General features: G+C 62.4%; 52 protein-coding genes and 1 tRNA gene (2 of these 53 running past the window's edge). 18 read left to right on the top strand and 35 right to left on the bottom strand.

The genetic code is table 11. The annotated features are described in order from the left end of the window. The 11 genes from AEQU_RS11005 to purE all read right to left on the bottom strand — a co-directional run. On the bottom strand, window positions 1-590 hold the 5' portion of the coding sequence (locus AEQU_RS11005) for a response regulator transcription factor (RefSeq protein ID WP_022741608.1). Its footprint begins 142 nt before the window's first position; the window shows 590 of its 732 coding nt (coding positions 1-590); the start codon lies at window positions 588-590; the stop codon falls past the left edge of the window. Continuing rightward, entirely contained in the window at window positions 587-2,329 is a 1,743-nt protein-coding gene (locus tag AEQU_RS11010; protein WP_022741609.1) for an ATP-binding protein, read from the bottom strand. Before AEQU_RS11010 ends, AEQU_RS11005 begins: the two co-directional genes overlap by 4 nt. Before the next feature lie 94 nt (window positions 2,330-2,423). Continuing rightward, window positions 2,424-3,020, bottom strand: a complete 597-nt coding sequence (locus AEQU_RS11015) for a 4Fe-4S dicluster domain-containing protein (protein WP_022741610.1) — start codon at window positions 3,018-3,020, stop codon at window positions 2,424-2,426. Between the two features lie 3 nt (window positions 3,021-3,023). Beyond that, window positions 3,024-3,497, bottom strand: a complete 474-nt coding sequence (locus tag AEQU_RS12980; RefSeq protein ID WP_244874826.1) for a molybdopterin dinucleotide binding domain-containing protein — start codon at window positions 3,495-3,497, stop codon at window positions 3,024-3,026. Continuing rightward, a complete protein-coding gene (locus AEQU_RS11020; protein WP_022741612.1) occupies window positions 3,457-5,691 on the bottom strand; it encodes a molybdopterin-dependent oxidoreductase in 2,235 nt (744 codons plus the stop codon). The genes AEQU_RS12980 and AEQU_RS11020 overlap by 41 nt, the downstream gene beginning before the upstream one ends. 419 nt (window positions 5,692-6,110) lie before the next feature. After that, window positions 6,111-7,418, bottom strand: coding sequence for an ATP-binding protein (locus AEQU_RS11025; protein WP_022741614.1), 1,308 nt, complete (start codon window positions 7,416-7,418; stop codon window positions 6,111-6,113). A 202-nt stretch (window positions 7,419-7,620) separates the two neighbouring features. Further along, the gene (locus AEQU_RS11030; RefSeq protein ID WP_022741617.1) at window positions 7,621-7,932 is read right to left on the bottom strand and encodes a type II toxin-antitoxin system RelE/ParE family toxin; all 312 of its coding nucleotides are present in this window, start codon (window positions 7,930-7,932) and stop codon (window positions 7,621-7,623) included. Further along, complete coding sequence (locus AEQU_RS11035) at window positions 7,925-8,230, bottom strand: type II toxin-antitoxin system prevent-host-death family antitoxin (protein WP_022741620.1); 306 nt, start codon at window positions 8,228-8,230, stop codon at window positions 7,925-7,927. The genes AEQU_RS11030 and AEQU_RS11035 overlap by 8 nt, the downstream gene beginning before the upstream one ends. Before the next feature lie 127 nt (window positions 8,231-8,357). Then, entirely contained in the window at window positions 8,358-9,059 is a 702-nt protein-coding gene (locus AEQU_RS11040; protein ID WP_022741625.1) for an indolepyruvate oxidoreductase subunit beta, read from the bottom strand. Next, window positions 9,056-11,293, bottom strand: coding sequence for a thiamine pyrophosphate-dependent enzyme (locus AEQU_RS11045; protein ID WP_084280743.1), 2,238 nt, complete (start codon window positions 11,291-11,293; stop codon window positions 9,056-9,058). The genes AEQU_RS11040 and AEQU_RS11045 overlap by 4 nt, the downstream gene beginning before the upstream one ends. A gap of 417 nt (window positions 11,294-11,710) precedes the next feature. Next, window positions 11,711-12,172 (bottom strand): 5-(carboxyamino)imidazole ribonucleotide mutase, encoded by a 462-nt coding sequence (purE, locus tag AEQU_RS11050; protein ID WP_022741632.1) that lies wholly within the window; start codon window positions 12,170-12,172, stop codon window positions 11,711-11,713. 163 nt (window positions 12,173-12,335) lie between these two features. Here purE and AEQU_RS11055 point away from each other — a divergent pair, with 163 nt between their 5' ends. From AEQU_RS11055 to AEQU_RS12040, 4 genes are all read left to right on the top strand, one after another. Next, a complete protein-coding gene (locus AEQU_RS11055; protein ID WP_022741637.1) occupies window positions 12,336-12,566 on the top strand; it encodes a hypothetical protein in 231 nt (76 codons plus the stop codon). Between the two features lie 85 nt (window positions 12,567-12,651). After that, window positions 12,652-12,738, top strand: a tRNA-Leu gene (locus tag AEQU_RS11060). 331 nt (window positions 12,739-13,069) lie between these two features. After that, window positions 13,070-14,077, top strand: a complete 1,008-nt coding sequence (locus AEQU_RS11065) for a hypothetical protein (RefSeq protein WP_022741641.1) — start codon at window positions 13,070-13,072, stop codon at window positions 14,075-14,077. 220 nt (window positions 14,078-14,297) lie between these two features. Continuing rightward, complete coding sequence (locus AEQU_RS12040) at window positions 14,298-15,548, top strand: hypothetical protein (protein WP_022741643.1); 1,251 nt, start codon at window positions 14,298-14,300, stop codon at window positions 15,546-15,548. Between the two features lie 94 nt (window positions 15,549-15,642). On the opposite strand, the gene AEQU_RS11075 is transcribed toward AEQU_RS12040, so the two are convergent. After that, window positions 15,643-15,930, bottom strand: a complete 288-nt coding sequence (locus tag AEQU_RS11075) for a hypothetical protein (protein WP_022741646.1) — start codon at window positions 15,928-15,930, stop codon at window positions 15,643-15,645. Window positions 15,931-16,388: 458 nt separating this feature from the next. Here AEQU_RS11075 and AEQU_RS12045 point away from each other — a divergent pair, with 458 nt between their 5' ends. From AEQU_RS12045 to AEQU_RS11110, 6 genes are all read left to right on the top strand, one after another. Continuing rightward, window positions 16,389-17,465, top strand: coding sequence for an ATP-grasp domain-containing protein (locus AEQU_RS12045; protein ID WP_022741649.1), 1,077 nt, complete (start codon window positions 16,389-16,391; stop codon window positions 17,463-17,465). Between the two features lie 22 nt (window positions 17,466-17,487). Beyond that, window positions 17,488-18,171, top strand: a complete 684-nt coding sequence (locus AEQU_RS11090) for a 4Fe-4S binding protein (RefSeq protein ID WP_022741652.1) — start codon at window positions 17,488-17,490, stop codon at window positions 18,169-18,171. 96 nt (window positions 18,172-18,267) lie between these two features. Beyond that, window positions 18,268-18,768 carry a MarR family winged helix-turn-helix transcriptional regulator gene (locus tag AEQU_RS11095; RefSeq protein WP_022741655.1) on the top strand — a complete coding sequence of 167 codons (501 nt, stop codon included), beginning with the start codon at window positions 18,268-18,270 and terminating at the stop codon, window positions 18,766-18,768. Continuing rightward, window positions 18,765-19,652, top strand: coding sequence for a transporter substrate-binding domain-containing protein (locus tag AEQU_RS11100; protein ID WP_022741659.1), 888 nt, complete (start codon window positions 18,765-18,767; stop codon window positions 19,650-19,652). The genes AEQU_RS11095 and AEQU_RS11100 overlap by 4 nt, the downstream gene beginning before the upstream one ends. Window positions 19,653-19,747: 95 nt before the next feature. Next, window positions 19,748-20,572 (top strand): amino acid ABC transporter permease, encoded by an 825-nt coding sequence (locus tag AEQU_RS11105; RefSeq protein WP_197536796.1) that lies wholly within the window; start codon window positions 19,748-19,750, stop codon window positions 20,570-20,572. Between the two features lie 59 nt (window positions 20,573-20,631). Further along, a complete protein-coding gene (locus AEQU_RS11110; protein WP_022741666.1) occupies window positions 20,632-21,366 on the top strand; it encodes an amino acid ABC transporter ATP-binding protein in 735 nt (244 codons plus the stop codon). An 84-nt stretch (window positions 21,367-21,450) separates the two neighbouring features. On the opposite strand, the gene AEQU_RS11115 is transcribed toward AEQU_RS11110, so the two are convergent. The 4 genes from AEQU_RS11115 to AEQU_RS11135 all read right to left on the bottom strand — a co-directional run bounded on the left by AEQU_RS11115 (window position 21,451) and on the right by AEQU_RS11135 (window position 25,683). Beyond that, window positions 21,451-22,134, bottom strand: a complete 684-nt coding sequence (locus AEQU_RS11115) for a PspA/IM30 family protein (protein WP_022741669.1) — start codon at window positions 22,132-22,134, stop codon at window positions 21,451-21,453. Between the two features lie 49 nt (window positions 22,135-22,183). Further along, a complete protein-coding gene (locus AEQU_RS13075) occupies window positions 22,184-23,350 on the bottom strand; it encodes a hypothetical protein (RefSeq protein ID WP_051353441.1) in 1,167 nt (388 codons plus the stop codon). A gap of 10 nt (window positions 23,351-23,360) precedes the next feature. Then, window positions 23,361-23,831, bottom strand: coding sequence for a universal stress protein (locus tag AEQU_RS11130; RefSeq protein WP_022741676.1), 471 nt, complete (start codon window positions 23,829-23,831; stop codon window positions 23,361-23,363). Window positions 23,832-24,030: 199 nt separating this feature from the next. Continuing rightward, the gene (locus tag AEQU_RS11135; RefSeq protein WP_022741678.1) at window positions 24,031-25,683 is read right to left on the bottom strand and encodes an ABC1 kinase family protein; all 1,653 of its coding nucleotides are present in this window, start codon (window positions 25,681-25,683) and stop codon (window positions 24,031-24,033) included. Between the two features lie 263 nt (window positions 25,684-25,946). Here AEQU_RS11135 and AEQU_RS11140 point away from each other — a divergent pair, with 263 nt between their 5' ends. The 7 genes from AEQU_RS11140 (at window position 25,947) to AEQU_RS11170 (ending at window position 35,336) form a co-directional block, all read left to right on the top strand. After that, window positions 25,947-26,816 (top strand): FHA domain-containing protein, encoded by an 870-nt coding sequence (locus tag AEQU_RS11140; protein WP_022741681.1) that lies wholly within the window; start codon window positions 25,947-25,949, stop codon window positions 26,814-26,816. A 36-nt stretch (window positions 26,817-26,852) separates the two neighbouring features. Next, window positions 26,853-27,266, top strand: a complete 414-nt coding sequence (locus tag AEQU_RS11145; RefSeq protein ID WP_022741684.1) for an FHA domain-containing protein — start codon at window positions 26,853-26,855, stop codon at window positions 27,264-27,266. Further along, window positions 27,266-28,600: a Stp1/IreP family PP2C-type Ser/Thr phosphatase gene (locus AEQU_RS11150; protein WP_022741688.1), complete on the top strand. Its 1,335-nt coding sequence runs from the start codon at window positions 27,266-27,268 to the stop codon at window positions 28,598-28,600. Before AEQU_RS11145 ends, AEQU_RS11150 begins: the two co-directional genes overlap by 1 nt. Continuing rightward, entirely contained in the window at window positions 28,597-31,380 is a 2,784-nt protein-coding gene (locus AEQU_RS11155; protein WP_022741691.1) for an FtsW/RodA/SpoVE family cell cycle protein, read from the top strand. The genes AEQU_RS11150 and AEQU_RS11155 overlap by 4 nt, the downstream gene beginning before the upstream one ends. Before the next feature lie 96 nt (window positions 31,381-31,476). Beyond that, the gene (pknB, locus tag AEQU_RS11160) at window positions 31,477-33,381 is read left to right on the top strand and encodes a Stk1 family PASTA domain-containing Ser/Thr kinase (protein ID WP_051353442.1); all 1,905 of its coding nucleotides are present in this window, start codon (window positions 31,477-31,479) and stop codon (window positions 33,379-33,381) included. Between the two features lie 72 nt (window positions 33,382-33,453). Continuing rightward, on the top strand, window positions 33,454-34,341 hold the full coding sequence (locus AEQU_RS11165; RefSeq protein ID WP_022741698.1) for a mechanosensitive ion channel family protein: 888 nt from the start codon (window positions 33,454-33,456) through the stop codon (window positions 34,339-34,341). 323 nt (window positions 34,342-34,664) lie between these two features. Further along, window positions 34,665-35,336, top strand: a complete 672-nt coding sequence (locus tag AEQU_RS11170; RefSeq protein WP_022741699.1) for a 4Fe-4S cluster-binding domain-containing protein — start codon at window positions 34,665-34,667, stop codon at window positions 35,334-35,336. 72 nt (window positions 35,337-35,408) lie between these two features. Here the strand turns inward: AEQU_RS11170 and AEQU_RS11175 are convergent, their stop codons facing one another. The 12 genes from AEQU_RS11175 to AEQU_RS13085 form a co-directional block, all read right to left on the bottom strand. Then, the gene (locus AEQU_RS11175; RefSeq protein WP_022741700.1) at window positions 35,409-36,323 is read right to left on the bottom strand and encodes a sensor histidine kinase; all 915 of its coding nucleotides are present in this window, start codon (window positions 36,321-36,323) and stop codon (window positions 35,409-35,411) included. Next, window positions 36,320-37,051: a response regulator transcription factor gene (locus AEQU_RS11180; RefSeq protein ID WP_022741701.1), complete on the bottom strand. Its 732-nt coding sequence runs from the start codon at window positions 37,049-37,051 to the stop codon at window positions 36,320-36,322. Before AEQU_RS11180 ends, AEQU_RS11175 begins: the two co-directional genes overlap by 4 nt. A gap of 227 nt (window positions 37,052-37,278) precedes the next feature. Beyond that, window positions 37,279-38,322 (bottom strand): Na/Pi cotransporter family protein, encoded by a 1,044-nt coding sequence (locus tag AEQU_RS11185; protein WP_022741702.1) that lies wholly within the window; start codon window positions 38,320-38,322, stop codon window positions 37,279-37,281. Window positions 38,323-38,604: 282 nt separating this feature from the next. Then, the gene (gene pstB / locus AEQU_RS11190) at window positions 38,605-39,420 is read right to left on the bottom strand and encodes a phosphate ABC transporter ATP-binding protein PstB (RefSeq protein ID WP_425304133.1); all 816 of its coding nucleotides are present in this window, start codon (window positions 39,418-39,420) and stop codon (window positions 38,605-38,607) included. An 8-nt stretch (window positions 39,421-39,428) separates the two neighbouring features. Continuing rightward, window positions 39,429-40,427: a phosphate ABC transporter permease PstA gene (gene pstA / locus AEQU_RS11195; RefSeq protein ID WP_022741704.1), complete on the bottom strand. Its 999-nt coding sequence runs from the start codon at window positions 40,425-40,427 to the stop codon at window positions 39,429-39,431. Then, window positions 40,424-41,416 (bottom strand): phosphate ABC transporter permease subunit PstC, encoded by a 993-nt coding sequence (pstC, locus tag AEQU_RS11200; RefSeq protein ID WP_022741708.1) that lies wholly within the window; start codon window positions 41,414-41,416, stop codon window positions 40,424-40,426. The genes pstA and pstC overlap by 4 nt, the downstream gene beginning before the upstream one ends. Before the next feature lie 12 nt (window positions 41,417-41,428). Next, window positions 41,429-42,397 carry a substrate-binding domain-containing protein gene (locus AEQU_RS11205; protein ID WP_022741711.1) on the bottom strand — a complete coding sequence of 323 codons (969 nt, stop codon included), beginning with the start codon at window positions 42,395-42,397 and terminating at the stop codon, window positions 41,429-41,431. Between the two features lie 571 nt (window positions 42,398-42,968). Continuing rightward, window positions 42,969-43,724 carry a ferric reductase-like transmembrane domain-containing protein gene (locus tag AEQU_RS11210; RefSeq protein ID WP_022741714.1) on the bottom strand — a complete coding sequence of 252 codons (756 nt, stop codon included), beginning with the start codon at window positions 43,722-43,724 and terminating at the stop codon, window positions 42,969-42,971. Then, window positions 43,712-44,410: a TorD/DmsD family molecular chaperone gene (locus tag AEQU_RS12050; RefSeq protein ID WP_158318414.1), complete on the bottom strand. Its 699-nt coding sequence runs from the start codon at window positions 44,408-44,410 to the stop codon at window positions 43,712-43,714. Before AEQU_RS12050 ends, AEQU_RS11210 begins: the two co-directional genes overlap by 13 nt. A 239-nt stretch (window positions 44,411-44,649) precedes the next feature. Beyond that, complete coding sequence (locus tag AEQU_RS11220) at window positions 44,650-45,279, bottom strand: DMSO/selenate family reductase complex B subunit (RefSeq protein WP_022741718.1); 630 nt, start codon at window positions 45,277-45,279, stop codon at window positions 44,650-44,652. Between the two features lies 1 nt (window position 45,280). Further along, window positions 45,281-47,365: a molybdopterin-dependent oxidoreductase gene (locus AEQU_RS13080; protein ID WP_158318415.1), complete on the bottom strand. Its 2,085-nt coding sequence runs from the start codon at window positions 47,363-47,365 to the stop codon at window positions 45,281-45,283. Beyond that, window positions 47,301-48,035 carry a twin-arginine translocation signal domain-containing protein gene (locus AEQU_RS13085; RefSeq protein WP_022741723.1) on the bottom strand — a complete coding sequence of 245 codons (735 nt, stop codon included), beginning with the start codon at window positions 48,033-48,035 and terminating at the stop codon, window positions 47,301-47,303. Before AEQU_RS13085 ends, AEQU_RS13080 begins: the two co-directional genes overlap by 65 nt. 176 nt (window positions 48,036-48,211) lie before the next feature. On the opposite strand from AEQU_RS13085, the gene AEQU_RS12060 reads away from it, so the two are divergent. Further along, window positions 48,212-48,793, top strand: coding sequence for a LysR family transcriptional regulator (locus AEQU_RS12060; RefSeq protein WP_022741726.1), 582 nt, complete (start codon window positions 48,212-48,214; stop codon window positions 48,791-48,793). 130 nt (window positions 48,794-48,923) lie between these two features. On the opposite strand, the gene AEQU_RS11240 is transcribed toward AEQU_RS12060, so the two are convergent. From AEQU_RS11240 to AEQU_RS12065, 7 genes are all read right to left on the bottom strand, one after another. Beyond that, complete coding sequence (locus tag AEQU_RS11240; RefSeq protein WP_022741727.1) at window positions 48,924-50,297, bottom strand: ATP-binding protein; 1,374 nt, start codon at window positions 50,295-50,297, stop codon at window positions 48,924-48,926. A 126-nt stretch (window positions 50,298-50,423) separates the two neighbouring features. Beyond that, on the bottom strand, window positions 50,424-50,564 hold the full coding sequence (locus AEQU_RS12660) for a hypothetical protein (RefSeq protein WP_158318417.1): 141 nt from the start codon (window positions 50,562-50,564) through the stop codon (window positions 50,424-50,426). Window positions 50,565-50,774: 210 nt separating this feature from the next. Further along, a complete protein-coding gene (locus AEQU_RS11245; RefSeq protein ID WP_041714713.1) occupies window positions 50,775-51,932 on the bottom strand; it encodes a Fic family protein in 1,158 nt (385 codons plus the stop codon). 309 nt (window positions 51,933-52,241) lie between these two features. Beyond that, on the bottom strand, window positions 52,242-53,327 hold the full coding sequence (locus AEQU_RS11250) for a protein kinase family protein (RefSeq protein WP_022741732.1): 1,086 nt from the start codon (window positions 53,325-53,327) through the stop codon (window positions 52,242-52,244). 182 nt (window positions 53,328-53,509) lie between these two features. Next, window positions 53,510-55,843, bottom strand: a complete 2,334-nt coding sequence (locus tag AEQU_RS11255) for an anaerobic ribonucleoside triphosphate reductase (RefSeq protein ID WP_022741733.1) — start codon at window positions 55,841-55,843, stop codon at window positions 53,510-53,512. 351 nt (window positions 55,844-56,194) lie between these two features. After that, window positions 56,195-57,019 (bottom strand): ECF transporter S component, encoded by an 825-nt coding sequence (locus tag AEQU_RS11260; RefSeq protein ID WP_022741734.1) that lies wholly within the window; start codon window positions 57,017-57,019, stop codon window positions 56,195-56,197. Next, window positions 57,007-57,521, bottom strand: partial view of an ABC transporter ATP-binding protein gene (locus AEQU_RS12065; RefSeq protein WP_051353448.1) — the 3' end only. It continues 1,480 nt past the right edge of the window; 515 of the gene's 1,995 nt are visible here — the last part of the coding sequence; the start codon falls outside the window, past its right edge; it ends in the stop codon at window positions 57,007-57,009. Before AEQU_RS12065 ends, AEQU_RS11260 begins: the two co-directional genes overlap by 13 nt.

A 57,521-nucleotide genomic window follows, 5' to 3' on the forward strand; every position in this document is an offset into this window, starting at 1 on the left:
AGATGCTCGTAGATGCGCCGACGCGTGAACACCTCACCGGGGCTTTCGGCCAAAAGCGCAAGTATTTCGAACTCCTTGGCCGTCAGCGGAACTGTCTCGCCGTGCAAGTGCACTTCGTAGCGATCGAAGAACACTTCCAAATCCCCGATGCGGCACGGCTCGCGGCGCACCGACTCATTGACATCGGTTGAATTTTTGCGAGCGTGCTCGATGTCGCCGCGATGACGCCGCACGTGGGCGTCGATGCGCAGCAACAGCTCGTCGGCGATGAAGGGCTTGGTCACGTAGTCATCGGCACCGGCCTTGAAGCCCGTGCTTTTGTCTACGATGTCATTTTTCGCCGTGAGAAAGATAACGGGAATACGACGTCCTTCCTCGCGCATTTGTTGGCAGACATCGAAGCCATTCATGCCGGGCATCATCACATCGAGAAGCAACAGGTCGGGGCGCTCATCATCCAACAGCCGAAGCCCCTCTCGCCCGCCAAGAGCCCCACAGAACTCGTAGCCCGCCTCCTCGATCACGGCCCGCAGGCTCTCATGGATGCCCGGATCGTCATCGATGAGCATTACCTTGATGGGTCGATTCATGATTGTTCTCCCTTCGGGAGGCCTTCGCCGCTAGGCTCGCTATCAGATTTGTCGTCCTTTTCTGCCGCTTCTCGCGAAACCGGTCCGGATACAGGGATGCGCACAACAAAAGAGGCTCCTTGGCCCAGCTCGCTTTCCACGCTCACAGAGCCTCCGTGCATCTCGGCGTACTCACGCACGATGGCGAGTCCCAATCCCGTACCGTTGTAGCGTCGAGTGGACGACGAATCCACCTGCACAAACTTCTCGAAAATGCGCTCCTGATCTGCGGAATCTATGCCGATGCCGCTATCAGCCACCGTAAGCCACACCTCATCGGGAATGCCTTTCGAACTGGCAGGATGGAAAGCGGCTTTAAGATGCACTGCGCCTCCGTCAGGCGTAAATTTCACCGCATTGCCGCACAGATTCTGCAGCACGTGGACGAGCTTGTCGAAATCGCCTCGCACGAGCGGCACGTCCGGAGCAACCTCACTTGTGAACTCCAAATGCTCCTTAGCCGCCAGGGGCCCTACCGTGGCGCGCACGATACCCACCACATCGCCGATGTCTACCACCTCAAGGCTCAGCTTCACGCGGCCGGCATCAAGACGGCTCATTTCCAAAATGTCGTTGATCATCAGCATGAGCGCTTGGGAGTTGGCCTCGATGCCCGCCAAGGCCTTAGCCTCGTTCTCGTCGGCTCCTGCGCGATGCTTGCTCAGCAGATCGGCAAAGGCCACGATGGAAGTGAGCGGTGTGCGCAACTCATGGCTCACCATAGAGAGGAAGTCACTCTTGTACTGGTTCTCATCCACCAGCTGAGCGTTGACCGCTTCCAGCTGGCGACGCTGCTGCTCGAGCACCTCGTTAGCCTGCTGCAGCTGAGCCGTCCAATCAGCCACCTCGTCTTCAAGCCCTGCGTAAACATCAGCAAGTTCGTGGGCCATGTCGTTGAAGGCCGTCGTGAGCGAACTCATCTCCTGGGACGATTCGCTATAGCTGAGACGCACGTCAAGATTGCCCTCGGACACTTCGTCCACGCCAGCGCGAATCTTACCCAAAGGCCGTGTTACCAAATAGGTCAGCGCCACATACACCGCCACCAGACACACCGCCAGCATGATGGCGAAGAATAAAACGTCTTGGGCGACGGACTCTCGCTCGTTGGCCTGGTACACGTCAAGCGGCATGATGATGCTGATGGCACCGCCCACGTCCCCCATCTTCCAGCCTTCCTTGGGAGCGCCAGTGACGTCCAGCTCGCCGGCTGGTTCGCCGTGACACTGCAGGCAGGCCTCTTCTATGGTCATGGGAGCCACATAGCGAAAGACCTGGCGTCCCTCGTAGTCGGCGAAGCCGTAGTAGTCGGCGCGACTTGCATCGTCGTGGAACGCGGAGAGCGCGGCCGCCTCATAGTCATCGGGCTCGCCAGCCTTATTGCGTGGGTTGAAATTCACGAACCGCGTCGTGTAATCGGAATGCATCGTGAAAGACTGACCGATAATGCGACCAGCAATGGCGCAGTGAAGCCCCTGGTACACGCCATCTTCCGTGAAGGCCACTTGGGCCAGGCGATCTTGATTGGCCACCATGAACTCCCAGACGGCATCCATTTGCTGAGCGAGGGCGCGCGCCTGCTCCCGCAGTTCGTTTTCCATTTGGCTATGCTTGTTTGCGGAAGTCCAAACCAAGTTCGCGCCGAGCGACACCGCCAGCAGCACGGCGATCAGGCAGAGAAATTTGGTTTTCAGCTTCATCGGCGCGCCCCCTTCCACCTTCGACCAGTGTAGCGCGGAAAGCCGGGCCGTGCGACGGGAGGGGGTCGCACGGCCCGGCTCAGCGGGAAGATGGCTACAGAACGAGCTGCTTCGGCTCGCCGGAAAGAGCCGATTGACGGGCATCGATAACCACCGAGGGATCGGTGGTGGGCTCGGGCAGCACCGAGATCACATTCACGCCATCGGGATGAGCGGCCCGCAGCTCTTCAATGGGCCCAAAATCCAAAGCACGCATGGGACAAGCTGCCACGCAAGCCGGCTTCTCCCCTGCCGCACGGAGATCGATGCATCCATCACAACGATGCACCACGTTGAGCTCCTCAATAAGCACCGGGTGGCCGTAGGGACAAGCCTTCACGCAGTAGCCGCAGCCGATGCACGCCTCGTCATCGTGCTGCACCGTGCCGTCTTCCTCATTGATATAGGTAGCACCGGCAGGGCACACTTCCACGCAGGCCGGGGTATGGCAGTGGTTGCAGGCACCGGAGTAGTGAAAAGTGGCGGGCTTGGGAAATTCTCCCACTTCGAAGCTTTCCACTCGGCGGAACAGGTAGCCTACCTCGAGATCGTTCTTGTCCTTGCAGGCCACCTGACACGTACGGCAGCCCATGCACATCTGCTGGTTGAAATAGAAGCCCTGCGGGTTCTTGTTCTCTTTCACGTCGGCCATAGGTTACTCACCATCCTTGCAGACAATGCGAAGCGGCTGCTCGGCATCGGGAGCCAAAGCCTCGCCCGTGTACTTCTCAATCTTGCAGAGCGCGGAATTGTAGCCCGACACGCCCTGACCGTTGGGGGCGGGGCCCGTCAGGTAGTTGTCGGCGCCGGCCGCATCGATACCAGTCTCTTCGTCCACGGCCACCCACGCGCCGTGAGGCAGGGCCACCACGCCGGGCATGAGGCCCGCATACACGCAGGCGTTGCGCACGCACTGGCCGTAGGGGCTCGAGACGAGCACCGTGTCGCCGTCGGACACCCCGGCCGCCTCGGCGTCGGCAGTGCTGATGAACACCGGGTTCGTCCACGCCTCGCGCAGCCAGCCGATATTGTCGAACACCGAGTGAGCACGACGCAGATAGTGGGGGTTCATCACCTGCAGGGGATACTCAGCCCCGGACGCGGAGGCGTCCTCGTAGCCGTTGGTCACCTTCACATAGGTGGGAATGGGGGGTCACCGTGTCCCAACCCATGGCCGAGAACGTGTCCGCAAGCGTCTGGCTGTATATCTCCAGCTTACCGGAGGGCGTTTCCAGCGGATTAGCCTCGGGGTCTTCCACGAAGTCCTTGAAAGCAATATAGCCGTAGTTGTCGTCGGGAGTGCGCTTGACCTGATACACGCCGAGCTGCTTGAACTCCTGATAGGCCAGCTTGCCCTCCTGGGGCTCGCCTTCCACGCCCAGCTCGTCGATGTCTTCCTGGGTGATGCCCACGGCCGGCACATAGGTTTTGCCGTCCTCGTCGCACACCTCCATGGAAGCCAGCTGATTGAAATACTGCTGCTTCACATCGAAGGGGTACACATCAGCGCGCGCGATGCCCAGCTTCTCGGCTAGCTCGCAGGCAATGTCCTGGTCGGACTTTGCCTCGTACAAGGGGTCGATGATCTGCTGATAGGCCACCATCATCTCGCGGTTCGACTTATGGCCGAGCGTGCCGCCGAACAGGCCGTCGAAGCGCTCCCACTCGGTGGTGAGGGGCAGGATGATGTCGGCGTAGCGGGCGGCCGAGGTAAAGAACTGGGCATGGGCCACCACCATGTCCACCTTGCGATGGGCCTCGATGGCGCGAGCCATACCCACGTTGGTCTGCAGCTTGTTGCCGCTGGAGTGGTAGATGACGTGGATGTCGATGTCGCGCTTCTCGGCCGGGTCGTAGTGCTTCGTGCCCGTGAAAGTATAAGTGCCATCGATGACAGCATCCCACACCTCGTTGCCATTGATGTGGTCATCCACGGGGTTCTTGATCTCGGGCAGGCCGTCCTTGCCGGCCTTAATGAGAGCCGGCCCGCCATTACCCGAAGTCACATGCATGGTGGAACCCGTCATGTGGCCCGACTTGCCCATGTGGCCGCCCATGGCGCCCACGGTCATGACGAGCTGGGGCAGGTTGTCGGTGTTGTTGACGCGGGCCGAGGCAGCCGACACGAGGAAGCCCACCTTGTGATCCTTGCCCATAGCGCGGGCCAGATTGCGGATGGCCTCGGGCGAGGCACCGCAGATTTCGCTGGCCCATTCCGGCGTTTTCGGCGTGTTGTCGTAGGCGCCCTGCACGTAGTCCTTGAAGTTCGTCTGCTGTTTAGCATCGGACGGCATATGCTCGGCATCGAAGCCCACGGTGCAGCGGTTCAGGAAGTCCCAGTCAATGAGGCCCTCAGCCTCGTCGGCCTCCAGCATGGCGTAGGCCACGCCGAGCAGGAAGGCCATGTCGGTGGCCGGGCGAACGGGAATCCACTCCGCATCCAAGGTGGCCGCCGTCTCGCTGTACATGGGATCAACGACGATGAACTTCGCGCCGGCGGCCTTGGCCTGCCAGTAGTTCCACATTTGGCTGCCCGCAGCGCTCCAGGCCGGGTTCATAGCCATCATGACGATGGTCTCGCAGTTGCGCAGGTCGTAACGGTCGTTGATAGTCTGGTCCTGCATGTTGTCGTGATGGAACCCGATGACGAACGGAGTCTTCGACCAGGAGCCATAGGAGTTGGTGTCCCAGAAGTTCGTGAAGCCGCCGAAGGCGCCCATGGTGCGGGTCATCTCGGGATTCCAACCCTTCAGGAGCAGGATGGAGCGGTTGCCATACTGCTCCTTGGCGCGAGTCAGGCCCTGAGCCACCAGATCGAGCGCCTCGTCCCAGCTCACACGCTCCCACTCGTCCTTGCCGCGCAACTCGCCATTGGGAGCGTCCAGGCTCCAGCCGGCGCGCTTGAGCGGATACTTGATGCGATCCTCGGCGAACACCTGCTTGCGCTGGCTGCGGCCGCGCAGACACCCGCGCTGCTGCGGATAGTCCGGACTGTCCTCGTGGGTGTCGTCGGTCTTCTGACGCACGACAACGCCGTCTTGCACAAGCACTTTGTTCAGGCAGCGACCACCGCAGTTGTGCCAGCAGGCCGCCGTCTTCCACTCGCCTGACACGATATCGCGACCGACCGGATGGGCAGCTTCAGCATCTTCACCCGTAGCGGCCAAATCGCTCGTAGCCGGAGCGCAAGCAGTCAGCGAGCTAGCCGCGGCCAAAGCCGTAGCAGCCGTAGTGGCTTTGATAAAGCTGCGGCGAGTCAGATGAGCAGCATTCCGAGTCGTCGGGTGCGAATCAACGTGGAGCGTCTCTTCATTGCGAGCCATAGGTCCTCCTCTTCTCCCTTACTCAGAAGCACGTTCTCCTCAACGTGTCTACAAGAGTACGAGAACCAGACCCCAATAGCCATTACCGCCATCCGCAATCTTTCTTTCCGAATTATTAATTGCCCCGAGGCCAAGCGTTCTTCGAGCGAGTGCAGATAATCCTCTTTGCTGTAAAAATCTCCGCTGCGGGAGATTATTTCACGAATTTTTCTCCCAAATCAGAATTACCCGTACTCCTCCCCTCCGTAGTTCTAATAGGTCTTTGCAGGGAACCCCTTGCAAACTTAGAGGAACTTAGAAGCTATCATGGAAGAGAATTCTTTCACTCCAAGCGGTAAATCCCGCTGGAAGTCCTTTAATACTCGACCAGGCTGTAGGTGTCGATGGATTGGCGCTGGTGCATGATGCGGTACACCGTATCAGTCTGCCAGCGCCCTGAGGGGCACGACGTAAATGCCCTCTTCCACTTCTCTAGCATACGAGCCAATGCCGGTTATCACACAGAGGAACTCTGGAGGACGCCCCTGCGCTCGTGGGTTTTCTGCAACTTTCTTCCGCAGCCGCCTGAGAGATTTCACCGCATCGGGAACCTTCTCTTCGCTGAGCTTGAACTCGAAGGCGGCCCATCTACCATCCAGGGTCTCTATGACAGCATCGGCCTCTAACCCCGAATCGTCCCGATAGTAGTAAACAGCCGCCGGCATCGAAGGATCCATCGCCTGGGCGTATACCTTGAGATCGCGAATGCAAAGATTCTCGAAAACAAGACCGAAGGTCTGCCCATCCGCGAGGAGGGAATCCGGCGAAAGCAATAGCAGGGCGGCGGCCAACGACGGATCGGCGAAGTAGCGCTTCGGCTTCGTCGCTAGGCGCTTTTTTGAGCGCTTTGGCGGCACCCAGCCCGGCACCTCCTCGACAAGGTAGATCGAGCGAAGAAACTCCAGATACGAGGCGAGCGTCTGCTCGGTTACGAGGGATGATGGATTGTCCTCTCCGCCGTACATATCGCTGATGATGGTCTTGTAGGTTGGAGACTGTCCCAAATTGCGGGCAATCGACAAGCACAACCGACGGGCCACCTCTCCACTCTTGCCATGTTTAGGAGCACTCTTTTCGAAAACAAGACGCAGATATTCTCTTGCAACGAGCTGACCGTTTTCAGCGGAAAGATCGAGGGCTTCGGGCCATCCCCCACGGCAGATCAACTCAGCTAGCTGACGCGTATCGTTTTCAACTTTCGCTGGCTGAAACCGGTGAGCGAATAGACCGCGGAGCGAGACAGAACGTTCAGACTCCCCAGACTCGGCCAAGCTGAAGGGATACATCCTCACAGAGCCAATCCGACCCGCACCACTATGCCTGCTCTGGCCCTCTTGGTCATCGGACGAGATCGGGGTGGACGACCCAGTCAGCAGCCACGCTCCCCTTAACCCCCGCTCGTCATCTATGGCATGACGAACTGCATTCCAAATCGCAGGCGCAAGCTGCCATTCGTCTATAACGTGGGGGCGATCGCCTATGAGCATGAGTTTTGGGTCGGCACGAGCCATGTCCAACTCTTCATCCACATAGCTGACGCTTTGCGCGTGGGCCAAAGCCGTCCACGTCTTTCCGCACCACTTCGTACCAGCCACCTCTACGGCCCCGAAGACCTCGAGATAGCGCTCTATTTGCTCGTCCACAAGACGCGGCAGATATCCATTCTTTACAAGCGTTTTCCGAGGCATGGCCCACGCAACCTTTTCTCTACGAGCGGCTTCTTTGCATCGACCCTATACTATCAAACTATTCATGGTTTTCCGAGTTTTTGATTCATGGTTTTCCGAGTTTTTGATTCATGTTTTTCCGAATTTGATCGGTTGAGGGTTGATTGAGGTCAACTGTTTTCGGATTGTACCTTGGCAACCTATACTGATTCTGGATTGAGTGTTAATACTCAATCAGGCTGTAGGTGTCGATGGATTGGCGCTGATGCATGATGCGGTACACCGTAAGCGTGGTGGCATTGTAACGACAGTAGATGATGTAGGGGCCCGCAAGCGTCGTGCGGTACTCGTGCTCGAGATGGTCGTCGGTAAAGTGGCCGCCGGCGTCCGGAAAGGTTCGCACGGTTTCCAAAGCCGCATCGATACCCTTTATCGCATCGAGGGCCGCCTGGGGCATTCCCCGCTCGAGGCCGAGGTAGATGGCGATGGACTCCCGATCGAGCTGCGCCCGCGGACGCCATGCAAGATCAAGCATAGTCGAGCCCCCATACCTTGAAGATTTCGGCCATGCGCGCGTCGGATTCCTCCGCTGTGAGCGCCTCCGGGCGGTAGCGCTCTTCAATTTCCGCCTCACGCAAGGCGAGGAACATGCGGTTGCGCTGAGCGGCGGCCTCATAAGCGGCGCAGTCTTCCAGCACATAGGCCGGCACACCGTTTTTCGTGAGGATGATGGGTTCCTGGCTCTCCGTCGCCTGAGCGCACACGTCATTGAACTGCGTGCGCAAATCAGTGATAGGTCGAATAAGCGGAAGCGCTGCCACAGCGGCTGTCATAAGGCACCTACTTTCATTACTATAATTATGGTATTAATTATAGATGCTTTAATTGACAAATCAAGCAACACGTCTATGAGAACTCTTGCATGTTATTCAGCTAGAGCAAATTATCCGAGGCCCTCTGTTATCCGAAGTTGGCGACGGCGGTGTCAATGGCGGCGAGGTTCATGGCGACGAACTGGGGCTTCACGCAGGCGCGCACCGCATCTTTCAGCTCGTCGACGGTGAGCGGCACACGGCCCTGGGCCACGGCCACGGCGAGCAGCATCATGTTGAGGGACTTGCGGGAGCCGGCACCGGCCTCGCGCACGAGGGCCTCGTCGTCCACGGGGATGAACAGGGGCACCGGGTAGCCTTCCACGCCATCGGCGCTGGCGTCCTGGTCAGCAGTCACGGTGTTCGGCGCAACGATCGATTCGGCCGCTTGCTCGCGGGACGCCTCCGCCTGCAGGGAGTTCGCCAAAGCTGCCACCACGTCGCCGGCACGATAGGGCTGGCTCGCCAGGGCCGCCGTCACCGGGTGGATGGCCGTCGTGGCCGTCACCAGCACACCACCCGGCGCCAGATAGGGCAGCGCGCGGGCCGCCTCACCCGGCTCCAGAGCGATGACCATGTCGGCCGTACCCGGCGTGATGAGCGGCGAGCAAATCGCCTCCCCGTTCGACCCCATGCGTACATGGCTCGTCACATTACCGCCACGTTGGGCCATGCCGATAGTCTCGGCCGTGCGCACCTGCCAGCCCTTGCTCTGCGCCGCCTGGGCCAGCACCTTCGCGGCCAGCACCGTACCCTGGCCACCCACGCCTGCAAGCAAAATATCGATCATCGCACGCCTCCTTCCTCCGACAGCGGCAATCCCGCCAAGGGGCCAGTCGGCCCTTCGGAATGCACGATGCGTTCTGCCACTGGCACCCCTTCGGCTGCCCCCAACACCTCACCAGGCGTCTCGTTCGGCTCGCCTGCTATCTCCGTTTCCTGGAAGTCATTCACCTCATCAGTCAGTACACGAGGGATCGGCCCCGTTTGGAACGGATCGGGGTTCGGGGCGTAGATGGCCGGCTCTGTCGGCACCGCGCCGCCAAAACCCACGGCGCCCTGGATAGCGTCGAAGGGGCACACCTGCACGCAGAGCGCGCAGCCATCGCACAAGCTCGTATCCACAAAAGCTTGACCACGCGTGCCCGACTTCGGACCGCGCAGCCCCTCATCGAAGCCGATGCCAGGGCACCCGATGGAGGTGATGCACTTCTTGCAGCCGGTGCACTTGTCGGCATCGATCGTCATTGGAGCATCGGGCTTCTTCAGCTGAATGCACGGCGCACGGAAGATGATGGCCGAGGGCCCCTCGTAGTCGAGGGCCGCGCGGGCCGCCGCCACGGAGCTTTCCAGACTGTGAGGATTCGCGAACCCGATGTGCTGGATGCCGAGGCCGTGCAGCACTTCCTCAATGACGATGGGACGGCGCCGCTCGCCCATGAGCGTGACGCCCGTGCCCGGGTGGGGCTGACTGCCCGTCATGGCCGTGGTGGCATTGTCCAGGATAGCGAAGGTGACGTCGTGGCCGTTGTACACTGCATTCGCGATACCGGTCATAGCGCTGGCGAAGAACGTGGAGTCGCCCACGAAAGCCACCTGCTTCTTGTCCGGCTCGGCCACGGCAAAGCCCTGGGCCATGGTGATGCCCGCGCCCATGCACAGGCAGGTGTCCACCGCATCGAGCGGCTGGGCGTTGCCAAGCGTGTAGCAGCCGATGTCCCCGCACAGCACAGCCTCACGGCCGCGAAGCGCCTGCTTCACGGCATAGAAGCTGCCGCGGTGAGGGCAGCCCGCGCACAGCACCGGCGGCCGCACGGGCAACGGGCCCTCGTAGCTGAGATCGTTGGCGCCGATGGTGGACGCCACCAGGGCGGCGAGCCCATTGGAGCGGTCGGTGCGGTCGAAGAACCGGGCCAGGCGGCCGGCGATGTTCTCCGTCGTGTTCTCGCCGCGATCGTTAGCCTCGCCGGTCAGCTTGCCGTGCACCCGCAGCGGCAGACGGCGCGCCCCGGCCAGCTTCAGCATCTCCTCTTCCAGCACGGAATCGAGTTCTTCGAAGACGATCACATCGGTCAGCCCCTCGGCAAAGGCCGCCGCCGTCTCAGTCGGGAAAGGATACGGCGTCCCCACAGCTATGAAGCGGTAGCGCGGCACGGGGATGCCGGCACGAGCGGCCTGAGACGTGATGAGCGTCAGCGCCTCGCGAGCATAGGCTGCCGATACGCCGCCAGCCACAATACCCACCGCAGGAGCAGACGCTCCAGCACCTTCGACGCCATTCTGAGCGCAAGCGCCCTCACCTTCCCCGCCCCCTTCGAACACCTCGTTGAACTGCGCGAATGCGGGGTCGTGAGCGTAGTCCCAAGCTATTTGGGCCAACCGGCGGTTAATCTCGCCGTGACCCTCGTAGGCGCGCTTGGGGAAGATGACCCACTTCGGATCCTTCTGGAAACCTTCTTCAGGCAGCGGACGGCCATGAGTCTCTTCGGCCACCTCGAAGAACGTGGAAGCGTGGTTGATGCGCGTCGTGGGACGCACGATGACCGGCGTGCGGTAGCGCTCGGACAGCTCGAAGGCGGCCTGCATCATGGCGAAACCCTGCTCGGGTGTGGCCGGATCGAGCACCGGCACCTTCGCGAAGGAGCCGAACCGGCGCGTGTCCTGCTCGGTCTGGGAGGAAATGGGACCGGGATCGTCGGCCACGAACAGCACGCAGCCGCCGCCCGTGCCCACATAGTTCAGCGACATGAGCGCATCAGAGGCAACATTGAGTCCCACCTGCTTGCAGGTGAACAGCACCCGCGCGCCGCAGTAGGACGCGCCGGCCAGCATCTCGAGCGCCGCCTTCTCGTTGGTGGACCATTCCACATGCACGTCCTGGGCCGCTCCCGCCGCGTGCAGCTTCGCCACGGTTTCCACCAGCTCGGACGATGGCGTGCCGGGATACCCCGCCACCACGTTCACCCCGGCCTCCAAAGCCGCGTGGGCAAACGCCTCGTTTCCCATCAGAAGTTTCTTCGCCATATTCGTTCCGCCACTCTCGTCAACCTGTTGGAACAACCTGTCCGTTGGCGTCAGCCTAACGGACGCTCTTTCCGTCGGTATCAACTTACTACCTACCCGCCGACTCAATCTACTGGGACAATTTGCCTATCGGCTTTTCGCCAAAAATTGCGGTTGTTAGCATTTTCTGCAGACATTCGAGACGGAAGACCTCGCCTCATGTCCATTTTCTGCCCCGAAATTGAACCATTTGCCCTCATTGGCGTCATTTTCGCCCCTTAGATTTCCCTCGGCTCCACTGCGAATGCTAACAAACGCAATTTTTGGGAAAAAATCGGAGACCGAATCGCCTGCAACCACGAACAAGGCCGCCTCTGCCACGCAAACCGTCGAGCAAATTGCGTGGCGCAGACCGCACCCATTACAAGACGAGAACGCCTAGGAGGCCATCTCCGCCTTCAGGTCGACCACCTTCTGCAGCATGGCCTCGTCGTTCGTGCCCATCATCTGCACGGCCAGAATGGCGGCGTTCTTCGCGCCGTTGATGGCCACGCAAGCCACCGGCACGCCCGAGGGCATCTGTACCATGGAAAGCAGCGAGTCCAGACCACCCAAGTCGCTCGTCTTCATGGGCACGGCGATAACCGGCAGCGGCGTGAAGGCCGCCACGGCCCCACCCAGGTGCGCCGCCTTGCCCGCAGCGGCGATGATGACCTTGATGCCGCGATCGTGCGCGGTCTCGGCCCACTCGTGCACCACGGCCGGCTTGCGATGGGCGCTCGCCACCTTCACCTCGTAGGGCACGCCCATGGCGTCTAACTGGGCCATACACGGCTCCATGGCCGGCATGTCCGATTCCGATCCCATAATGATGCCGACTACCGGCGTCTCTTCTGCCATGTTCGCGTCCTTTCATCAGTTTGTCGCAGGCCAACCCCGCATCGTAAGTTGTCGCCCATTATAAAACCGTCTCGTGGCAAATCGCCTACGAATGGCCGGGCTTCGCCCCAGTCGGTAGCCGATGACCTATGGTGGGAAGACCATCAACTAGAAGGAGGCCCCTATGAGCACGGAAACTTACCGCGACCACGTAGAGCAGCAGGAGAAGCACATCAAAGACCACATCGGCGACGAGATTCGCAAGGTCAAAGAGCGCGAAGAGCGCGAGACCCACGGGTTCCATGACGTCATCGGCGACGAAATTGCCCATGAGGAAAAGGCCGAGCGCCGCCAGCAAGACGAAACCGATGCCGCCCTCACCGAAACCGCCGACACCATCTTGCGCGGAGAATAGGCGATTCCCGAAAAAACTTCTTGCGCCCGCGCACCAAGTCGGGTATTATCAACTTTGCTCTTTTGGCAAAGCTGAAACAGCACCTGCGGGCGTGGCGGAATTGGCAGACGCGTACGGTTCAGGTCCGTATGGGGGCAACCCCATGGAGGTTCAAGTCCTCTCGCCCGCACCATTTTGAAACGAACGCCCTCTCCGGAGGGCGTTTTTCATTTTCTGTTCAATCACTTCTCACGGGCAATGACGCAACTAGGGGTCATCGGCAAGTAAGGACAAGAACAAAAACCGCATCCTGCAGAGGGCCAAGTGCAGCATTTTTGCAGCAATGCCGCAACCTCACAATGCAGCAACACCGCGGTGCGTCTCCCAGGCTTCAGATTGCTTTCTCGCCCGTAACAAGCGATATTCACCGTCCCGCCCCTGAAGCCCATTGCCGACAATGGAGAGAGCCGAATAGCAGCAGGCACGACCAACCATGCTGCTCTATCTTGCACGGGAGGCATCTCATGAAGAAAACCATTCCGCCGAGCGCCATTGCGAAAACCGCCGCCGGCGTGGGCGCCGTTGCCGCCACCGTTGCACTCGGCATGCTCGTCAAGCGCCAGCGTGTGCGCGCAACCTGCAAGCCGTTCTACAGCGGGGCCACCCGCTGCTTCAAGATCCCCGGATTGAACGAGGGATTCGTGCCCCAGGATCTCTTCTATCTGGACGACGAAAAAACCTGGCTGTTCAGCGGCTACGAGGCTAACCGGAAACCGTCGCCGATCTTCCAAGTGAGCGAGGACGGGCACGTGCGGCGCCACGAGGTGCTTTTTCCCAGCGGCTCCCTTTACCGCGGCCACGGAGCCGCCATCACCGCCGCGGGCCCCTTCGTCTTTCTCACGGTTCGCGACGGATTTGTGGCCATCGACCGCGCGACCCTCGCCGATGCAGCCGACGGCGACATCCTGCAGGCCACCGGGCACCGCGCGATCCCCCTTTTGCCCGCGTTCATGAACGTGCAGAAGGGCATGCTCTACATCGGCGAATTCCAGCACCGGATCTTCTACCCCACCCCGAAAAGCCACTGGCTACGCTGTCCTTCCGGCGAGACCAACCCAGCGCTCGCGTTCGCCTACGCGCCCCACGACCACGGCCCCTTCGGATTTGGGGAGCATCCGGCGGCGGTGTATTCCATCCCCGGAAATGTGCAGGGGCTGTGCGTCACGCCCGACGGCAATATCGCGCTCAGCTTGGCCTGGGGCTTCGGCGATGCGGAGATTCGCATCTACGACCCCGCCCGGGCGCACCGCGGCGGCAGCTACATGGTGGAAGGCCATCACTGCCCGCTTTATTTTCTCGACGACGCGACGCTCATGCAGACGCTGACCGTGCCTCCCATGGCCGAGGGCATCGACACCCACGATGGTCAGGTATACCTTGCGAACGAATCGGCCAGCAACCTGTACCTGCTCGGCAAGTTCTTCGGCGGCAGCTACGTGTACGCCTTCCCCACCTCGCAAGCAAAAGCGTAGCACACGATTTCTGCCAGATCCAGCTGCATCGGTATCACCTTCCGACAATAGACGGGAATCCAGAAATGGGTCGGCATAGCCTTCCGCATCTTTCCACTTGACAACGAGTTACAGAAGAGGCGATGACGGATCACGCGCCAAATGCGAAAGCGATTTCGGGGTGCCTATACTAATCTCGATATATTCACTAAGATTAACAAAACTAAGATCGGAGACTACCATGGCCGCTTCAGCAAAACGAACGGTTCGCGCTCTTGCCATCGGGGCCCTTGCGTTGCTCCTGCTCGCTCCCCTCACTTCCTGCGCCTACAGCGCCTTGGCCGCAACGAACGGCGACGAGGGCACCGAGGCAACAACGAGCGCCACGGAAGAGGCGGATGCCACCGAGACGCCCACCGCAGCCGCTGAGACGCCCACCACAGCGACAATCATGTACTACGAGAACGTCAGCTACGACGACGGTGACACCGAGCCCGACGAGAATGGCCGGGTGCTGCTAGGCAGCTACGAGCTCACCGACGTGCACGTAGGGCAGACGCTGAATGCGTGGAATTACGTGGTCGACATCCCCGGACATTTCTTCTGGGACGGCTGGCCGCAAAATCTCACGCTGACCGACAACCCTTCCGACAACGTCATCAACCTCTTCTACTTCAAGCTGTGGAACAACGAGTACACGGTGAATTACTACCTCATGGAAAACGCTGACCTGACCGCCGACAACTGGAAGGACGCACTGGCGCCCGACGACGTGAAGTTCGTCAAGATGGGGTCGGAGACCTTCACCGACCAGCGCTTCGACAAACTCGTCAAGGGCGACGCCTACGAGTACAAGATTGACGGCACTTACGTGGTGGACACCTACCCGTCCGAGATACGCGTGGGCGTCAACCCCGACGACAACGTCATCAACGTGCTTTACGTGCCCGATTCCGCGAATCTGCCCGACGATATTGAAGTGCCCACCGACACGACGCCGCCAAGCGATGCGACCCAGCCGGACGACACGACGCCGCCCGACGACAGCGGAAACGGCGACAACAGCGCCGACCAGCCCGCCGATGGCTCCGGAGCCGACAAACCAGCGGACGATTCCAGCGCCGACAAGCCCGCCGACACGCCGAGCGCCGACGGAAGCGCGACGCCAAGCCTGCCGAACGATACCACCTTCGACAAAGACGAAATCGAAGGCGTGCTGCCCGACGATGTGAAGGACGAGGTGGTAAAAGACTTCATCGAATCGGGCGACGCGCAAGACAAGACGGAGATCACCGAAGAGATGATCGAGAACCCCGTGAGCAAATCCGACGCCGACTACGTGAAGAACGTCTACGAGACCGGCCTGAAAGAGGGCGAGAAGCTGGCCCAGACAGGAGATCTCGTACCCCTCGCCATCATTGCGAGCATCGCCTTAGGAGCAGCGGCAGCCGGCGCCATCGCCTTCGTCATGAACCGCCGCGCCCGGCACTAAGCCCGCCACGCCACCCGAAAAAAGGAATTACGGTGCAGCAGTCCCCTCTCTCTCCTTTGCGAAAGATGCGAAAGGCCTGGTGGCGCCCATAGCCCTACTCCCCCTTCGAGGTGAGGTGCCAGCCGTTGCAGTAGGGGCAGTGGTAGACGTGCAGGGGCGGGGCGCCGTGCTCGGCGCATTCTGCGGCGGTGAGCTCGGCTTCGTAGCGGCTGGCGTAGCGGTTCTTGCGCTCGCAGGCCTTGTGACGCAGGGCGGCCGCACGCTCTTCCTCGTGGCGTTGGCTGCGTGCGTTCTCGCTAGCGAACAGATCGTCCATGCCGCCGAGGAATGCAGAGAACTCCGCCTTCTGCTTCTGCCACGCCGACCGCTTCTTGCTGCCCATGGACGCCTCCCTTCCCGCAACGATTTTCGCGCAAATACCTCGAGCCATGCTATAATGCAAACGATCGGTGCCCCGCTCAGCCGGGCGGCACTGGTTAACGACTAAGCCGGGTCTACTTTAGCATGGGGCCCGGCTTCTTCTTTGCCAACACCGTCCGTCACTCCTTCCTCACCAGGAAAAGCCCGATGATTCCGATAAACACAAGCATGAGATCGCATAGGGCAATGACAGTTTGTGCGTCCATGGGAAGCTCCTTTCTGGGAAGCCGCCCGGACGTGACGGGGCGCCGACCTTCATTGTAACCCAATCTTAGTCTCGCACAATCGTGGAATTTTCCGCTCACTCGATTATTCGTTGACAATACTTTGATGTCAAAGTATTTTGAATAGCAACACGTATTGGAAGCTCCTTCGGAGTCCCTACGACCCGAAGGAGCGTACGCGATAGCGAGGAGTGGAGTGATCGGCATTCTGTACGAGTCGGACGAATGGTCCGACTGGAAGTTGGGGCGCGAGCTCGAGGCGGCACTGGCGGAGAACGCGCTCGCCGAAGCCGTTCCAGCTGAAGCGAACTCGCAGACAGCGACAAGAGAAAGCGACGCAGCCGACAATTCCTGGCGTCATGTGCGCATGATCAACATGGAAGACGCCGACGCCGTGGAACAGGCCCGCAGCTGCGCCATGCTCGTGAGCCGGGTGTTCGCGAGCGCAGCCTTCCGCGGGCACCAGCGTTCTCACCGGGCCATGGAAGATATCATCGCCCTGGCCGAGGCTGAGGGCATCCCGCTCATCAATCCTGGTCGCGCCCATCACTTCGAAATCGACAAGCTCCTGGCCACCGAAACGCTGCGCAACGCGGGCATCACGGCTCCAGCTATCATCGCATGGGGGACACCCGCCGAGCTCGGCAGAGCGGCGGCCGACCTCGACGATTCGCGCTCTGTTGCTCTCAGCCGGGAAGAAGCCTCCGAGGCTTGGAGTCCCCGTGCATCAGAAGCCGAAATCGCCTCCCACAGATGGCCCCGGCCGACCCCGGACCAATGGACCTACCCTTGCATCATCAAGCCGAACTGCGGCGGTCGCACCACGCACACCGCTGTGCTGCGCAGCCCTGCCGCCGCCCGCGCATTTCTGAGTGCAGCCCCCAATCTCGTCTTCATCGTGGAGCCTTATATCGAAGCCGCCGGCGGATTCCTCACGCGCATCGAGGTGGTGGACAGCCGCATCGCGCTCGTGGTGAAGCGGTCGGTGGCAACGAGCGGGCTCTCCTCCTACCACGAGGGCTCCACCTACGAGTTGTACCCCGACTGCCCCGCCGCCGCCACCGATGCCGTGCTGGAAGCGGCCCGCATCCTGGACATCCAGTTCGGCAGCTTCGACGTCATCGAGGCCGCCGAGGACAACTTCATCATCGATGCCAACAGCGTGTCGAACGTGTCGGAAGACTGCACCGAGCTATTCGGCTTCGATCTTATGGCCGCCTACGCCCGAGCGCTGGCCGCCCGCTACCACACGCTGCGCAACGCCACAAATTAGCACTTCTCAAGAAAGGAGCCTCATGCTCACCATCCCCGAAGTCTACGACCTTTTCGACCAAATCGGCTGCTGCAGCTTCGCCACCCTCGATGGGCGCGGCGGCGTCGATTCCCGCATCGCGCACTTCTTTGCCTGCGACGAGGAGGGCCTCTACCTGCGCACCATGGACGTGAAGCCCTTCTACCGCCAGCTTGTGGAAGGCGGCAAGCTGTCCGTTTGCGGCGAGAAAACCGCCGCGCCCTGCAGCTGGGATGACGACAACATGCCGCATTTCCAGCCAGGCTTCATGGTGCGCGTCTCCGGGGATGTGCGCCTGCTCACGCGGGAGGAGGTGACCGAGAAGGCAGCGGCAAACCCGCAGTTCAACGTCGCCATATACGACATCAACAAGTACCCCGAGACCCGCGTGCTCGTGCTGCATTCCGCCTGGGGCGAGCTGTACGACTACGACTTCAACATGGTGCACCGCGACCACAAGATCCTCCGCGAGCGCTTCGCCTGGGGCGGTGCGACTTTCGAGGCGCCAGGGCTTTCCATCACCGATGCGTGCATCGAGTGCGGTGCCTGCGCCGATGCCTGCACCCACAAGGCCATCGTGGCCGGCACGCCCTACGCCATCCTCGGCGAACGCTGCGACGAGTGCGGCAACTGCTACCATGTCTGCCCTGCCGGCGCTGTCATCAGCAAGGGCGTTTCGAAAGATTAGGAGGCAGCCATGGGAAGAGAACCAGGAGAGAGCAGAGAAACCGCAGCCGCCGTTCCGAGCGCATCACACGCCTCGAGCGTCCAAGACGTCCCGAACATGCCCCCTCACGGCGATATCGTCAGCCTTATGAGCCGCACGCTCGGCGCGGCCAATCGTTACCTGGTGGAGCTCATGGCCCGCGAAGGGCTCGCCGGCATCGTGCCCTCCCACGGCGACATCCTCATGCAGCTGTTCGCCCACGACGCGATGTCCATGGCTGCTTTGGCTGAAGCCATCGGGAAGGATCCATCCACGGTGACGGCCCTCGTGCGCAAGCTGGCCAATGCCGGCTATGTGGAGAAAGCCCCCAACCCCCGCGACCGCCGCATGTGCGAGGTGCGTCTGACCGATGCGGGCCGCGCCCTGGAGCCGGCCATGGATCGCGTGTCCCATACGCTTATCACAACGCTGACAAATAGCATCCCCGCCGCCGACCTTGCCGCTACTTGCCGTACCATGAAAGCCATGCAAAAGAATATGAGTGCCGCAGACGATTCTGAATCGAAGCGTGAACCTGATTCCGAACCTGCAGCCGAAACCCGAGGAGACCACCGATGAACCTTTCCCTATCCCGCAGCTTCCCCATCGCGAAGGCGGCCCTTGCTGCCGCCGTCATCGCCTGCACCTTCGCCCTGGCCTGCAGTTTGACCGGCTGCGCGTCGGGCGGCACCGACAGCAGCAGTGCCGATGCCGACAACACCTCCGCCAGCACCGACGGCAAGACTCTGCGCGTGGCCATGGAACTGGCCTACCCACCCTTCGAAACGAAAGACGACGCCGGCAACCCGGAGGGCCTCGCCGTCGATTTCATCCGCGACTTCGGCGCCGCCTACGGCTACGATGTGCAGATTGAGAACACCGCCTGGGACGGCCTTATTCCCTCGCTGCAATCGGACAAGGCCGATCTGGTTATCAGTTCCATGACCATTACCGACGAGCGCAAGCAGTCCGTGGACTTCTCCGACGCCTACGCCATGGCCCAGCTGGCCATTCTGGCAAACGCGAATTCCGGCGTGGCTTCCATCGACGACTTGAACCAGCCGGGCAAGAAGGTGGCCGTGAAGACCGGCTCCACCGGCGATGTGTACGCCACGAAGAACCTGACCAATGCGGAGATCGTTCGCCTGGCCGACGAGAGCGCGTGCGTGACTGAAGTGGTGCAGGGCAAGGCCGACGGCTTCCTGTACGACCAGCTAACCATCTACCGCAACCATCAGGCGAACCCCGATACCACCGAGGCCGTGTTCATCCCCTTCCAGGACGCCGAGGAGTGGGGCATCGCCGTGAAGAAGGGCAACACGGAGCTGCTCGACCAGCTGAACGCCTTCATCGCGCAGTCGAAAACCGACGGCGAGTTCGACCGCCTAACCGAGAAGTACCTCTCCGAGGAAAAGAAGGCCTTCGACCAGTACGGCTTCAAGTGGTTCTTCGATTTCGAGTAATTTCAAGTACCCTGTAAAGCGCACGCGTAGAAAACCTGAGCACTTACCATGGGCGCTCTTTCCGATTCCGAAGCTTAAGGAGGCGACCGGGGCCGATGCCTCATTCCACGACTTCACCGACGCCCCGTCGCCCGCATCGGACGATGCGCCCCTTCACCGCTGCCGCGGGCGTACCCGTGCCCCCGGCGAAGGCGGCGCTGAACTACCTGGCCGTATGCGTAGTGGTCATCGCCGTGGTGTGGGCATCGCTGGCCGCGGCGGGCATCTCGCTGAACTTCGATTTCGTGGCCCAGTACCGCATGCGTATCTGGGACGGCTTCTGCATGACCGTGGGCATTTCGGCGGCGTCGCTCGTGGCGAGCCTGGCGCTCGGCGTGCTCGTGGCCGCGGGCCAGGGCGCGCGCTTCCTGCCGCTGCGCTATCTGTGCGACTTTTACGTGAAAATCATCCGCGGCACGCCGCTCATCGTGCAAGTGTACTTCTTCTACTACATCATCGGTACGGCCTGGGGCATCGACAACCGGGTGCTGGCGGGCATTCTCATCCTGTCGCTGTTCTCGGGTGCCTACATCGCCGAAATCGTGCGCGGCAGCCTGCTGTCGCTGGACGCGGGGCAGATGGAAGCGGCCCGAGCCGTCGGCTTCACCCGCGCCCAAACCTTGCGCTACGTAGTGGCGCCGCAGCTGGTGGCCCGCACGCTGCCGGCGCTCACGGGTCAGGTGGCCTCCATCATCAAGGACTCGTCGCTGCTGTCGGTCATTGCCGTCATCGAACTCACCCAAACCATGCGCGAGATCACCGCCACGAACTACAACTTCTTCGGCGGATTTCTGCTGCTCGGCGCGCTGTATCTGGTGCTCACGCTGCCCATCATGGCGGTAAGCCGCCACTTCGAGAAAAGGCTCGACTATGCGCACTAGAGCAGCAAAACATTTGCGTCGGCCGGGCGCCTTGGCCCTTATAGCCCGGGAGGCGAACCATGCGCATTAGCCTCGATCATCTGTGCAAGTCCTTCGACGGCGTGGAAGTCCTGCGCGACATCACCTTCGATGAGGAGGTGTCGGCGCTCGCCATCATCGGCCCCTCCGGCGGCGGGAAATCCACGCTGCTGCGCATCATCGGCGGCCTGGAGGCACCCACATCCGGCACCATGGCCGTAGACGGCAGCCCCGTCTCCTTCGACGAGGCGTCTTTGCGCGCCTACCGCGCCACCTTGGGCTTCGTCTTCCAAGATGGCGGCCTGTTCCACCACATGACCGCTTTGGAAAACGTGGCGCTTCCCTTGCGGGTGGTTCATGGCGCCAGCTCCGACGAGGCCGACGATCGCGCCCGCGAGCTACTCGCGCGCCTCGGTTTGGAAGACTCCCTGGCCAAGCGGCCAGCCCAGCTGTCCGGCGGCCAAAAGCAGCGCGTCGCCATCGCCCGCGCGCTCGCCGCCCGCCCGCGCCTTCTTCTGCTGGACGAGCCCACAAGCGCCCTAGATCCGGAATTCACCACCGAAGTGCTCGACGTCGTGCGCGACCTCGCCGAAGCCGGCACGCGCTTCATCATCGTCACCCATGAGATGGGCTTCGCCCGCCACGCCTGCGACCACGTCGCCTTCCTCTATGGCGGCCGCCTTCTGGAGTACGGCGACGCCGCCCGCGTTTTCGACCACCCCGAAACCCCCGAACTCACCCGCTTCCTCAGCCGCCTTCTGGAATGGAGCATGTAAAAGAGGCGACCCACGGATCGCCTCTCAGTCGATGCGAAAGATATGTTTGCTTGGAACTGACGCTTTGCGGAGCGAAGACAAGCCCTACTCCAGGCCCATCTCCTTCTTCAGGCGGGCCAAATCGTCGTCGACGGCGGCTTCGGCGCCGGCGGCGGCGTACTTCTTCGCGAGTTCCTCGGTGGGATCGGCCGGCTTCTCGGACAGCTCAGCCACGGCATTGGCGCGGTCGAGCATCTCGTCAGCCTTGGCCTCCATGCGGTCAAAAGCGCTGCGAGCACCCTCGGCACGATCGCCGGCCGAAGTCATCTCGTTCACCTTGGACTGCGTTTTCGCCACGGCGGCCTTCGCCTTGATGGTGGCCTTCCGCGCGTTCAGCTCCTCGATGTCGGCCACAAGCTTGTCGTGCATTTGGCGCATCTTGTCGGCGTTGGCCTTCGCACCCTCGTAGGCCACCGTAAGGCCCTCGGCGCGCCCCGCCAGCTCCTGCTTCTTCGCGAGGAACACGCGGGCGTCGGCCTCGTTGCCGGCGGCGAGCGCCTTGCGAGCCAGCTCCTCGTACTTCTCCGTTTCCTCGCGATTCTCGTCGAGGAGCTTCTTGCAGCGCTTCTCCTCGGCCATGACGCCAGCGGTGGCCTCGCGCACCTCGGCGAGCGACTCGGTCATCTCGCGCAGATACTGGTCGACCATCTTCTCGGGATCTTCGGCCTTATCCAGAAGCTCGTTGATATTCGCCTTCACGATGGAGGTGAAGCGATCGAGGATTCCCATGTCAGTCTCCTATCTGGCCCGAGGGCCGGGTTGAATACCGCAGCGCCGCCTAGGGCCGCGGCTTCGTCGGCTGCACCGGCGGCGCGTCCGAAGCGTCTGCCTGCGCGTACTTCTTTTCCAAATCCGCCAGCTCGGCGTCGGCCAGCGACTCCAGCGGCGTGTTCAGAATCTCCTGCATGCGCTCTGCCTCGCGCTGCTTCGCCAGACGGCGGTTGCGCACGATGAGGAACACGACGACGGCCACTATTATCACTGCCGCGCACACCGCGATGATCGGCAGCGGCGAAGGCGTCACCGTCATGATACGGTCGGCCGTGTCGGCAAAGGCGTCGGAGAAGATCTCCTCTTCCGACAGGCTCATATCGTCGTAGTTCTGGCTGAGGTATGCTTTGAAGATGTTGATGGCCTCATCGTCGAGCACCGATCCCGTCCTCGCACCGGCCCAGTAGGCGGCGTTGAAGCGCCCGTTGCCATCGTCGCAAAACACAAGGACGAAGTGCGCCTGGTCGGTGAACAGCTCGTCGTACTTTTCCTGGGCAATGGACTGCAGCTCCTGGTAGGAGCGCACCGATCCGTTCGGCAGGATGTACACGTAGGGCTGCACGCCCGTTTCCTCGTAGAAATGGCGCAGACCGCGCTCGAGCTTCGCCGGATCGTGAATCCAGTCGCCATCCTCGTCGGTGAAGTAGCCCGTCTCGTTTACGGAACCGGCAGGAAGGGCCGTGCGCTCCACGGTAGACGCGGGCACGTTCGCGCCCGAGCAGCCACCGCTGCCCAGGGCCACCACGAGGAGCAGCACCAGCAACACGGCGGCCACGATGACGAACACCGTGCCGCATCCGCTGTTGGAGGACTTGCCCTGAGGCGAACCAGGCTGCGGCGCATTCGGGCCGCCGGGGCCGCCGCCCGATCCGGGCTGCTGCGGGCCGCTCGGCTGCTGGGGCATCTGCGGCGGCATCGAGCCACCGCCTCCTCGGCTCGAGCCCATCAGGCCGCCGAGGAAACCGCCCCAGAAGCTGCCGCCCCCGAAGCCTCCGCCGTAGTAGCCACCGCCATGGTACCCGCCGCCGAAACCAGAGCCGCCGTGGCCAGCCGAGCGACCGCCCGATCCCGAGCCGCCGGAAAACCCGCCGCCGAATCCGCCGCCGCTACTTCCAAAGCCTCCGCCGAAGCCGCCGCCTCCCGAGAAGCCGCCGCCTCCGCCCGATCGTCCCATGGCCTCGAACCTATTTCACAATGAGCACGGGCACGTTGGTCTTGTGCAGCACGGAGTAGCACACGCTGCCGAGCATCCCACGCACGGCACCCAGACCGCGATGGCCCATGACGATGCAGTCGTAACCGCCCTCGTCGGCATAGGCCGTGATGGAATCGTGCGGCGAGCCGTTCACCACCGCGATACCGATGCCCTCGGCGTCGCCCACCAAAGGCGCGATGTTCTCGGCAATGGCGTCCATATCGGCCTTGATGGCCTCGTTCTCCACTTCGGAGATCACATCCATATCCATGGTGTCGCCCATGACGCCGGACATGCGCGAGGCAATCTTGAACGTCTCGGCGTTGAAGTCGTGCCAGTCGACCACCGACAGCACGGTGATCTGGGCGCCGGGCACCCCGGCCGCCAGATCGAGCGCAGCCCCCAGGGCGTTTTTCGCCGGGTCGGACTTATCGTAGGGAACGAGAATCTTCTTGTACATGGGGGCCTCCTTACCCTCGCGGCACCTCAAGCGACGACGCCTACGAACCACAGCTCGGCCACCGAAAGCAGCTCGCATGCTCTAGCATCGCCGGAAAATGCTTACCTTGTGGCTCATCCTAATGAGCAACTGCCATTTTACCACGGTCCTTTTCCGTTTCCCCGCCGCCGCCCACCTGTAGACACGACGTTACACACCCCTACCGCGGCTCCTCATTGTTGAGAAGGCGATGGCGGGAGACCAGGATGTGGAACACCGTGTAGGCGCCCAGCACGAAGGCGCCCACGTAGCCGAGCACGCCGAGCAGGGGCACGCCGAGCAGCTGCGGCTGCATAGCCGTGGTGCACAGGATAGACGACCCCAGGAACAGCCCCGCAGACAGCAGCGCCAACGATATGCGGCCCACCGAGGCGTAGGCGGTGGCGAGGATGCGCGAGGACACCTCGATGTCGCCGTTCACCTTGATCTGCCCGCGATCGATCATCTCCAGAGTGTTCGACAGCTGGGTCGGCAGCTTCGCCAAGGCCTCGGCCGAAGCGGCGCTCGTCGTGGCGAGATCGATCAGCTGCGTCGCCAAAAACTTCGGGTCGGCCTGCTGGGCGATGACGTGCTTCGACACGATCTCGATGACGCTGATATCGGGCGCCACTTGGGCCATGACCCCCTCGATGGTCACGAATCCGCGGGCAAGCATGGTCACCGACGAGGTCATCATCATGTTCTGGCCACGCAGCACCTCGATGACCTCGGTGAGCACAGTGCCCACGTTGATTTCCTTCATCTCGGCGGTGCTGTACTCGGCGAGCAACCGCGAGAGCGCCTCGAGCAGCGCCCCGTGATCCACCGGGCCCAGCACATGCACGAGGCCCATCACCGCTTCCTTCAGCAGATAGGCGTTATCGGTGGCCACCGCCGTGAACACCTTCCCGACGAGCATCCGCTCCGACACCGTCAGCGTGCCCACCATGCCCAGATCGATCCACACCACGTCTCCGTCACGCACGAGGATGTTGCCCGGATGCGGGTCGGCATGGAAGAACCCGTCGTCGAGCACCTGGGTCACGTAACTTTGGCACACGCGGCGCGCGAGCGCGTTCACGTCGATCCCCTGCTCGCGCAACGCTTGCGTGTGGGAAATTTCCGTGCCCTGGACGAACTCCATGACGAGCACCGACTCGCACGAGTACTGCGGGTAGGCCACCGGGGACGTGACCCCCTCTTCGTCGGCCAGCTCGTCGTGGAAGCGCATGAGGTTGTGCAGCTCGGAGGTGAAATCCACCTCACTGGCCGTCGTGCGCTCGATTTCCTCGATGAAGCCCTCGAGCGACAGCAGGATGTCGCGATGGGAATTGGAAGCGAACTCGCCCAAGGCCAGCAAGTGCTTCATGAGCATGATGTCCTCGGCCATGGATTCGGCCACACCCGGCCGGCGCACCTTTACCGCCACCGTTGTGCCGTCGAGCAGCGTCGCCTTGTGCACCTGAGCAATGGAGGCCGCACCCAAAGGCACCGGATCGATGGAGGCGAACACCTCGTGCCACGACTTCCCGTATGCGCGGTCGATCTGCTCGATCACCACATCGAACGGCATCGGATTCGCGTCATCGCGCAGTTTTTCGAAGGCGTCGCAGTAGGCCTTGGGCAGAAGATCGGAACGGTTCGAGGCCAGCTGGCCGATTTTCACGTACGTGGGGCCGAGCGCCTGCAGTACTTCCACGGCCTGCTCGGGGGTAAGCCCGTGCAGCACCTTGTGCTGCCGCATGATGCGCACAATCTCGTTCATGCGCTTGTGAGAGGTCTTGTCCTTGATGGAAATCTCGGCGACCTTCATGAACTCCTCGAACGTGGCCATGGGCGCTCCTCCTTTCTGGAAAGCCCATGGTATCGTGCGAAATGAGAAGCAATCCCCTCATCAATTCACCTGGCATCAAGCTGTTTCCCGGCCAATCGAACAAAATTGTCACTGTGGCAATTAAGTAAAATGGTTGGTCGATGAGGTGTGTGCATAGGTTTTATGGCAAAATAAGCTGCTGTGCTACTGAACGCTGCACTGAAAGCGCAGCGCAACCACACAAGAAGAACGCAGCTTAAACACGCAAGAACAAGGAGAAGCACATGGGACTCCTCTCAAAATTCGAGGGCAAGATGGAAGACACCGTGGAAGGCGCCGCCGATCGCATGGGCGCGGCCCCGCTGTCTCCCGTGCAGATTGCCAAGAAGGCCGAGAAGCAGATGCGCCGCGAGAAGATGGTCGGCGCAGGCAAGCAGTACGCTCCCACGCTTTATACCGTGCTCGTCAACGCCGACGATGACCGCCGCCTTCTGGGCTACTACCCCACCCTGGCTGGCGAGACCGAAACCTACCTTTCCGCCAAAGCCGCCGAGCAGGGCCTCGTCATGGACGGCCAGCCCCTTGTGCGCTTCATCGTCGACGACGATTTGCGCCACGGCAAGTTCGACGTCATTGCCGAAATGGTGGCCTCCCCGCTGGTTGAGCAGCTGCGCCAGGAAGAGTACGCCCGCTACGGCATCCGTCCCGGCGGCGGTCCGGCCCGCGCGGCCGCCCCGCAAGCGGGCTACGGCTACCAGCAGCCCGCTCCCGCTCCGGCGCCAGCACCCGCACCCGCCGGCGGCTACGACTACCAGGCCGCGCCCGTCGACGAGTACGTGGAAGACGACTACTACGAGGACGACGAGCCACGCCAAGCTTATATCTACGACATCACCAATGACCGCGCCTTCACGCTGCCCGGCCAGGCCGAGACCATCGGGCGCGAGTCGAAGAACGACATCGTCATCCCCGACATCAACGTCTCGCGCGTACACGCGGAAATCCGCCAGGACGAGTCCGGCGCCTGGATTCTCACCGACCTCGGCTCCACCAACGGCACCTTCGTGAACGGCCGCCAGATCAAATCCACCGCGCTGCACGACGCCGACCGCATCATCGTGGGCACCACCAACCTCGAGTTCCAGCTCATCTAGCCCGCCCGCACCTCAGCGAGCCAAAGGAGGCTATCGGTGATCGATCTCGTTCTGCTCATCGCGCGCCTGTTGTTCGTGGCGCTGCTCTATTTGTTTCTGTTCGCCATCATGCGCACCGGCATCGGCATGGTCAAAGGTTCCCGCAAGAAGGAACGCGGCTGGACGGTGTCGGTGGAACGCGGCCCCAAAGAGCTGCGCGGCGTCTCCATCGCCGTGCACGGGCCCGTCATCGTGGGCCGCTCGCCCGGGGCCGACATCGTCATCGGCGCCGGCTACGTGTCCGGCCGTCATGCCCGCTTCCAGCTGATGGGCCAGAACCTCTTCGTGGAAGATTTGGGCTCGAAGAACGGCACCGCCGTGAACGGGCGTCCCGTCCATGACCCGGTAGCCCTGCGCAACAAGGACCTCGTTACCATCGGCGACGTCGACATCCGCGTGAGGAACCAATAATGGCCCGGGCAAAGCGCAAGAAGAGCGGCGCAACTTTCGGCAGTCGCACCGATGTCGGCTGCGTGCGCGAGCATAACGAGGATTCGCTGGCCGTCGCCCCGCCGCTGTACGTGGTGTGCGACGGCATGGGCGGCCACGCCGCCGGGGAAGTGGCGTCCGAAATCGCCGTGGACGTCATCTGCGACCGCGCACCGGCACACCCCGATGCCTCGGCGCTCGGCCAGGCCGTGGAAGAGGCGAACCTCGCCATCATCCGCGCCGCCCGCGAAGGCGTCGGCCGCGCCGGCATGGGCTGCACCTGCACCGCCGCCATGCTTGAGAAGGACAAGCTCGTCATTGCCCAGGTGGGCGACTCACGGGCCTATCTCCTTCACAAAGGGCAGATGCAGCAGCTCACCCGCGACCACTCGCTTGTGGCCGACCTTATCGAGGCCGGGCAAATTACCGAGGCCGAGGCCCGGGTGCATCCCCAACGCTCGGTCATCACCCGCGCTTTGGGCAGCGACCCGCGCACCCAGCCCGACTTGTTCGAGCTGACGGTGGAAGCCGGCGACCGCCTGCTTCTGTGCTCCGACGGGCTTTCCACGATGTTGGAAGATGACCAGATCGCCAAGATCCTCGCCAGCCACAGCGAGCCTCAGCGCTGCGCGGCCCAGCTGGTGAACGAGGCGGTGGGCCGGGGCGGCTACGACAACGTCACCGTCATCGTCGTGGACGTCACGGGTCTGGCCGAGCAGCATCGCCGCAAGCTGACGCGCAAGAGCCGCGCGACGGCCATCATGCTGGCGCTTTTGCTGGTGGCCATCATCGCCGGGTGCGCCTACGGGTTCAACTATCTGGCGTCCAACGCCGCCTATCTGGTGGCTCAGGATGGGAAAGTCGCCGTGTATCAGGGCGTTCCCGGAGACATCTTCGGGCTGTCATTCAATCACCTCGACCGCGTGACCGACGTGGCCCTTGACGACTTGCAGCCCGGCACCGCCAATCGCCTGCGCGAGGAGGGCATCAAGGTGGATTCTTTGGAAGCCGCCAACAGCCTCGTCGCCGAGTACGAGAAGGAGATCGCCGACCGCCGTGCCGCTGAAGAGGAAGCGGCCCGGGCAGCGGCCGAGGCCAACAAGCCGGAAGAGCCCGCAAAGGGCACGGAGGGTGCCGGCGGCAGCACGGCCAGCGGCGCGCAGGGCGGCACGGACGCACAAGGCACGACGGGCGGCTCGCAAAGTGCGTCGCCTTCATCGGGCGCTGGCTCCGGCACGAACGGCACGGGCACGATCAACCCCGGCACCGGCACGAACGGCGCACAGGAAGGCACCTCGGGAGGAACCAACCGATGACCCGGCGCAACATAGAGCTGATGCTCCTGCTCATCGCCTCGCCCATCGTCATCGTGCTCTTCGCCATGATGGTGGTCACCGGCGGCCAGGAGCTGTCCTTCAACACCCTGGGCGTGCCGCTCGGCATCTTCGCCGCATTCCTCGTGGCCCACATTGCCGTACGTCTGCTCGCGCCCGCAGCCGACCCAGCTATTCTGCCCATTTCGTTCGCGCTGTCGGGCATCGGTATCGCGTTTGTGACCCGCATTGTGCCCGATTTGGCCGTAAACCAGCTGCTGTGGCTGTTCATCGGCATCGCGGCCATGATTGCCACCCTCGCCGTCGTGCGCAACTTGGACAAGCTCGCCAACTACAAGTACACGCTTATGATCGTGGGCATCTTGCTTTTGCTCTCGCCCATGCTGCCGGTCATCGGCTACGAGTCCGGCGGCGGCCAACTGTGGCTGCGCTTCGGCAGCTTCAGCTTCCAGCCCGGCGAGCTGGCCAAGATCCTCATCGTGTTCTTCATCGCCGCCTACCTGGCCGCCAACCGCGAGATGCTCTCGGTGTTCACGTGGAAGGTGGGGCCGCTGTGGCTGCCGAGCCTCGCCACCCTGCTCCCGCTCATCGTCATGTGGGCGCTCGCCTTCATCGTCGTCGTGTTGGAGAAGGACCTCGGCCTCGCGCTCGTGCTGTTCTCCGTGTTCGTCATCATGCTGTACGTGGCCACGGGGAAGAAGCTCTACCTGGTGGTCTCCATTGGGCTTGCGGCCATTGCGGCCGTGGCCCTTTACGGCATGATGGGCCACGTGCAGACCCGCGTCGCCATCTGGCAGGATCCCTTCGCCGAGGCCCAGGGCGGCGGCTTCCAGCTAGTGCAGAGCCTCTATTCCATCGCCGACGGCGACCTGTTCGGCACCGGCATCGGGCGGGGCATGGGCGGTCAGCCCGTAGCCGAGGGCGGCATCCCCGTCGCCGAGAGCGACTTCATCTTCCCCGTCATCGCCGAGGAGACGGGCCTGCTCGGCGCAGCCGGCGTGCTGCTGCTGTATTTGTGCTTCGCCATTCGCGGCATCGTCACGGCGGCCCGGGCGAAATCCGACGTCAGCTCGTTCACCGCCGTGGGCCTCACCTCCATCATCGTGCTGCAGGCCTTCATCATCGTCGGCGGTGTCACACGTCTCATTCCCCTCACCGGCATCACACTGCCCTTCATCAGCCAGGGCGGCTCGTCACTCATCGCCAGCTTCATCATCGTCGGCTGCCTGCTGCGCTGCGGCGACGAGGGCACCGGCGTCGATTCCGAAATGCGCCAGACCGGGGCCATCGGCGCCCACGGGTCGGACGCCGTGCTGGGACGCGTGGCGTTGGGCAAGCGACTCACCGGCACCATGATCGTCTTCTCGGTGCTGTTCGCAGTGCTCGTGGCCAACCTCACCTACCTCATGGTCATCAAGGCGCCGGAATACCAGAGCATGCCGTCGAACAACCACACCATCGCGAAAGAGGCCCGCATGGAGCGGGGCACCATCTCCACTGCCGACGGCACGGTACTCGCCACATCGGTGCGCCAAGAGGACGGCTCCTACAAGCGCGAATACCCCGCCGGCGAGCTGGCGGCGCACATCGTGGGCTACACCTCCGAGCGCTTCGGCACCGCCGGCATCGAAGCCGCTTACAACGACACGCTGCGCGGCGAGCAGAACTTCGCCAGCTTTACCGATGTGGTGAACTCGCTCGCGGGCATCCAGACCAAAGGCAACGACGTCGTGCTTTCCATCGATTCCCGCATCCAGCAGGCGGCGCAAGACGCGCTGGCCGGCCAGGTAGGCGCCGTGGTGGCCCTGAATCCCGAGACCGGCGCCGTGTACGCTCTGGCCTCCTCCCCCACCTTCGACGCCGCCAACTACGAGGAGCTGCTCACCGCCGCCGCGGACGGCGGCAGCGATTCCTCCGAGCTGTTCAACCGCGCCACCCAGGCGCTGTACGCGCCCGGCTCCACCTTCAAGATGGTGACCTTGGCCGCCGCGCTGCAGGATCACATTGCCACGGCGGACACCACCTACGACTCCCCCGGCGAGATGGACATCGGCAACGCGCCGGTGACCAACGTGAAGAAGCGCTCCTACGGCAAGATCACCCTGGAGCAGGCCATGTGGTACTCGTCGAACACCGTGTTCGGCCAGGTGGGCGTGCAGCTCGGCAGCGATTTGCTCGTGCAGATGGCGTGCAGCTTCGGGTTCAACGAAGACATCCCCTTCGATTTGCCCCTGGCCACGTCCCTCATGCCCGACCCCGAGGAAATGACCACCTGGGAAACCGCCTGGGCCGCCTGCGGCGAGCCCGTGGGCGAGCACGAGAGCCCCGCCGGACCCCAGGCCACCGTGCTGCAGATGGCGCTGGTGGGCGCCGCCATCGCCAACGAGGGCGCCATCATGCAGCCCTACCTGGTCGACGGCATCTACAACGCCAACGGCGAGCGCAGCTTCTCGCCCATTCCCGTGAAGCTGAAGCAGGCCATGGATGCCGACACCGCCGCCGCTGAGATCGACATCATGAAGGGTGTCGTCACCGAAGGAACCGGCGGCAAGGCGGCCCTGGACGATGTGGCCGTGGCCGGCAAGACCGGCACCCACGAGCGCGGTGACGGCAGCGACGACAGCTGGTTCGTGGGAATGGCCCCCGCTGCTGACCCCAAGATCGTGGTGGCCGTCGTCATCGAGAAGGGCGAATCGGGGGCTGGCGCCAGCGCCGCCCACGACGTTCTGGAAACGGCTCTCGAAGTGACGGGGGCGCTGTAGTACAATGGCAAGACTCACCAGAGTTCGCATACTTAAACCGCAAACGCACTCGTACATGGAACTTTAAGGAGTATCAAGGTGACCGGACAGGGAACAATGACGGGCAAGGTCTTCGGCGGCCGCTACGAGATAAAGGATCGCATCGGCATCGGCGGCATGGCCGAGGTGTACCGCGCCCAAGATAGCACGCTGGGCCGCGTCGTCGCCGTGAAGGTGATGCTGCCCCAATTCGCCGCCGACCCCTCTTTCACCCAGCGCTTCCGCCAGGAAGCCGCCGCGGCTGCAAACCTGCAGAGCCCCTACATCGTGAACGTGTACGACTGGGGCCAAGACGACGACACCTATTACATCGTCATGGAGTTCGTGCGCGGGTCCGACCTGAAGACCGCCATCCAGCAGCGCGGCGCCATCAACCAGCGTAAGGCCGCCGAAATCGGCGCCCAGGTGTGCCAGGCCCTCACCGTCGCCCACAACCAGGACATCATCCACCGCGACATCAAGCCGCAGAACATCATGGTGCAGCCCGATGGCAACGTGAAGGTGATGGATTTCGGCATCGCCCGAGCGAAGAATTCCGTGAACGACAAAACGTCCGCTGTGCTGGGCACCGCCCACTACATCTCGCCGGAACAGGCCCAGGGCAAAGATCTCACGGCCGCCAGCGACATCTACTCGCTGGGCATCGTGCTGTACGAGGCCACCACGGGCAAGCTCCCCTTCGATGGCCCGGACGCCGTATCGGTAGCCATGCAGCAGGTGAAGGACGAGCCGGCCGCGCCCTCTTCCATCAACCCGAACATCGACCCCGACCTCGAGGACATCATCATGGTGGCCCTCTCGAAGGATCCGGCGCGCCGCTTCGCCACGGCCAACGACATGCGCATCGCACTGAACGACTACCTGGCCGGACGCCCCGTCACGCTGCCCGCCGGCGCGATGAGCTCGTCGTTCACCGAGGCCCAGACGCGCATGATGGGCGCCGTGCCCGCTCCCGTGCCGGGCATCACGAGCACCCAGGTTATGCCGACGGTTGCCGGCGGCACAGCGGCCATGTCGCCGAGTTCCACGGGCAATTTCCAAGCGACGAACTTCCACGACGCCAACACGAAGAAGAGCAAGAAGCCCGTTATCATCGCCCTCTGCGCCATTTTGGCCATCGCGCTGGTGGCCGGCATCGCCTTCGCCGTGTCCGGCGGCTTCAAGCCGGCTGCCCCTGCCGACGAGCCCATCGAGGTGCCCAGCGTGGTGGGCAATACCTTGGACGAGGCGACATTCACCCTGGAGCAAGCGGGCTTCCAAGTAACTACCACTCCTAAGGAAGACGAATCCGTCGACGAGGGCACCGTGCTGCAGCAAGATCCGGCCGGCGGCACCAAGCAGCCGAAGGGTACGACCATCACCCTCACCATTGCCGTGGGGCCCGATACCGTGGACGCGCCCAACTTCAAGAACATGACCATGGACGAGGCGCGCCAGGCGGCCGAGGACGCCGGCCTTAAGGTTGTGGAAGCCGAGAGCAAATACTCGGAAGATGTCGCCGAGGGCAAGATCATTTCGCAAAGCCCCGCCGCCGACGAGCCGGTGAAGCCCGGCACCACCATCGAGGTCGTCACCTCCCGCGGAAGCGAGCTGACGACCGTGCCCAACGTCATCGGCATGACCGAGGAGAAGGCCATCGACAAGCTGCAGTCCGAGGGCTTCGGTGCCGACGTGAAGGCCCGCGAGTACAGCGACAAGCAGGGCGAGGGCCGCGTCATGAAGCAGGATCCGCTGAACGACAAGGTGAAGCCCGGCGCTACCGTGCAGATCACCATTTCGAAGGGCCCCGAGCCGGAGCCCGAGCCCGACCCCAAGCCGGAGCAGCCCACCAACCCCGGCGCGACCGACCCCGGCACCAACAATCCTGGTGGCACCACCGATCCGGGCACGACCGACCCCGGCACCACCGACCCGGGCAACCAGGGCGGCGACACCGGCACCACCACCCCTTCCACCAACTAGGGTCGCATAACGAAACCGTGAAAACCGGGCGCCTCCTCCTTCGGGATGGAGGCGCCCTTCTATAATGGGACCATGCCTAATCTGCTCGACATATTCGATAAGTTCATCCACGCCGATTGGTTCAACACCCTGCTCGGCGTCGTGATCATCTGCGCGATCACCTTCGTCGTCGCGCGCATCACCGTGGCTTTTATGCGCCGCGTGCTGAACAAGACGACGCTTCTGCCTTCCAGCTCCATCTTCATCAATCTCGTGCGCATCATCGTGTGGGTCATCGGCATCTGCTGCGTGCTGTCGATGTGCTTCAACGTGAACATCTCCGCCATGGTCACCGGCCTGGGCGTTGTCGGTATCGCGGTGTCGTTGGGTTTTCAGGACACGCTTTCGAACCTCATCGGCGGCCTGACCGTCAGCGTGTCGCGCACCGTGGAACCCGGCGACAACATCCGCATGGGACCATCCGGCGTCACTGGCGTCGTGCAGGACGTCACCTGGCGCTACACCTCCATCAAAGACAGTTCGGGCACCATCACCAACATCCCCAACTCGCTCATGACTTCCACGGCCGTCTGCAAGCTGTCGCCCTTGAATGAGATTTCCATTCCCCTGGTGGTCACCACCAACAGCGAGCGCCTCACCGCCACGGCCCATCACATTGAGGACGCCGCCGAGAAGGCCGTCGCCCGTGTGAGCAAGCTGAAGAAGCGGCCCAGCGTATCGTTCTCGTCCATCACCGACTACGGGTTCAAAGGTTCGCTGAGCTTCACCATCGCCGAGGCTTCCAAAGCCTCCTCTGCCACCGATGCCGCTATCCGAGCCGTCGCCCCCTACGTGCACAACCATCTTATCGAGGAGGCCATGGGCGACCTAACCGGGCAGAAACTTACCGACGCCACCGGGTCGCTCGTGCCCGTGAAGGACGAGGAAGGCACTTCGGCCGAAATCGAGACACAAAAATAGCCCTGCCCCACGCCAGAGGATGAACCCACCTCAAAAGGTGGGTGCTCGCATCGGGTCTCCCGGCTTTCGCATCAACGGATGCGAATCTCCGTTCCAACCGCTTCTAGAGCTCCCTCGTCATAATACGTCGGTCCATCGCAGTATATGGCGGGAACAAGGCTTGATTTCAGTATACGCAAAACCTGGTGACAGGAAAGTCTTGACATACGGCACAACATAAGCTGTTGGATAAACGTTGCCCACCATCGCTGCTTGAAGGAGCACTCGTGCCAACTTTATGACAGAGACGCGGTCGACGGTTAGGCGAGTCGGAGTGCGCTACAATGGCGGCTATGGAAAACGACTTCGAAAACGCCACCATCTCGCTGTACGGTACCGTGCCCGACTCCATCGTGGACGGGCCCGGTCTGCGCTACGCCGTGTTCGTGCAGGGGTGCAGCCACGGTTGTCCTGGTTGCCACAACCCCGAAAGCCAACCGGCCGAGGGAGGCACCGAAACGACCCTCGCGGCCCTTCTGGCCGATATTCGTGCCAACGGCCTCGTGCACGACGTCACCCTCTCCGGCGGCGAGCCCTTCGAACAGCCGAAGGCCTGCGCAGCCTTGGCGGCCGAGCTGAAACGCAATGGTTACGGAGTCTGGAGTTATTCCGGTTACCTCTATGAAGATCTGGCGAAACGAGCCAACAAAGCCCGCGCCGAGCGCGATCGCCGGATCGGGGCACTCGGCGGCGAGGCGCTCCACGAGAACCCTGAGGAAGCGATGGTCAGTGGGGCTCTCGCCGACATCGCCGACGACTTGGCCGTGGGAGACCTGCTGGATTCCATCGACGTGCTCGTAGATGGCCCCTTCGTGGAGTCGCGCAAGTCCCTCGAGCTGAAGTGGTGCGGCTCCTCCAACCAGCGCCTGATCGATGTGCCGGCCACCCGACGCACCGGCTCTGTCGTGGAATGGCAGCCCACCTCGTTCTCGCTGGAAAAGCCCTCCAACTGGTAGGCGAGCACCTTTTGGAGCCATGACCGACAAAAGTTTTCGCATTTTTGGTGACCACTTTTTTGGAAATCTTTGTCATCCGATGGGTAGCCGCACGGTGAAACGGGTGCCGACGTCTTCTTCGCTCTCCACGGACACCTCGCCGCCGTGGTAGAGAGCGGCATGCTTGACGATGGCAAGGCCCAGCCCCGTGCCGCCCAGCTCTTTGGAGCGACTTTTCTCCAAGCGATAGAAGCGCTCGAAGATTTTCTCCAGCTTGTCGGCGGGAATACCCGCGCCCGTGTCGTTCACGCGGATGACGCCCATGCGCACCGGAGCAGCCGCCTTGACCCCCTCCTCAGCATCGCCTTCGCCCGGCACAACACCGTGCACGAACCCCCTACCAGACGCATCCTCCGCACCGACAACGTCCTCCGCGTACACCTCCACGAACACGCGACCGTTTTCGCGATTGTAGCGGATGGCGTTCTCGACCAAGTTGTAGATCATCTGCTTGAGCAGGGTTTCATTGCCCCGAATGATGACCGGTTCGGCCTTGAGGCCAACGGTCACTCCCGCATCGGCAGCCAGCTTGGTCAAGCGCCCCACCACCCGACTGGCCACCTCTTCCAGATTCACTGCCTCGGTTTCGTTGTCGCCCGGCGCCATCTCGTCGAGACGCGAAAGAATAAGCACATCGTCGATGAGAGCGCGCATGGCTTGGGACTCCTCGTAGATGAGCTGCGCGAAACGCGGCACGTCCTCAGGGGGCACCAGGCCGTTGGCCATCAGCTCCGCATAACCGGAGATCACCTGCAGGGGCGTTTTCATCTCATGGGAGACGTTGGCCGAGAATTCGCGGCGCATCTTCTCGGCGCGAGCCAGCTCTTCGTTGCGCGCGAGGGCCGATCTCGAGCGCGCCGGCTTGTCAGCCTCTACCTCAGGCGCGGCTACCGGCACTTCAGCAGTTTCGGCCTCGCAGCCGTTGCGCGATGCGTTGGTGGCACTCATGAGGCGTTCTTCTTCAAGCGATAGCCCACGCCGCGCACGGTGGCAACAGCCTCTTCGGAGCCGGGGGCCGCCTCGGCCAGCTTGCGCCGCAGCGTCTTCACGTGCATGTCCACCGTGCGCGTCTCGCCGACGAAGCTTACGCCCCACACCTGCTCGAGCAGCTGCTCGCGGGTAAGCACACGGCCCTTGTTCTCCATGAGTGTGCGCAGAAGGTCGAACTCCTTGCGTGTGAGGTTGACTTCCCGGCCATTCGCCACCACGGTGCGGGCGGACGGCGACAGCTTGATCGCGCCGACGGCCATAAGGTCACTGGGCTCCGCCACCTCTTCTGCAGCGCCTTGGCTCGGACGGCTCGCGCGCCGCAGCAGCGCGTTCACTCGCGAGATGAGTTCCATCATGCCGAAGGGTTTCGCCAGGTAGTCGTCGGCGCCGGCATCGAGCCCCACTACTTTGTCGAACTCGGTGCCCTTGGCCGTGAGCATCATAACGGGAAGGTTCTCCGTCGCCGCATTACCGCGCAGGGCCTGCAGCAGAACGAGGCCATCGTCGCCGGGCAGCATAATGTCCAGCAGCACCGCATCGGGCGGCTCGACCGCGCACCGCTCAACAAGACCGTCGCCATCGTGGAACGCACGCACTTCCATACCCGCTTGATGCAGCGCATAGGCAGTCAGGTCGCGGATATGCTCGTCGTCTTCCACGTAATAGATGAGCGGGGCTTTGCTCATGGGAATCCTTTCTGGAACAGGTGCGCGGTCATTGTAGCGCAACAGCCGCGCGACGCAGAGATGGGCGGCAAGGCGTCAAAGAGCCGTGGGGCCGACCGAACAGGCAGTGCCGTCCCAGTGCCGCCTCAGTGCCACCCAGTGCCGCCCCAGCGACACCTCCGCGCAACCGGAAACCAGCGCGAAAGCGACCGACGGTGCGGGGTAGCGCCGTCGGTCGCAAGGGCGGCTTAGGCGGCCGCTGCGTCGGGGGCCAGCGGCGTCTCCAGGGTGTCCACCAGCGGGTCGCGCGGTCGACGCGGCTTCTCGGGGAGAATCGCCATGACGATCTTCACCATCACCGAGACCAGCGGTAGCCACAAAGCGGTCATGGTCACGTTGAACAGCGTGTGGGCGTTGGCGATCTGCCGGGCGATAACTTCCACCTCGGGGCCGGCCGGGGGAATGGCCGCCACCACTGACGCGAAGGGCCCGACGAGCCACACGAACAAGAGGCAGCCCGATAGGTTGAAGATGCAGTGGGACAGGGCCACGCGCTTGGCGTCGCGAGACTGGCCGATGGCGGCGAGCAGCGCCGTGATGGTGGTGCCCAGGTTGTCGCCGAGAAGGATGGGGATGGCGCCGTCGAGGCCGATGATGCTCGCTCCATCGGCGCCCGGCGTGGAAGCGAAGTTCTGCAGCACGGCGATGGTGGCGCTGGAGCTTTGCACCACGAGCGTCATGAGGGTGCCCACCAGAACGCCGAGCACCGGCACGCCCGTCACCTGGGCAATCAGGTCGGTGAACACGGGGTTCTCGGCCAAGGGCTTCATGACAGCGCCCATGGTGTCGATGCCGAGGAACAAAAGTCCGAAGCCGAAGACGGCGGTGCCGACGTACTTCATCTGTCCCTGCTTGGCGAGCTGCATGATGAGGAAGCCCACGAGCACGATGCCGAGCACGTAATCGGACAGCTTGAAGGCGATGATCTGCGCCGTGATGGTGGTGCCGATATTCGCTCCCATGATGATGGGGATGGCCTGACGCAACCCCATGAGACCGGCAGCCACGAAACCGATGGCCATGACCGTGGTGGCGCTGGAGCTTTGCAGCACCGCCGTGGCCAGTGCACCGGCCAGAACACCGAAAAAGGGGTTCTTCGTCACGGCGGCCAGAATGGCACGCATGCGTTCGCCAGCCGCCTCCTGCAGGTTGCTGCTCATGAGGTTCATGCCGTACAGGAACAGGGCCAGACCGCCGAACAGTCCCAGCCCGATTTGCAGCAGTTCTTCCACCTATGCGTCTCCTTCTCACGGCGACCCGCCCCTTGCGAGCCGCGTTCGTTGACGGGTCGCACCCTTGCGGCCCGCGCTCGTCTCAGCAGGAAAGGAGTATGAAGCCCCATTGAGCTGCAGCCGTAAGAGCCACGTAAAATGAAAGTAAAATCGTGCGGCGCTACCGACCGTTAAGCCCAACCCTCCGTAGGGGCTGACCTTGGTCGCCCCTCTTTTGCCATGCGGGCGCAACCCACCCGCGAGGGCTGACCAAGGTCAGCCCCTACGGAAACGGGAATGCCGCTACCCAAAACGGCCAGCGACGTAATCGGCGGTGCGGGGGTCGGTGGGGGCGGAGAAGATAGTGTCGGTGTCGCCGGCTTCCACCACCTCGCCCAGCAGGAAGAACGCCGTCTTATCGGAGATACGCAGGGCCTGCAGCATGTTGTGGGTCACCATGATCACCGTGTAGCGCTCCTTCAGCTGGCCGATAAGCTCCTCAATCTTCGCCGTGGAAATGGGATCCAAAGCGCTCGTGGACTCGTCGAGCAGCAGCACCTCCGGCTGCACCGCCAGGGCGCGGGCGATGCACAGGCGCTGCTGCTGACCGCCGGACAGGCCGAGTGCGTTCTTCTTCAGACGATCCTTCAGCTCGTCCCAGATAGCGGCCGCGCGCAGCGACTCCTCTACGATGATGTCCAGATCGGCCTTGGCGCGCACCCCATGGCTGCGGGGACCGAAGGCAACATTGTCGTAGATGCTCATAGGGAAGGGGTTCGGCTGCTGGAACACCATGCCCACGCGCCGGCGCAGGTCGGTAGGATCCAGCGTGCGGTAGGCGTCGGAACCGTCCAGCAGCACCGAGCCTTCCACGCGACAGCCTTCCACCAAATCGTTCATGCGGTTCAGCGTCTTCAGCAGCGTGGACTTACCGCAACCGGAAGGGCCGATGAGCGCCGTCACCTGGTTTTCTGGGAAGGTGAGGTTGATATCGCGCAGACCTTGGAAGTCGCCGTAGAACAGGTTCAGGTGCTCGACGGCCATCTTCGCAGGAGCGGGTGCGGCCTCTGGAACCTCAGCTGCCGCGGGGACGCTCGTCTCTTTCGCGAGTTCTTTCAAAAAGCTCGTCATTTCTTGCTCACTTCCATTTTCTGTGCCACCACCCGCATGGCGGCGTTCAGCAGAAGAACGAGGATCAGCAGCACCACCGAGGTGGCGTAGGCCTCGTTCACGTGCAGGCCCTCGCAGGCCAGGGTGTACATGTGCACGGCCAAGGTGCGGCAGGAGTCGAACAGGGCGAAGATGCCCTGGCCGGCGAAGTCGGGGATTTGGGCCACGGTGCCAGCAGTGAACAACAGGGCCGCCACCTCGCCCACGCAACGGCCGAGAGCCAAAATGACGCCGCCCAAAATGCCGGGCACTGCCGAGGGCAGCACGCAGCGGGCCACCGTGCGCAACCGCCCGGCACCGAGGCCGAAGCCGCCCTCGCGGTAGGAATCGGGCACCGCCATGAGCGCCTCCTCGGTGGTGCGCATGATGACCGGCAGCACCATGATGGCCAGGGTGCAGGCGCCGGACAGAAGCGAGAGGCCCCAGCCGCAAGCCGTCACGAAGAACAGCATGCCGAACAGGCCGTAGATGATGGAGGGAATGCCCTGCAGCGTTTCGGCGGTCACGCGCACCAGGCGCACGAAGCGGCTGCCTCGGCGGGCGTACTCCACCAGGTAGATGGCCGCGCCGACGCCTACGGGCACCGCCAGCGCCAAAGCCAGCAGCGCCATGATGACCGTCGAGGCGAGCGCCGGCAGAAGCGACACGTTCTCGGAGGTGTATTCCCACTGGAACAGATCGGGGGTAAGCGCGGGCACGCCTCGCACCAGGATGTAGCCCACCACGAACAGCAGCACGGCGGCGGTTACCGTTGCGGCGGCATAGGTGAGCCAGCGCAGCAGCACCGACACCGCGCGGCGCCGACGGGACGAGCGGGCGATGCGGGCCTCCAAGGCATCTTCCTTGGCGAAGCAAGCAGGCATCAGATTGACGGCACCCAGGGCTCCCAAGGTCGGCGAGCAGGCGACCACCGAGGGTCGCGGGCGACGCAAGCGCAGGTTGAAGCCATCGCTCATCGCGCCTCACCTCTCTTCCGAGTAACGTTGAGCAGCATCGTGATCAGCAGGATGAACACGAACAGAACCACGCCGGTGGCGATGAGGGCCTCGCGGTGCAGGTCGGCGGCGTAGCCCATCTCCAACACGATGTTGGCCGTCATGGTGCGCACGCCAGACAGCAGCGAGTCGGGAATGATGGGCATGTTTCCGGCCACCATGACCACGGCCATGGTCTCGCCGATGGCCCGTCCCAGCCCCAGCACGATGGCGGCCATGATGCCGGAGGCGGCCGCCGGGGCCACCACCTTGAACACGGCGTGCTCGTGATCGACGCCGAGAGCCAGGGCACCCTCGTAGTAGCGAGCGGGCACGGCGTCCAAAGCGCTTTGGGCCACGGTGATGACGGTAGGCAGGATCATAATGCCTAAGATAAGGCTGGCTGCCAGCACCGAAAGCCCCGTGCCCGGCCCGAGCAGACGCACGAAGGGCACGATGATGACCAGCCCGAAGAAGCCGTAGACCACCGATGGAATGCCAGCCAGCAGCTCCACGCCGCTGCGCAGGAAGGAGCCCATGCGGCCGCGAGCGAACCGCGAGAGGTACAACGCCGTGAGCAGGCCGCCCGGCACGCCCACGATCATGGCACCGACTGTCACGTACAGGCTGCCTACGATCATGGGGAAGATGCCGTAGAGGTCGTTGGCCGGGCGCCACGTGGTGCCGAAGAGGAATTCCGGCAGCCCGATCTCGGCCATGGCCGGCACGCCGTTGGCCAGCAGAAACAGGCAGATCAGCGCCACGGCGGCGATGGAGAGGGCCGCGGCTGCGGCGAAGAGAGCGCGGGCGGCCGCTTCGCGTAGGGCACGCGGGCGGCGCTTGGGCACGCGGGCGGCCGCAGGGGCACCGGCAGCTGCGAGACCTGCGCCGGCTCCGGGCGCTCCGGCGCTCCCGGAGCCGGCGGCCGTCGATGCACTTGCTGGCGGCACGTTCAGCAGGGAGAACAGCATAGTCGATCCCGCTTAGGCGACGTCGGCCCAGCTGGTAGCCGCGCCGGTATAGATGTCGCACACCTGCTGGCTCGTCAGGTCGCTCACCGACGAGGTGGGCGACACGATGACCGCGATGCCGTCCAGAGCGATGGGGGTGCCCTCGGCGCCAGCACCGGCCTCGGAGTCTTTCAGGTCGCGGGAAGCCATGCCGATGTCACAGGTGCCATCGAGCGCCATGTTCACACCCGTGGTGGAATCGGACTGCTGCACTTCCACGGTCACCTGGGGATTAGCCGACTGGAAGGCCTCGGCCAGCTTCTCCATGACCGGCGTGACCGAGGAGGATCCGGCCACAACCACCTTCCCACTGGCGCCGTTGGAGGCGAAGGGGGCGGCTGCATCGTCGATGGCGATGTAATTGTTGTCGCTCACCACGGCCTGCCCCTCGGTGCTCATGATGAACGCGAGGAAGTCGGCGGCCGGCGCGGCGAGCTCGCCCTTCGTCACGATGTTGAAGGGACGCGCGATGGCATAGGAGCCGTCCTTCACGGCCGCGGCGGTGGGCGCAACGCCATCGATGGACACCGCCTTCACTGTGTCGTCCAGCGAGCCCAAGGAGATATAACCGATGGCGTTGGGGTCGCCGGCCACCGACGTCATCATGACCGCCGTTGAGTTGGTGATGGCGGCTGCGGACGTGGTCATGTCCACCTTGTCGCCGTTGGCGTCCTTCTGCTCGATGCCGAACAGCTCAACGAAGGCGCCGCGGGTGCCGGAGCCGTCCTCGCGGGAGTACACCGAGATGGGAGCGTTAGCGGATGCGCCGCTGCCGCCAGATGCGATGGCAGAGTCGCCCGCTGCAGCCGTATCGCCGGCCGATGCGCCCACACAACCCGCAAGCGCCACTGCCAGCGCCCCGCACAAAGCCGCCGCTCCAGCGAGCACCACCAGCCGCTGCAACCGCCGCGGCAAACGAGAAGATACCGAAGATGCTTTCATGTCGTCGTTCCTTTCAAACGCGCGGGTCGGCATCCCAGAACCACCACCCGCAAGGGCCATTCAACTCGCGAAAGCGACCCACAAGGGAACGTCGCTTCCGTGCATTCATGATGGCCCCGCTCCGTAAAAGAACTGAGCAACATCTGTAAAGAGCCACCGTCAGTTCCGAAAAGTTTTGGTAAAACCCCAGCGCCGAACGCCCGAAGCGCTTGCTTGACTGTCATTTGACTCGTATGGCAATGGCTGCTCCGAGCAGCTGCTCCGGATAGCTGCCTGCGCACTCTTCCAAACGCTGCGCATTTCCCCTTTCCACGAGTAAATGCCAGTTGAGGGCCGAAATGGTCGGTGGGCCCGTGACGCCTCTGCCATTACTGGCCTGAAGTGGCAGAAAAATGCCAGTTGAGGGCAGTTATGGCTGAGCGCCCCCGTTCGGCCTTACCATTTCGGGGTCGAAGTGGCATTTGCGCGACGGAAACAAAATAAGGGCCGCAACAAAGACGGCCCTCTGGGTGCTTTACGATAGACCAACTTAAAAGAGGTGGTCGCTCTCTTTCATTCCCTTCAATGTCGGCTAGGCAATGGCAGCATATTCAGACTCGAGAAGCTCGAGAAGCGGCTCTGCACCCGATGTTGAATCTTCACTGGCGGCCGGCTCGGAGGCGCGGCGGTCGGCCAAGGCTCGGCGAACGCGGAGAACACCGTAGGTCGCGAGCAGCAGAGCGTACACGGCCAGGTTGAGGGAGGCGTCCGCAGAACCGCCCAGCACCGGCTTGGCCAAGTAGCAACCGGCATGCACGAGAATGAGCGCGAAGAACGGATAGGCGAGCCGCTGCAGGCGCTTCCACGGCATGGCGCCCAGGCGTCGCCGTACGACGTCGATGGAGGTGACCGCCAGCGGAACCAGCAGAACCACCAGAGCCACGGCACTCGTGAAACCGGCAACGGCGAAGGGGTTGGACGCACCGACGCTTCCCAGAATCTCAAGGTAAACCACGGCGTAGAACCCGATGTGACCGGCTATGAGAATCGTTCCCAGCAAGGAAAGCTGCGCCCGGACGGGCTGCAGGCGCCGGCGCACGGCCGAGCGCTTGTCCAGCACACCCATCATCATGACCACCGCGAACAGGGCGAAGGCCACATACCCCTTCTGCACCACGAAGGCGACCTCGCGCAGCGGCAGCACGGCCGGCGGCGCTATAGTAAGGTACGCACCCGCGCCCGCAAGCGCTACTGCTGCCAGGTAAAAGAGCATCGAATGGCTGCGCAGCGGCCGGGCCAGCGCCCAGGACAGAACGGCCACGACAACCAACGTGATTAGCAGGCGCATGAGACGGCCTCCTTGCAACATTCGCCGTCAGCACCAGAGGTCGCACCAGCATCTTCGCTGCCGCTCAGCTTCTCCTCCAACTGGGCGCGGCGCTCCTTCACCAGGCCGCAGGCTAGAAGCGCCATACCGGCGTAAAAGTCACTGTCGCTCTTCTCGGCCATGGCGGCCGCCCACTCGTCCACAAAAGTGAGCACATGATTGTCGATGAAGTCCGCCTGATCCTTCTGCAGCGAGCGTGCCGTTTCCTCGTCGCCGGCTTCAACCGCCTCCGCCTCGCGGCCGGCAAGCACCGCCAGGAAGCTGAGCATGAGACCGATATGGTCGTCGGGCTCGCGGTTCTTCTTCTCGAACTCCAACCCATGGGCGCGAAATGCCGCCCGCACCTCCCGCGTGGAATCCGTGAACAGGCGGTTGTTCTCATCGAGGTAGTAGGATTCCCACGGCGCGGCCAGAGGACGCGCCGGCCCCACAAGGCTCCGAAACCAGGCCGTCTTCAAATCGTCGATGACTTCTTCTGGCCGCTCCTGAACCGAGCGCCGCCACAAGCGCAGGTGATCCGCGGCCTCGCGAACCTCTTGACTCGCGTCCTCAAAGGGCAGCTCGTCCCACAATCCTTCTACTCCAAAACGCTCTATGAACGATGCGTCTGGCTCGGCCACCAACGTGTAACCGACTGTCTGCAACATAGCCTGAATTGTCTTCAGCAAGATAGTGGCCTCTTCGTCCATCGGAGTCGCAAAGCGGCCCCATCACTACCGCACACGGGGCGATCAATAATCTCGACCATAGGAAAGCACCTCCGCTTCTCATCAGTGAATAGCGGCGCCCCAGCACCCGGGGAGGGGACGGGAAGCCGGGGCGTCGCTTCAAACAAGGACGGTCGACACGCCTGCGAGAGAGAAGACGCGCCGACCGATGCAAATTGCTACAACTCGTATTCCAGCGAGGGATCCTCACCCATCGTCACGTCCATGATTTCTGTCTTAGGATGCGGGATGAGAACCAGCGACGGATTCGTCGTGTTCGCCGGCAGCGGTACCGCTTCCACATCGCCCTCGCCGTATTCGGCGCGCAGCTCATCGATGTCGCCGTAGCGCAGGGCACGCAGCGCACAGGTGCGGACGCAATAGGGGTCTTCGCCGCGCTCCAGCTGATCCTTGCAGAAATCGCACTTGCCCATGTAGCCCTCTTCCTCGAGGAAAGACGGCGCATGGTACGGGCAGGCCTTCTCGCAGGAACGGCAGCCGATGCACACATCGTGATCGGTCCACACGATGCCGGTGTCGGGATCTTTCTGCATGGCGCCCGAAGGGCATACCGCCACACAAGCCGGGTTCTCGCAATGGTTGCAGGCCATGGCGATGAAGTAAGCGAACAAATCCGACGGAGCAGGCAGCGTGTCGCCCTCGCCCACTTCCCAGGTGCCGTGCTCCCATTCGTACACGCGACGGAACAAGTTGCCCACGGGCAGGTTGTTCTTGTTCTTGCAGGCCATCTGACACGTCTTGCACCCGATGCAGGCCTCGGAATCGAAGAAAAATCCGTACTGTGTCATGTTAGTCCCCCAACTCAATCACGCGCAGCGGACGATCGATATCGTGATCGAACGGACCGTCCCACTTCTCCATTTCCACATTGATGGTGTTCCACGGCTGAATATCGCATCCGCAGGGATCCGAACTGGTGAGCACGCCCGGATTACCGCCGAAGTCGACTTCCAGCTCCTCGTCGTAATCGGTCCAGCCACCGTCGGCCACCAGCACTACCCCGGGCACCACGCGCGGCGTGATCTTTATGGCGCGAACAAGAGCGCCGCGACCGTTGTAAATCTTCACCGGATCGTGTTGAGAAAGACCGCGCTCCTGGGCATCCAGGGGGTTCACGTAGGCCACGTTCGCGTGGGCCTCCTGCATCCAGCGGCAGTTGTCTAGCTGGCTGGAGTGATGGCCCAGCGAATGAGGCGACTCCAGCTGCAACGGATAGGGGCCCTTCACCCGATTCTCGAAATCCGAGAAGGTGGCCTCGTAACCTTCTTGCGGCGGCTCGTATTTGGGAATGGGCGAGATGCTGTAGGAGCCGTAAATGTCCACGACCTCGGCCAACTGGCGGCAGTAGATTTCCAGTTTGCCGCTCTCAGTGTTCAGCGGATTCGCCACCGGGTCTTCCACGAAAGCCTCCAGGGCGATGTAGCCGCAGTTGTCGCCCTCGGTGCGCGGCACCTGGTAGATACCGTCCTTCAAGAATTGCCGAAGCGGGATGCGACCCTCCTGCGGCTCGCGATCGGGGGAGCCCAACTCGGCCCAGTCCTCAGCCGTGATGGTGAGCAGCTTCTCGAAGTCGGGATCCACCATATCTTCCGTCGTAGCGCCACCAGGGCCTACCGCACCCGAGCCCACCTTCTTTGTGAAGCCGCCTTCCTTGATGACCGTGGCTCCCTGAATCTGATTGGCGAAGATCTCTTCCTCGGTGATCTCCAACTCGTCGGGATCGAAACCGAGACGCTCGGCCAGGGCGCGATTGATCTCGTAATCGCTTCGGGCCTCGAACAAGGGGGCGATCACGTGGGCGCAAAAGGTCAATGTTTCGTGGTTCGAGGTATGGCTGAAGTTGGCCGGGTGCTCCCACTGCATGACCATGGGCAGCACGATGTCGGCATATTGGGCCGTCGTGTTTAGGAAACAATCGCAGGACACGACGAATTCCACTTTGCGGAAGGCCTTGATTCCCAGCAGCGTGTCCGGCTCACTGTTGAGCTTGTTGCCGCGGCCAATATCCCAGATGCAGCGGATATCGATCTCGCGCTGTCCCCACTTGCCGTTATGGTAGGAACCGTCGTACACCGCGTGCCACTTCTGCTGCGAGGTAACGCCGAACAGTCCGTCGGTGGGCACCACAGCAGCACTGAGGGCGAATGTGTTGGCAACCGGGTCGGTCGTCGCGTATTCGGAACGCCCTTCCCCGCCGACGGCCACCAGAGCGCTACCGCCGTTGCAGACCATCTGGCCCGACATGTCGGACACCATGGCGCCGGACTTGCCCACGTTGCCCGTCATCCAGCCCACCGTGAAGAACGCCTGGGCTGCCTGTTCGCCGCGGAAGCCGCGGGTCACGGCCGAACACGAGAAGATAGCCGCGGGCTTAATCGTAGCCATATCCGTAGCAAGGGAGCGAATCACTTCGGACTCGACACCGCAAATCTCGCTCGCCCATTCCGGCGTCTTCGGCGCACCATCGTAGGTACCGAGCACGTAATCTTTGAAGTTGTCCTTCGGATCGGCGCCCTCGGGCATGTGGTCGGCATCGAAGCCCACGGTGTAAGTGTCGAGAAAGGCCTGGTCTTGCAGGTCGTTTTCAATCATGTGGTAGGCACAGCCAATGAAGAGCGCTGCATCGGTGGCCGGGCGAATGGGAATCCACTCATCAGCGATGGCGCCGAGGCCGGAGTTATAGAATGGGTTGATGCCGACGATCTTCGCCCCACGACGCTTGGCATCCAACAGCACCTTGTTGGGATAGCCCAAAGCGCTCCAGGAGGGGTTGTTGCCGTCCAGCACGATGAGCTTGGCGTTCAGAATATCAAGGCGATCGTTGTACAAGTAGGCACCGTAATAGCCCGCCAAATTCTGATAACCCGTCATCATGGAGGAGGGATAAACCCATCCGCCCTGGGAGTTGCCGCCGCATCCGCCCTGCGATCCGCCAAGAGCCGTCAACAGGGTTCGGATACAACCCAGCCCGCATGACAGCCTCATTGCCGTAAGCGCCAATGATGCGCGTAAGCTCGTCAGCGATGATGTCCAGCGCCTCGTCCCAGCTGATACGCACCCACTCGTCCTTGCCGCGCAGCTCGCCGTTGATCTTGGCCGGGTCACCGCCGGGCTCCCAGTTTTTGCGCTTCATGGGGTACTTCAAGCGATCGGGGCCATAGACATGATTCATCTTCGCCTGGCCACGCAGGCAACCGCGCTGCTGAGGCATATCTTCGGAATCGGGATTCCGATCGTCGGTCTTCACGCGCACGACCTGGCCGTCTTTCACCAGCGCGTAATTGATGCAGCTAGCCGAGCAATACAGGCGGAAGCAGCGATAGGGCTTCCACTCGCCCTCGTCTTCCAAAGCCGGAGCAGGGGCATCGTCGCTGCCCGTATCTGCCATCTTCGCTTGCGGAGCGCAAGCCACCAGCTGTCCAAGCGCCGGCACCGTGGCGGCCGCACCGGTCCACTTCAGGAAGCTGCGACGGGTAAGCCCGTGCTTTTGCTGGGAAGCGGCAACGGCTTCATGCGATGCGCACGAAATGTTTTTCTCCTCCATGTTCCTCCTCTTTTCTCTCATTTCGAAGAACCTCCTGGCCTCATTCGAGGCGCAGCCTGAGTGTAAGAGGAGCCCGTGGTTCAGCGCGGCCCTCGAAAAGTTCCAGGCGTGGTAACTCATAGTTGCAACCAAGCACATCCACCGCTTACAATACCGAGCTGTCGAGGGGAGAGGCCATGGACATCCAGCAGCTACGCTACTTCAAGCGCGTCGTAGACGACGGCAGCTTATCGAAGGCGGCGGCCAGTTTCTTCATGACGCCGCAGGCCATGCGCAAACAAATCAACAACCTGGAAAACGAGATCGGCGTCGAGATCCTCACCCGCACCCCCCAGGGTGTTTTCCCTAGCGATGCGGGGCGAGCGCTTTACGACTATGCCCAGCGTCTCATCGCCCTAACCGACGAGGCCGTAAGCGTCTGCCGCCAGCGCGCCGGAGTCGAGAGACAGCGATTGCATATCGGGCTGTACCACAACGCGAACCTGCATTTGATGCCGCGGCTTACTGCCCGCTTTACGGAAGAGCACCCTGATATCGAGTTGGTATTCACCGACTTCGTTACCTTCGAAGATTTCGAACGAGCCCTGGTGGAGGGCAAGATCGACGTCGTCATGACCTTCGGAAACAGTCGGCGCCGCAAATCATGCTTTTGCAGCGCAGCGATACCGTGGGGATCGGCATTCGAATGGTGGCGCCGAATTACGAGACCCTCGCCCATGTTCCCTTCGCGCCTCCTCCCGGCGTGGACGACCGCGTGAGCATGGAGCTTTCCACCAACCAGCCCGACTCCCCTGCCGTGCAGGCGCTCTACCGCTGCGCCCGCGACATCTGCGCCAACGAGCTTCAATTCGGCTGCTAAAATTCCGAGCCGCTGAAAGCATCCACGACTTACCTTCCTGCAATGCGCTGCCGGAAATACGTCCCAAACGCGTAAAGCGGCACATCCCGAATGGCGCCATCTTGGGAAGGAGATGCCAGGGACGTGCGCACGGCGAGAGGCGGCTGGTACTTCTTGACGAAGGCGGCGAGGCTCTTCGCCTTCAAGTTGACGCCCGATTTCACCTCAATCGGCACCGGCTGGACAGCCTCGGTGCCCCCGTCGATGATGAAGTCAATCTCGGTGCGCGTGGAAGGGTTCACGAAGTAGTGAAGCTTGCTGTCGGGCTCCGCACTGTCGCCGGCCAAGCCGTTCGCAAGCATTTCCTGGGCGACGAGCTGCTCCGCAAGCGATCCCTTGAACGAGCTGAACAAGGCTTCGCTGTCGAGTATCGTTCGGGCTCCCAGATTGTTCATCGCCCCGAGCAGCCCCACATCCAACAAATAGATTTTGAACACATCCCCGTCCTCGTGCGACACAAGGGGCGATTCGGGCAAGCTGACGCAGCTCGAGGGGATCGCGAGCGAGGTGTCGATCAGCCATTGGAGGGCGTCCTCGTACTCCCGCGCGCGAGCCGATTCCCGTATCTTGGAGAACATGAACTTGCGGTTCTCCTTGGCCAAATTTGCCGGCACCGCCCGCCAGACCCGGCGAATGCGCTCCGCCAGGGCATCGTCGGCGTACTTCGAGAAATCGGCGTTATAGGAGCGCAAGAGCTCGTTGTGCACGCGCCGCGCGTCCGCAGGATCGGCCGTTTCGGCAAAAGCGAGCACGGCTTCCGGCATACCGCCGACGAACAGGTACTGCTTCAGCAGCTCGATCAGGCGGTCGTGAAACGGCGCGATAGCTTCCCAATCAAGCGTCTCTACCAGTTCCACTAGCAGTTCCTCACCAATACCGCCGAGGAACTCCGAGAAATTCAAGGGGTACAGATCGAGGAAGCTCACCTTCCCCACGGGAAACGACGGTCTCGGCCTCCCTTTCTCCTGCGCCCTCTTGCCGCGGCGAAGGGCAAGGCCCAAAGCCGAGCCGCCCGCGACGACAGGCAGATGCGGCATCTGCTCGTTGAAGTACTTGAGAGACTGGATGGCCCGCGGAGACTCCTGAATCTCGTCGAGAATGAGCAGGGTGCTCCCATCGATGCGGACGCCTGCCTCGGCCTGTAGGATGGGAAGAAGCCGTTGGGGCGAGAGAGAGCCCCCGAACGCCGCCACAAGCTGAGGATTATCGTCGAAGGTAACGTAGGCGAACCTCTCGAAGCACGTATTCCCGAACTCCTTCATGAGCCAGGTCTTCCCCACCTGCCGCGCTCCGCTCACAATGAGCGGCTTTCTGCGCGGAGACGCTTTCCATCGTTGCAGTTCTTTGATAGCCTGGCGTTTCATTCTGAATCTCTCCTGGACTTCCACGTTTTTGCATAGGATAATTTACCAAGATACCACGTTTTTGCATAGGAAAAATCCCTGTTTGTCCACGTTTTCGCATAGGGAAATCCCGAGACCTTGTACTAGTCAAGCTTCGTCGAATCCGCCGCGGAGTTCTTTCATGTAGGTGAGGAAGGTGTCAGCATCGTCGGTGTAGAGGACGTTGCCCGCAGCCACGCCGGCGCCCATCAGAAACGAACGACGCGATTGAATGTCCCGGATTCCCATAATTGCTCCTCCTGCTCGGATTGCTTCGGCAATGGTGCCGGCCCCTGCGACCGGCAACGGAGGGCATCATAGGGGGCGGCCCCGTGTCAACGGTGTCGGGCAAGCTTATGGAAAACCGGAAAATCGTGTCGTTAAAACTATGTAGTGCCTTCTGAACTGGAGAGATATCACTGTCGTTTGACTCGTGCGACAATGCCTTAAGGCAAACCCTTAAGGCATCCGCACACCCCTCTGCGGGACGGGCCTTTTCGGCTTCTCCGCTGCCGTATCACCCGAGATGGTGGCCAGCGAGCGCTCGTAGGCGTTGAAGGCCTCCACAACGTCCCCCGCCTCGAATATACCGCTCTTGCGGTTCTTCGCGTTCTTCCTCAGAATTCCAGCCGCGGCGAGCTCACCCACGGCCGTGCGGGCCGCCGGGTAGCTCTTTCCCGTGAGATCTTGGGCGGTCTTGATGCTGATGACCGGCGTTCCTAAGAGGATGTCGAGAAGCTGGGCGCCCGCCGATCCCTCGCGAAACGGCACCTTCGCGCGCCATCCCTCCCTGATAGCGAGCAACGTTTCCTCAAACGCGGAGGCGCGGGAGCAGGCCTCGCAGGTCGTCCGAGCGAAGTACTCCACCCACCCGTTCACCGCCTCACGCCGCTTGGTCTCGTCATCGCCTTCGAAGCGGAAGGCGGCAAGGTTGGCGATGTATCTCTCGCGATCGGTGGCCAACAGCAGCGATATCGGGGGCACGGTGACGCGCGTCGTGCCCCCCTTTTTCAGGATGAGGTGAACAAGCGCCCTGCCCGCACGTCCGTTGCCGTCCGCGAAGGGGTGGATAGTCTCGAGTTGAGCATGGGCAATGGCCGCGGTAGCGATAGGGGGAAGCTCGGCGCGGATGACCCCTCCCCGATCTGCGAGGCGAGTGCCAGCTAAAAGCACGCGATTGAGCTCGCACACCTCCTCGACTGTGAGAGGAGAGGCCGCCTCCGCCCGCGCCAGGCCATCGACAAGCGTATGGAGGTTACCGAGAATCTGGGCCTCCGTGCTGTCGAGGCGGTGATCGACGCCGAGGCGGTCGAGCTCCTCATATTCCAGAAGCCTACCTGCGGGCATCTCCAGGCCCTCGATACGCGATGACGAGACAGCCTCGGCCCGCAGCATCATGCGCGCCAGCGGCTCGGTATCAACGCGGGAGCCGAAAAGCTCAAGCTTCGCCAGAGCCTCCTGGGCATCCGCCACCGCGCTTGCGCAGGAGGGGCTGAGAAGAAGCTCGTAATCGGCAAGTGTGTCGGGAAGATACGGATGGTACGGGCCTCCCATGCGCTCGGCCTTGTTCATGCCTCCACTGTCGAGCTGCCAAAAGCAGTTGAGATAAACCCCCATGCTCGTAACCTTTCTTTTCTATCGCAGAAAAGAAAAGTTAGTGCATTAACCTTTCTTTTTCAAGAGCGGTTTCCCTCCCTACCGCTCTCCGCCCTTCCGCAACGAATCCTTCCCGGCGAAGAGCCGGTTCTCTTTCAGCTGAGAAAATGCCAGTTGAGGGCCGGAATGGTCAATGAGCCCGGGGCGTCTCTGCCAAAGCAGGCTTAAAGTGGCAGAAAAATGCCAGTTGAGGGCAGGTATGGCAGACCGTCCCCAGTCGGCCTTACCAAAGCGGGGTCGAAGTGGCATTTGCGGCCGCAATACTTGCGACTATGCCAGGATGTCGGCGATCATGCGATCTTTGCAGCGATTGACAGCCGCGAGCTTCCAAGCAGGGTAGCCCATGCCTGGGTCGGTGTACTCGAAGTCTTTTAGAGCCACCAGCTTCGCGCGGATATCCGAGGTGATGAGCGCCCGGGCGATGCTGACGAACGACGCACCAATCTTCGGGCCGATCATGCTGAGGTACTCGTCGAAATCGTCATGCTCCATCATCATGGGAAGACAAGCCATGTTCTGATCGAACAGCGGCGCCATGCGCAGAATCTCGCCCGTGTCGTTATCGACCAGAAACCCGTAGTTACCCGCATGGCGATCGACGTTTGCCATAACCGCATCCATAACGATCATTTCACGGAACGATTCGTCGCCGCCGTGCGCGTCGCAGAAGGCAAGCACGTCTTCCACATCAAAAGGACCGTCAAAGAACCGATGGGCCGACACAAATCCCACCTTTTCCGAAGTAAACAGCGGGCACTTGCTCGCAAGTTTGCCGTGAAAATTCTCGATGGTATAGGGCACATGGTCGATAGACGCTGCCTGCAACTCTTCTGCGGCCAGCGCTTCCGAATAGGGCTCGAATCCCGCGTTGGCGTAGCCTTCGGAACCACGCTTGAGCAGCGATACCTGGTCGCCCTCGCGCACCCAGCACTTGGCGAAGGAGCCCGAGGTAGCGAACTCGGGAGACGTGGGAGAATTCTGCCGGCCGTACATGCCCGTGCCGTCGAAGGCAATGCGAGCGATAACGTCGTCGAAAGGATTGCGGTACAGCGACACGTCGTTCCAAGAGATATCCTCATCGGCGCGCTTCATCCAAAAGGTATCGGTGAGCGCAAGGCAACGCGCCATGGAGATAAAGTCGTGACGCGTGGTAAGGCCCAGTTCGCGCATGAGCCTCTCGATGGACGTGCGGTGTTTGGCGATCTGACGACCGTCGATCCAGTCGTTGATGTCTACGAAGCCATAGGGCACATAGCCATCAAGGCGCTCGATCTCGGTATACCGATAGTCATCCAGCCTTTTCTCTTCCTCGTAGGTGGCCACCACCTTGTCCTTGTTCATCAACTGATACAGCACGCCGCACCTCCTTTCCATCGCGGCCCCATTATACGACAGGCCCGTGGAGGAGCGTCCTTGCACCCTACTTGCCGAATGGCTTGAACATGACATTGAAACCCGAAACAAAAAAAGGGCCGTCGCAGGGACGGCCCTCGGTGTGCTCGGGTGCTTGGGACGCGACGCTCTACTCGGACGGCGTTCTACTCGGCTGTCGGCACGTCGTGCTTCACGCGGTCGTGCTCTTCGGCGCGCTTGGCGTCGTTGAAGCGGTCGAGCGTGCCCACCAAATAGCCCGTGATGCGGCGAATGCGCTCGAAGGGCTGGTTGTGCTCGTCCTCGGTGCGGCCGCACTTGGGGCAGACGTCCTCGATGATGCCGTTGTAGCCGCACACCGGATCACGGTCGACCGGATGGTTCACCGAACCGTAGCCCATGCCGCAATCCTTCATGTAGCGGATGACGCTTTCGAAGGCCTCCAGGTTGTCGGACGGATCGCCGTCAAGCTCGATGTAGCTGATGTGACCGCCGTTGGTGAGCGCGTGGTAGGGCGCCTCCAGGGCGATCTTGTCGTAGGCGGAGATGTCGAAGTACACCGGCACGTGGAAGCCGTTGGTGTAGTAGTCGCGGTCGGTCACGCCAGGGATAACGCCGTAGCGGGCGCGGTCGATGCGAACGAAGCGGCCGGAAAGGCCCTCGGCCGGCGTGGCGATGAGCGTGTAGTTCATGCCGCGCTCCTTCGACACGCGGTCGCAGTAGGAGCGCATATGGCCGACGATCTCCAGACCCAGACGCTGGGCCTCGGCCGACTGGCCGTGATGCTGGCCGGTAAGCGCCACCAGGCACTCGGCCAGGCCGATGAAGCCCGTGGTCAGCGTGCCGTGCTTCAGCACCTCGCGCTGCTCGTCGGTGGGCGAGAGTTTCTCGGAATCGATCCAAACGCCCTGGCCCATGAGGAACGGCGCGTTGTACACGTGCTTGCGAGCCTGAATCTCGAAGCGCTCATCCAGCTGGGCAGTCACCAGCTGCAGCTTGGAATCGAGCAGATCGAAGAACAGGTCGATGTCGCCCTTGGCGCGAATGGCCAGACGGGGCAGGTTGATAGACGTGAACGACAGGTTGCCGCGGCCGGGCGTCACCTCGCGGTCGGGATCGTACACATTGCCCATGACGCGGGTGCGGCAGCCCATATACGCGATCTCGGTTTCCGGCGTGCCCTTGTAGTACTGGGCGTTGAACGGGGCATCCAGGAAGGAGAAGTTCGGGAACAGGCGCTTGGCCGAGCAGTGCATGGCCAGTTTGAACAGGTCGTAGTTCGGATCCTCCGGATTGTAGTTCACGCCTTCCTTCACGCGGAAGATCTGCACGGGGAAGATGGGCGTCTCGCCGGAGCCCAGACCCTCTTCCGTGGCCAGCAGCATGTTCTTGATGACCATGCGGCCCTCGGGGGAGGTGTCCATGCCGTAGTTCACCGAGCTGAACGGCGTCTGCGCGCCGGCGCGGGAATGCATGGTGTTCAAGTTGTGCACCAGCGCCTCCATGGCCTGGAAGGTCTGGCGGTCGGTGTCGCGGGAGGCGTTCTTCTCGGCGTAGGCCACCACGCGCTCGGCCGTAGCGGCATCGACGCCGCCCTCAACGAGCCCGGCCACCACGGCAGCGCGGAACTCCGGATCCATCTCGAGGCTGGCAACCGTGCCGGTCTCGCTTTCCACACGGGCAAGCAGATTCTCAGCGAAAGAGCGATCGTCGGCGATGTCGGTCAGAAGATCGACAGCCTCGGCCACGTGCTTCTTGAACAGGCGGCGGTACGTCTTGCCCACGCCCACGGCCAGGCCGTAATCGAAGTCGCACACCGACTGGCCGCCGTGCTGGTCGTTCTGGTTCGACTGAATGGCGATGCAGGCAAGCGCGGCGTAGCTGGAGATGTCGTTGGGCTCGCGCAGCACGCCGTGACCGGTCGAGAAGCCGCCCTTGAAGAGCTTCCGCAGCTCAATCTGGCAGCAGGTGGTGGTCAGCGTGTAGAAGTCCATGTCGTGAATGTGGATATCGCCCTCGCGGTGCGCCTTGGCGAAGCGCGGATCGATGACGCACATCTCGTAGAACTGCTTGGCCGATTCGGAGCCATACTTCAGCATGGTGCCCATGGCGGTATCGGCGTCGATGTTGGCGTTCTCGCGCTTCATGTCGGAATCGGCGGCCTTGGAGAAGGTGATGTCCTTCAGCGTTTGGATGAGGCGGGAGTTCACGTCGCGCACGCGGCTGCGCTCGGCACGGTAGAGGATGTAGGCCTTGGCGGTCTGCACGAAGCCGGACTCGATGAGGGTTTCCTCCACGAGATCCTGCACGCCCTCGACCGTCGGGGTACCCTCGATGGCGCCGCTCTCAAGCTTCTCGACGACCGTGGCGGCAATCTGCTCGGCGGTGGCGCGATCCTGCATGGCCGCGCACGCCTGGAAGGATTTTTCCACCGCATCGGCGATCTTCTGGGGATGGAATTCCGCCGTGCGTCCGTCGCGCTTGATGATGGTCTTCACCATAACTTCCTACATCCTTTCTTCGGCGCGGCTCCCGCACCGTATTCGCACCGCTCATCGCGGCCTTGCCAACCACAACATGCAGAAACGCGGCAATGTTTTCCCCACTGCCACCTTTCGCAATTACCAAGGGGGTAAACCCGCTTTTCGCCTTTATTTGCTCACCGGCTTTCCACAGGTTATTCACCATTGAAACCACAATATATTGTGTTTTGTAGTTCCAAGGGCGGATACATATAGTACTCGCGAAACTGTTCGGGCGCAATCGAACAAGATGTGTTTTTCGGCACCGGAAAAGAACAGAATTAATTTCGACGTACGGTCAATTATCTTCCTGGTCATCATTAGGAAGCGCTAACGCGACCGATTGAGCAAGCCGTATTTCACACGCACGCGAGCGAGCTGATCGAGCAGCGGGTTCGCCACAACCAGCAGCGTGAGAGCCGTGGCCACCCCGTGGATCGCGTTCACCGGCAAGCCGGCGAGGTACACCGTTGCTGCCAGCTCCGGCGTAGGAGCCGTGGAAAGGTAGAAGAACGTGGAGGTATCCAGAATGGGACCCGCAAGCCCCACGATAAGCACGAACCCCGTGACCGCCAACGCAATGCGGCGCGGCCAGGAAAGGTTCGCCCGCGGGAACACACGAGCATCGGCAAGCAGCCCCGCCACAAGCCCCACCACGCCGAAGGCGAGCATCTGCCAGGGCGTCCAGGGCCCTTGCCCGAAGATGAAGTTACTGGCGAGCGCCGCCACGGAGCCCACGAGAAAACCGGTCTGGGGGCCAGCGGCGATGCCTGCGATCATAATGATAGCGGCCATGGGCTTGAAGTGCGGCACCCAGACGAACGCCGCGCGTGCCGCCACGGCGAGAGCCGTGAGCACGGCCACCACGGCGATCTCGCGCGCTGTCGGGCGACGCCCTTCGAAGGCAACGAAGAAGGGCACGATGGCGTACAGAACGATGAGCGTACCGGAGAGGTAGTAGCCGTTGCCCGGAATGCCCATGCCCACGACTACGGTCAGCGGGGCGAGCACCAGCGCCGCGAGAATCGTCAGCAGCGTTTTGGCGCGGGCGCGGCAACGCTCGCGAGAGGGCTCGGCAGGGCGCGGCGAAGCTCCTTCACCGTCATGCGAAGGAGCAGAGGCGCGATGACGCGCGTCTTCGGTCAACTTCGGCACAGCTCCACCACCTCTTCCACGGTGACGGCGTTTTCGAAGAGCCCACGGCTTATACGATTGGCCGCCGTGGTGTAGAAGCTGTTCGACGCGAAGAACCGCCGGGGCGGGTTGGTCGTCACCGCGTCTCCGTCGAAGAACAGCGCGCACCGGTCGGCATAGCTGGCGCAGAATTCAATGTCGTGGGACACCATGAGCACGGTCGTGCCCCGAGCAGTCAAGCTTCGCAGCAACGCGGCGAGCTTCTCCTTGAAGAAAGCGTCGAGTCCCTTGGTCGGCTCATCGAGCAGCAACAGCCGCGGCTCGTTCAGTAGCACCTTGGCCAACGCCGCCCGCTGCACCTCGCCACCGGACAGGTCGAAGGGATGAGCGTCAAGCAGCGGCACAATGTCTGTCAGCGCCGCCACTTCCCTCACCGCCGCCGTGCGCTGCTCTGCCGTGAGGCCGCGACCGTCCAGCATCTCTTCCAAATCTCCCCGAACGGTCTTCTTCACCATAAGGTTCA

The sequence above is a fragment of the Adlercreutzia equolifaciens DSM 19450 genome, from assembly GCF_000478885.1.
GTDB lineage: Bacteria > Actinomycetota > Coriobacteriia > Coriobacteriales > Eggerthellaceae > Adlercreutzia > Adlercreutzia equolifaciens.

Bases quoted from the DNA above. Each gene is read 5' to 3' on its own strand.
- AEQU_RS11010 (WP_022741609.1), bottom strand. From the start codon at position 2,329: ATGAAGCTGAAAACCAAATTTCTCTGCCTGATCGCCGTGCTGCTGGCG.
- AEQU_RS11015 (WP_022741610.1), bottom strand. From the start codon at position 3,020: ATGGCCGACGTGAAAGAGAACAAGAACCCGCAGGGCTTCTATTTCAAC.
- AEQU_RS11020 (WP_022741612.1), bottom strand. From the start codon at position 5,691: ATGGCTCGCAATGAAGAGACGCTCCACGTTGATTCGCACCCGACGACT.
- AEQU_RS11025 (WP_022741614.1), bottom strand. From the start codon at position 7,418: ATGCCTCGGAAAACGCTTGTAAAGAATGGATATCTGCCGCGTCTTGTG.
- AEQU_RS11030 (WP_022741617.1), bottom strand. From the start codon at position 7,932: ATGCTTGATCTTGCATGGCGTCCGCGGGCGCAGCTCGATCGGGAGTCC.
- AEQU_RS11035 (WP_022741620.1), bottom strand. From the start codon at position 8,230: ATGACAGCCGCTGTGGCAGCGCTTCCGCTTATTCGACCTATCACTGAT.
- AEQU_RS11040 (WP_022741625.1), bottom strand. From the start codon at position 9,059: ATGATCGATATTTTGCTTGCAGGCGTGGGTGGCCAGGGTACGGTGCTG.
- AEQU_RS11045 (WP_084280743.1), bottom strand. From the start codon at position 11,293: ATGGCGAAGAAACTTCTGATGGGAAACGAGGCGTTTGCCCACGCGGCT.
- purE (WP_022741632.1), bottom strand. From the start codon at position 12,172: ATGGCAGAAGAGACGCCGGTAGTCGGCATCATTATGGGATCGGAATCG.
- AEQU_RS11055 (WP_022741637.1), top strand. From the start codon at position 12,336: ATGAGCACGGAAACTTACCGCGACCACGTAGAGCAGCAGGAGAAGCAC.
- AEQU_RS11065 (WP_022741641.1), top strand. From the start codon at position 13,070: ATGAAGAAAACCATTCCGCCGAGCGCCATTGCGAAAACCGCCGCCGGC.
- AEQU_RS12040 (WP_022741643.1), top strand. From the start codon at position 14,298: ATGGCCGCTTCAGCAAAACGAACGGTTCGCGCTCTTGCCATCGGGGCC.
- AEQU_RS11075 (WP_022741646.1), bottom strand. From the start codon at position 15,930: ATGGGCAGCAAGAAGCGGTCGGCGTGGCAGAAGCAGAAGGCGGAGTTC.
- AEQU_RS11090 (WP_022741652.1), top strand. From the start codon at position 17,488: ATGCTCACCATCCCCGAAGTCTACGACCTTTTCGACCAAATCGGCTGC.
- AEQU_RS11095 (WP_022741655.1), top strand. From the start codon at position 18,268: ATGCCCCCTCACGGCGATATCGTCAGCCTTATGAGCCGCACGCTCGGC.
- AEQU_RS11100 (WP_022741659.1), top strand. From the start codon at position 18,765: ATGAACCTTTCCCTATCCCGCAGCTTCCCCATCGCGAAGGCGGCCCTT.
- AEQU_RS11105 (WP_197536796.1), top strand. From the start codon at position 19,748: ATGCCTCATTCCACGACTTCACCGACGCCCCGTCGCCCGCATCGGACG.
- AEQU_RS11110 (WP_022741666.1), top strand. From the start codon at position 20,632: ATGCGCATTAGCCTCGATCATCTGTGCAAGTCCTTCGACGGCGTGGAA.
- AEQU_RS11115 (WP_022741669.1), bottom strand. From the start codon at position 22,134: ATGGGAATCCTCGATCGCTTCACCTCCATCGTGAAGGCGAATATCAAC.
- AEQU_RS13075 (WP_051353441.1), bottom strand. From the start codon at position 23,350: ATGGGACGATCGGGCGGAGGCGGCGGCTTCTCGGGAGGCGGCGGCTTC.
- AEQU_RS11130 (WP_022741676.1), bottom strand. From the start codon at position 23,831: ATGTACAAGAAGATTCTCGTTCCCTACGATAAGTCCGACCCGGCGAAA.
- AEQU_RS11135 (WP_022741678.1), bottom strand. From the start codon at position 25,683: ATGGCCACGTTCGAGGAGTTCATGAAGGTCGCCGAGATTTCCATCAAG.
- AEQU_RS11140 (WP_022741681.1), top strand. From the start codon at position 25,947: ATGGGACTCCTCTCAAAATTCGAGGGCAAGATGGAAGACACCGTGGAA.
- AEQU_RS11150 (WP_022741688.1), top strand. From the start codon at position 27,266: ATGGCCCGGGCAAAGCGCAAGAAGAGCGGCGCAACTTTCGGCAGTCGC.
- AEQU_RS11155 (WP_022741691.1), top strand. From the start codon at position 28,597: ATGACCCGGCGCAACATAGAGCTGATGCTCCTGCTCATCGCCTCGCCC.
- pknB (WP_051353442.1), top strand. From the start codon at position 31,477: ATGACGGGCAAGGTCTTCGGCGGCCGCTACGAGATAAAGGATCGCATC.
- AEQU_RS11165 (WP_022741698.1), top strand. From the start codon at position 33,454: ATGCCTAATCTGCTCGACATATTCGATAAGTTCATCCACGCCGATTGG.
- AEQU_RS11170 (WP_022741699.1), top strand. From the start codon at position 34,665: ATGGCGGCTATGGAAAACGACTTCGAAAACGCCACCATCTCGCTGTAC.
- AEQU_RS11175 (WP_022741700.1), bottom strand. From the start codon at position 36,323: ATGAGTGCCACCAACGCATCGCGCAACGGCTGCGAGGCCGAAACTGCT.
- AEQU_RS11180 (WP_022741701.1), bottom strand. From the start codon at position 37,051: ATGAGCAAAGCCCCGCTCATCTATTACGTGGAAGACGACGAGCATATC.
- pstA (WP_022741704.1), bottom strand. From the start codon at position 40,427: ATGAGCGATGGCTTCAACCTGCGCTTGCGTCGCCCGCGACCCTCGGTG.
- pstC (WP_022741708.1), bottom strand. From the start codon at position 41,416: ATGCTGTTCTCCCTGCTGAACGTGCCGCCAGCAAGTGCATCGACGGCC.
- AEQU_RS11205 (WP_022741711.1), bottom strand. From the start codon at position 42,397: ATGAAAGCATCTTCGGTATCTTCTCGTTTGCCGCGGCGGTTGCAGCGG.
- AEQU_RS11210 (WP_022741714.1), bottom strand. From the start codon at position 43,724: ATGCGCCTGCTAATCACGTTGGTTGTCGTGGCCGTTCTGTCCTGGGCG.
- AEQU_RS12050 (WP_158318414.1), bottom strand. From the start codon at position 44,410: ATGTTGCAGACAGTCGGTTACACGTTGGTGGCCGAGCCAGACGCATCG.
- AEQU_RS11220 (WP_022741718.1), bottom strand. From the start codon at position 45,279: ATGACACAGTACGGATTTTTCTTCGATTCCGAGGCCTGCATCGGGTGC.
- AEQU_RS13080 (WP_158318415.1), bottom strand. From the start codon at position 47,365: ATGATGACGGGTTATCAGAATTTGGCGGGCTATTACGGTGCCTACTTG.
- AEQU_RS13085 (WP_022741723.1), bottom strand. From the start codon at position 48,035: ATGGAGGAGAAAAACATTTCGTGCGCATCGCATGAAGCCGTTGCCGCT.
- AEQU_RS12060 (WP_022741726.1), top strand. From the start codon at position 48,212: ATGGACATCCAGCAGCTACGCTACTTCAAGCGCGTCGTAGACGACGGC.
- AEQU_RS11240 (WP_022741727.1), bottom strand. From the start codon at position 50,297: ATGAAACGCCAGGCTATCAAAGAACTGCAACGATGGAAAGCGTCTCCG.
- AEQU_RS12660 (WP_158318417.1), bottom strand. From the start codon at position 50,564: ATGGGAATCCGGGACATTCAATCGCGTCGTTCGTTTCTGATGGGCGCC.
- AEQU_RS11245 (WP_041714713.1), bottom strand. From the start codon at position 51,932: ATGGGGGTTTATCTCAACTGCTTTTGGCAGCTCGACAGTGGAGGCATG.
- AEQU_RS11255 (WP_022741733.1), bottom strand. From the start codon at position 55,843: ATGGTGAAGACCATCATCAAGCGCGACGGACGCACGGCGGAATTCCAT.